We start from the raw sequence: 57,671 nt of genomic DNA, 5'->3' as shown, positions 1-57,671 counted from the left end.
TTTCACCGGTTCACCCATATCTAACACAAATATTTCACCACCGCGCGCCAAGGTTCCAGCTTGAATCACAAGCCTGGAAGCCTCTGGAATAGTCATAAAATACCTTGTCATATCTGGATGTGTGACTGTCACTGGACCGCCTTCTTCAATCTGCTTCTTAAATAAAGGAATAACACTTCCACGACTTCCTAACACATTTCCAAAACGAACCGCTACAAACTTTGTCTGACTTCGTTTGGCTAAATCTTGAATAACCATTTCCGCTATTCGCTTAGTAGCACCCATCACATTAGTAGGATTAACAGCCTTATCGGTAGAAACTAAAACAAAAGTATGAATGCCAAATGCATCAGCTGCTTCTGCTACATTACGAGTGCCTATAACATTGTTTTTTACTGCCTCATGGGGATTATATTCCATTAATGGTACATGTTTATGTGCTGCTGCATGATAAATAATTCTTGGCTGATGTTGATTCACAATATCAAAGATCCGCTCTCTATCCTGCACATCTGCAATAATAGGTAAAATTTCGACATCGTCTTGATATTTTTTACGCAACTCCATATCAATTGTGTAAATACTGAATTCGCCATGACCCACCAATAAAATCTTTGATGGATTAAATCGCATTAACTGCCTACAAATTTCTGAACCTATTGAACCACCTGCACCAGTTACCATCACCGTATTACCTGTAACATACTCAGATATTGAATCAATATCTAATTCAACTGGATCCCTGCCCAGAACATCCTCTACATCGACATTTTTTAATGAACTAACCGAAATCTTACCAGAAACAATATCCTCAATTTTGGGTACCATCTGCACCTTCACATTCGTACTGTTACAAATGGTAACAATCTCTGATAAGGTACTGCTAGATAACGAAGGGATCGCAATTACAATATGTTTGATCTCCATTTCCTTGACTAGTTCTGGTATATCCTTGGTACTTCCTGCTACAGGCAAATCATAGAGCTGCATCTTATGTTTAGCCATATCATCATCAGCAAAAGCTACCGCTAAAAGGTCAGTATGTGAATGCTCATTTCTTAATTGTCTGGCAATCATTGCCCCAGCTGCACCAGCACCAACTATCAATGTCCGTTTCTTCTTCGTGTTATCATGCATATATTGATCACGGAAGATTCGCCAAATAAAACGTGATCCGCCAATTAAAATAATATGTAACAGCCAAGTCACTAATAATGCTCTTCTTAATAGAGTAAAGTCATTGACAAAGAATTGCACCACAGCTGTCGCCACGATCGTTAGTGTGATAGCTTTAACAATCGCCATGAGCTCCCCAATACTTGCATATGCCCATACCTTATGGTAGAGCTTATAAATAAATGCAAATAGATGATGAAATAAGAGCAGGGCAATCGCAGTGATTACCATTACTCTCATATTAATACCATCAAAATTAGGATATACGATCCAGGATGATATAAAGATGGCTGTACTTACAATCAGCGAATCTAATAATACTAACAAACCTATTCGTTGTTTATATCCCATCTGGGCCATCCCTCTCATTATCCTTGTTTTGTTGTAATCTCTTCTGCTAAACTTGTAATTATATCTCTAATTTCCGCGCCAATTTCTTCATTTTCTAAAGCAAATTCAATTGTCGTGCGAATAAAGCCAACCTTTTCACCGACATCATATCGCTTGCCATCAAAATCATAAGCAAACACACTTTGGGTTTCATTTAATCGCTGAATCGCATCAGTTAGTTGAATTTCGCCTCCTGCACCTAATTCTTGGTTTTCTAAGTATTGAAAGATCGTTGGTGAGAGGACATATCGTCCCATAATCGCTAGGTTAGAAGGTGCTGTACCTGGTTCTGGCTTCTCTACAAAACGGTTAACTGAGTATGTCTTACCTTGCTGTTCCCTTGGATCGACAATACCGTAACGATGAGTATCACTATGCTCCACCTGTTGTACGCCGATCACAGAACCACCTGTCTTCTCATACTGATCAATTAGCTGTTTTAAACATGGCGTATCTGCCTGCACAATATCATCGCCTAATAAAACCGCAAAAGGTTCGTCACCTATAAACTTACGGGCACACCAAACCGCATGGCCTAATCCTAGTGGCTCCTTCTGACGAATATAATGAAGAGTTACATTAGCAGATTGTTTGGTTTTCTCCAATAATTCCAACTTGCCTTTCTTCAATAGATTATCCTCAAGCTCAAAGTTATGGTCAAAATGATCCTCAATCGCCCGTTTTCCTTTACCCGTTACAATAATAATATCTTCAATCCCTGATTCAATCGCTTCTTCAATAATATATTGAATTGTTGGTTTATCGACAATCGGCAGCATTTCCTTTGGCATTGCCTTTGTTGCTGGTAAAAATCTCGTTCCTAATCCTGCTGCAGGTATAATTGCCTTCCTTACCTTCTTCATATTTATAAACATCCTCCAATTATCATTTTCTAAACAGATACTTTACAACTATTCATTAACAAATTTTTATTTTTAGTTATTTCTAGCTAGAATAAGCCTAAAAATTTCTTGTTTTTAATTCGTTCCGGCTGGTCACCAATCACATGGTCACCATTGACAAGATATTGAGCATTTTCCATAAACCAATATACTGTTGAGGTGTCGAATTTCTCCTTAATAATCCCATAGGCTTCTTGCATAACAAAACCCCTCGAAGTCGTATTATGGGCATCCGAGGCGATAAAATGTGTTAAGTTGGCTTCAATTAATTGCAGGCTGAATTTCCTTATTTTTTTACCAAATTTACCTGCTACACTTGCAGCTGTCACTTGTGTTAGCGTACCGTTACTTACTAAATCATATAAAATATTGGGATTTTCAATTAATTCTTGATTTCGTTCAGGGTGTACAATAATAGGTTTGATATCTTTCAGTTGCAAATCAAACAATAATTGTTTGGTATAACGTGGAACATGATTAGAAGGCAGTTCCACAAATAAATATCCACTGGTCTTATTTAAAGGGAGCAACTCGCCATTATCTAAGTCGGTTAACATTTCTCCATTTATTCGTGTTTCTTGTCCTGGCAGTATCGTGAGAGGGATGCTTTCTTCATTTAATTTTTTGTTTAGTTGATCAACTGCTGCGATTATGTCATCTTTGGTATTATTATAACTTCCGTTTAGATGGTGTGGAGACGCAATAATGGTATTAATCCCTTGCGATACAGCACTTTGAGCCATTTGGATACTATCAGCATTATGTTTGGCTCCATCATCTACACCAGGCAGGATATGACAATGAATATCAATCATGATTTAACACCACATTTCTATGTAATTTCCATGTTATTTCTACTACAATCTACTTTTATTGCCTAATTATAGCAGTATTCTACTTGATCTACAATAGGATAATAGCTATGCTTCCTTGCCTATTATTACTGTCAATAGTGCCATCCTAATATAGAAAAAGTCTTTCAGTACCAAAATGTTCGACTAAAAGACTCTTTTATCTTAATTAAGTGCCGTAATAATAATAATGCCCCTTCTTCTGTTCACGGTCATTTAATACAACACCTAACAGCTTAGCATTTCCTACATCTAATAACTCCTTAGCCTTTTGTGCGGCTTCATACTCTGTTTGCTTACTACGCACCACCATCACAACACCATCACAAAGGTTAGCCAAGATCTGCGCATCCGTTACTGCTAATACAGGTGGTGTATCAAATAAGACCAAATCATATTCCAATTGTGCATTGGCAATTAATGTTTCCATTGCTTTCGATCCTAACAATTCAGATGGATTGGGTGGGATTGGACCACAAGTTAGTAAATCTAAGCCGGCTACATCACTGCTAACAATCGATTCCTTTAGTGTTGATTCAGCAACCAGCACACTGCTTAAACCACGCCGGTTATCGATCCGAAATGTATAATGAATAGTCGGTTTCCGCATATCGGCATCAATTAATAATACTTTTTTCCCTTGTTGAGCAAAAACAATCGCCAAATTCGCTGTTGTCGATGATTTTCCTTCCGATGGACCAGATGAAGTAACTAACATAGATTTCAAACTACTGTCCACCGAAGAAAATTGCAAATTAGTCCGAATTGTCTTATACTGCTCTGAGATTGGTGACCGTGGGTTCATTTTTGTAATCAAGTGTCGGACATTTTTTGTATTAGACTGTTTTTTTCGCTTGAACATACTCTTGTCCTCCTTTTTGATTATTGGAAGCCCTGCGGCTATTTCCCATTAAAAGGTCTTCCTCATTCATATGAGATACCGCACCTAGAATTGGTAACCCTAATTTATTTTCTACATCTTGTTCAGTTTTGATTGTATTATCTAAATATTCAAATAAGAAAGCCAGTCCCACACCAATCATTCCGCCAAGAACCAAAGCAATCGCTATATTAAGCAGTGGTTTCGGACTAACAGGAGTTGGGTTTTCTGAAACAACAGCTTCCGATAAGACATTTACATTATTCACATTCATTAGTTCCGGTAATTCTTCACGAAAAACTTCTAATGTCGTATTGGCAATATCTGCCGCTACCGTTTGACTTTCATCTGTAACCGTTAATGTTACTACCTGTGAGTTTTCGGCACTAGAAACTGATAATTTTTCAGCTAAAGCTCCTGGACTAATGGTTAGATTCATTTCCTCTACTACTTGACTAAGAATTCGATTACTAATAATAATTTCATTATACGTATTGATAATTTCTACATTAGATCGAATATCATTCAGTTCGATATTACTTGTTTCATTATTGTTATTATCTTGACTAACAATAAATTGTGTACTAGATTGATATGTAGGAGTTAACACAAAAAAACTAACAACGGCACTAATAATTCCTGCGCCAATTACGAGAAAAAGGATCAATAAAAAACGCTTTTTGATCACTTCAAATATTTCTTTCAACGAAATCGTTTCTTCCATTATTTAGCTACCCCCGAATATAATTATTCAACAAAAATAAATATGGTATACCAAGATTTGCATACCATCTTGAAAATTATATCATATTTTTTTTAGAAATGTTATAAAACTTTGTAGAATTTACAACTTTTTTACACAAAAATGTTTTCTTTTACTTGACATTTGGAGATTCATACTTTTTCTGTAAGAATAATAATTTCTTCATAATGGGCATAGAATATTTTCTCACAAATAAAAAACTGCCGAGAATCCCCCGACAGCCTTTTAAAGTTCTATTCCAGTTCTTCCTTATACCCACCTTCAAACACCGTTTCCTTAAGCGGACGGCGCGGTGATGGTTTTTCACGTTCTTGATAGCTCTCCGCTAATTTTTCCTTCTCATCTTGGTAGCCAACTGCGATTATCGCATGAAGAACAAATTGTGGCGGTATATTCAATACTTCGCGTGCCTTCTCCTTGTCAAAGCCGCCCATGGCATGTGTTACTAAACCTTTATGCATGGCTTGCAAGGCTAAATATCCCCATGAGGTGCCGGCATCAAATGCATGAGAGCCGCTTGCTTCGGAGTCTGATATGATTAATACCAAGACAGGTGCCTTCTTACACCAAGCAAGATTCCCTTCATTAATAAACGAATAATATTTCTCACGATCTTCTTCTGTACGAGCTAAGATAAAACGCCAAGGTTGTTTGTTACTGCCAGATGGAGCCCAGCGTGCAGCTTCTAAAACAGAGAATAATGTAGTTTCTTCTACATTTTGGTCTGAAAAAGACCGCGGGGACCATCGCTTTAGAAAGAAATCCTCAATTGGATGGTCTGCCTGACGATAATTATTTATATCCATATTCACCATGTAAATAGATCCTCCTTTTTGATTCCAATTCCCATTATAAAATAAAAAAAGCCTAAGCTCAAAAGACACGATTCTCAACTGCACATCATAAGATACATGTAGAATTAGCACCGCTAGGGAAACTATTAAACAAAAGGGGCGTATCCTGTGATGAAGACTTTCTTTCATTTTCTTCTGTTAATGATTCTTGGCTTTATCCTTTTTGTTGCCTTTTTGCTTGCTGTGATTCCACTAATCGGCCTCTCCACCTTCATTATCATTATCCTTTTATTACTTATTTATTGGTCTATAGATATACTAATATGTAAATGATTTGTAAAACCCGCCCTTTATATAGTATAATTTATTTAGTTCAAAATATCTATAAAAAGGAAGTGAATATTAAGTATGTATGAAGTAGGAAAGCTAATCAAATTTCACCGCAAGAAAAAGAACTGGTCGCAACAGCAATTAGCCAGAAAAGTTAATCGCAGCATCTCCACTATCTGTAAGATTGAGTTAGGGAAACAGCAGCCGTCTAAACAATTGCTCCTACATATCTTTCAGGTACTTAATGTGAACAGACATATAAAGCGAAAGCGACCCAAGCTTTCTCGTCAACTTTTTACCTGGCAAAAAAATATGACCAACCAGCAATTTGATGTTGCCGACCGCTATTATCATCATTTCAAACAAGTAGGCATAACAGATTCTGACGATCACATAGAATTATACAGATTGTGTCAATTTCAATATGCTTTGCTTCATTATAATACGGAACATGCTTCCAAATTACTTCCCCATCTAATCAAATATACAGAGGTATTTTCTCCTCAAATCAGCTATCCTTACTACAAAGCAATTAGTTATTATTTTATTTTAAAGCAGCATTTTGCTAATGCTTTAACTTATTTGAACAAAGCCGTCGCCGCTCACCCAAAGCAAGCCAAAAAAGATAGTGATATTCATTTGTATTATGCCATTTCTTACTACTATATGAATAAAAATCAGCAAGCAACTGACTATGTAAATAAAGCCTTGCAGCTGTCTCAAAATGCCCTGAGTCCATCTCATATGTTATCTTCACGTCTGTTTATGATTATTAATTCTTTTACAGGACAAGTACCTATGGAAACCAATACCGTTACTGTTGAATTATTAAATATGTTAGAGCATGCAAAGGGAATGAATGCCTTCTTTATTCACTATGCATTAGGCAAATCCTATGTTGAGTCACAAGATTATGAAAGCGCATTAAAGTACAGCAAAATAAATTTACGGCAGCAGACCTCTCCTTTTCTCAAACAAATTGCCTTACTTTTCTGTTCTTTTGTCTACTTACTCAAACAAGAAACAGAGCAGGCATTGCGGCTAATTGGCTCCGCAGAAGAAATGAAATTGTCCAAGGCTTTGGAATATGAGTTTTTTATTTTGAAAGCAATTGCACAGCAGTCCTATGGTTCAGAAGAATTTCATCACAAGGTCCGAAAAAAGATTATTCCTTTCTTCCAAAATACAAATAATATTCAAGCCATCTATTACTGCCATGCGATTTTAGGTACTGCCAACTACCAAAAGCATAACTATAAAGAGGCTGCCAATCATTATCTGATTTTTCCAGGGAATATGTATACCAAAGAATTATTAAATAAATACCCACAGAGATAAAGAGAGACTGCCATCAGAGGGCAGCACTCTCTTGATAGGTAGGGACGCTAGCGATCCCACTTATAATTCTTTGCCACCTCTCCAAGTATGGAGGTGGGATCTTACGGACGATTGTACCCGGATAAAATTATTTTGCATAGTTTCATCTCTTTTATTCAAACTAGGTACTAGGAGGTGTGTCAGATGGCAAAAGACGTAAAATGCGAAGTGAATAATTGTATGTTCTGGTCAGAAGGCAACAAATGTCATGCCGATATTATTTATGTCGTAAGTCATACAGGTAAACAAGCTGCTGATGAAAAGGAAACTGATTGCAGCACATTCCAGCCTACCATCTAAACCCTTCTTGAAAAACCTCAGCTCGTATTATGCAGCTGAGGTTCGTTCTCTTCTATAACAAGCAAATACCATTATTTCATCTTCTCTGGTAAAGCAACGATGGATTCAATTAATGTATTGAGTTTCGTTTCAATCCGATGCAGTAAATAGAAGGTAACGACAACCGGAAAACCAAAATCGGTAATAAATGATATCCATGTCTGATCCATACCGATGACTCCTTTCTTTATAATAGTCCCATTCTAAACGAAAGAGGAGAGCCATATAGCCCTCCTCTTCTCACTTAAACCTCGATTTCAATCTCGACTACATTACGTTCTACTACTCGTGCTGCCTTCTTGGCAATCAACTCACCGCCACTTGATTCAAAGGCATTTTCTGCAATAATCGTATCCATCGCCGCATTAACAGCTTCCGCATCCACTGGCTCTAGTGGCTGATCGAGTGAAATGGTTGTTGTTTTCCCTTCTTCATTCTCAAATTGCAGTTCTAACTTTTTCATTTTGTCACCTCGCTTCTTTATAATTTGGTCATGTTTGTGCTTATTCCTCTGTTAATAGTGTACTGTCATTTCGCTTAACCGTGGATAATGACAATTCCTGTAATGGAACAAGCGCCTGTGCAATAACAAACAACTGCTCATTCGTTGCTGTTGTCTTCACATTGTTAAATGTTTTGGACTTAAATAAGTCTTTGCCCGAATCAGGATCTACGCCATTATAGAAGGTTAACTGAAGTCTTGAATCTAACTGATTGGCTGCGACCATGCTGCTCACCTCCTTTCACTCCTATAATCAATTGGAATGAAGCAAAGGTGTCAAAGAAAATTATTTTCCACACAAAAAAAACTAGCACTCCCTAAAGAAGTGCTAGCTTATATTTTTTGTTTTCTTCCAAATAACTTTCGCACACTATTAATTAACGGTTTCTGACCATTTATTACAACGCCGGATAATTCAGCAATTAACTGAATAGCTACTACAATAATTCCTAAAATAAATAAAGAGGCCAGTAAAGTAGCACTATTAAAGATAATCGCCATTAAACCGAAGAAACCGCTAAAGGCATAAATAATCAGCACAGCCGTTTGATGACTATATCCCATGTCAATCAATTGATAATGGATATGCTTACGGTCGGCCATTCCAATATTTTGTTTATTGATAAGCCGACGAACGATTGCAAATATCGTGTCAAAAATAGGAACTGCAATAATAATAATCGGAATGATAAAACTGAATAAGGCCACATTTTTAAACAATCCAAGCATAGAAATAACAGAGATAGAGTAACCTAGAAATAAAGCACCTGTATCCCCCATAAAAATCTTCGCCGGGTAAAAATTATGATAAAGGAAACCTAAACAGCTCCCAACCAAGACCATCCCTAAATAAACAACAACCAATCGATAATCCATTATAGCAATGATCAGAATACTGGTTAATCCGATCGCTGATACTCCTGCCGCAAGCCCATCTAGTCCATCAATTAAATTAATTGCATTGGTTACACCGATCACCCATAGCACGGTTAATACTAATCCGATCGAGGAGATATCAATAGTCCCAAAGAACGGCATCGTTATCTTGTCAATAATCAAGCCAGATGATACCAGCACCAAGGCTGCAATCAACTGACCTAATAATTTCTGATAAGGCTTCAAACCAAAAATATCATCTAATATGCCTGTGATCACTACAATCACGCCGCCAATAATAATCTGAGTCATATAGGGATGCTCTGGTTGTAAAAAGAGTAAACCAGCAGCTACCCCTAATACAATAGACAAACCGCCAAGCCTGGCTTTGACACCTTTATGCTTCTTGCGCCCAGTTGGATAATCTACCGCTCCCACCTTAATGGCTAGTTTTTTTATAAGAGGAGTTGTCAAGAAGGCCACACCAGCTGAAATCAGGAAGGCCGTAATTAACTCCATAATATTATACATAGAAACACCTACTTCATGATCTGCCTACCAATTCTTAAAAGAAAAGAAAACCCCACATATATAGATCGTCTACTTCCTTGCTGACCTGAGGTTTATTAAACTTTACAAGTTAGTTAAATCAAATTAATCTCGTCTCATTATAGCATGACTTCCGCATAAATATACAGTAGAAGGAAGAATATAACCTGTTTTTTTACGTACTTGGAAGTGCAATGTATTTATCAACTTCTTGTATTCTCTGCCAAAATCCAGTAGTATAAAAGAAGTATAATCTAATCCAACCTGCTTATTTATTCAATATATTTATCCTTTCACTATCCCAATCTATACAGAAAATCAGACTTTTTTTGGCAAAACCTTTCTTTTTGTAACATGAATTTAATATATTTGATAAATAATCAATGGTGACTAATTCTATGATTCGTTGTACAATGGTGGTTGTTGTGTATTTATAATCAAGATATTTTTTACAGATAATGACTTTTATTCTATATTAAGGGAGACCTCGGAATGGCAAACACAAAAACTCGTATCGTGAGGAAAAAGGTCAAAAAGAGAAAGAAATGGCTCTTGTTCTTAATACCTTTATTAATCATAGCTCTGGGAATTGGCGTATATGCATGGAATATTATTAATAAGGCCGAAGAAATCGTATCGAACTCTTATGAGGAAGATGGACGTGAAAAATCTGACTTAAGAGATTCCAGAGTAGACCCAAATGTAGATGATGTTTCGATCTTATTTATTGGGGTTGACGAGAGCGAAAAGCGTGGCAATGAGTCCAATGGACTTTCCGATGCCCTTATTCTAGCAACCCTTAATAAAGATGAGAAAAACGTAAAACTTCTAAGTATTCCACGTGATTCTTACGTATATATTCCAGAAGTTGGTTATGAAACAAAAATTAATCATGCCCACTCTTTTGGCGGGCCGAAAGCAACCATTGAAACAGTCGAAAACTTATTAGATATACCTGTTGATTATTTTGTCAAAGTTAACTTTGAGGCCTTTATTGATGTTGTCGATACATTAAATGGCATTGAAGTAGAAGTACCTTATGAAATGACAGAACAAGATTCGCAAGATAAAGCTGGAGCTATCCATTTAATGCCTGGTGTACAGACATTAAACGGGGAAGAGGCTCTTGCCTTAGCAAGAACAAGAAAACAAGACAACGATATTGAGCGTGGTAAAAGACAGCAAGAAATTATCAAGGCGATCGTCAATAAGGCCGTTTCCTTCGACTCCATCCTAAGAGTGGACGATCTCATGGAATCAGTTGGAGACAATATGACGACTAGCATGTCATTTGATGAACTAACAAGCTTTATCTCTTATGGTACTACCGGGGAGTTAACCCTCGAAACACTAAATTTAGAAGGTACCGATAGTTGGGAAAGTGTTTACTATTTCATCCTTGATCCAACTGACTTGGAAGAGAAACGCAATATATTAAAAGAACAATTAAACTTGCCAACAACTGATACAGAAACAAACACAGAATCTGATTCGGAAACTTGGGAGTCCGAGCCGGAAACAGAACCAACAGAACCTGATACTTGGCAATCTGAGACAGAGGAGCCAACTGCGCCGGAATCTGACACTTGGCAGCCTGATCCAGAGGCACCTGCAGAACCAGAAACAGACACTTGGCAGCCTAATCAAGAGGATGAACAGTCTGAAGAAACATGGACTCCGAGTGATTCCTATTAATCAAAACGATTGGAAGCACCTATCAAACAGATATGGTGCTTCTTTTTTTATAAATATATCCAATCTATGAAAACGCTTTATTTTTACGTAATAATATTGTAAAATAGTGATATCATCATTACATACTCCATCAAAGAACTATCCGCAGTTTATTTAATACCACAATTTGCTACATTAAAAATTCCATATAATTAAAAAATTACATTATAGTGAGGGGGATTGAATGTTATTTAGTATTATCATACCATTCAAGGAGACCAATATAAAATATGTCAAAGACTGTATAGAAAGCTTAGAAGAACAAACTTTTAAGGATTTTGAAGTATTATTAGTACATAACAGAACTGATCAGTTGCCATCTTTATTGAAGGATTCTTCCCTAAATTATCGGCCAATACCTATGGATAACCCTTCTAATGTAAGTGGATTAAGAAATAAAGGACTGCTAGAAACAGAAGGAGACTATGTGTTATTTCTAGACAGCGATGATTATCTGCACCCGAATGCCTTCATGTATGCAAAGAAAATAATTGATACGGAATCTCCAGAAGCAATAAGGTTAAAAATCAATACTACACATTTTGATAAAAAAACAAGTTTTGATAAGAACAACCAAGCCTTTTATAAAACTAATACCTTAGAAACGCTAAATCAAGTATTTAATAAACTCAGTATAGATATAACAAGTAAACAAGGGGAAACCCTTATTAATGAATTATTTGAAGAAAACGTTCTAAACTTTAACTATAATGAAAGACAGCCAGAACAAATAATGAAAAGACTTAATCGGCCCTTAAAAGTACACGGTTTTGTTTTTCAACGGAATTTCCTCATAGAGAACAACATTTCGTTTGACGAAACGCTCGATTTATATGGAGAAATACCTTTCCTTATGAAAATCTATCATAGGATTCCATCCATTCTCGAAACAACAGTAGGGCTATACTATAAGCTGATACATAATGATCCAATAAATTACCCTTCCTTGTCCCAGGAGTTTTTCTCCGATCGTTCTTTCCAGTTTTTCCGTGCCTTAAAAATTGTGCTGCAAGATAGTGATAATCTAGATATTGCTAGGCAAGTGAAGCAAAGAGCGATTAAACATTACTTATATACCATTATTAAAAATGAAGAATTTTTGGAGTCATTTGAACGAAATATTCCTTTATATCACGAATTACAGGCTATCTTCCTTACAGAATCCGCCCCTGTCAAATTGGCAAACAGGCATCGAATGGAGATTTCTTCTATTAGCCGGGGCAATTTTAGAATAGCTTATTTCACCAGCAAGGCAAGAGTGATTGGTTATACAGTATATCAATTTAGCCAGCCAAAGAAGAAGCGCTTTAGACAAAAACTCCTCCAAGAATACATCTTCTCTAAACTGCCTATTCAAGAAAATATTATTATTTATGAGAGTTTTTTAGGTCGTAATTATTCAGATAGTCCAAAGGCTATCTTTAAGCATCTGTTGAAACAACAAACTCATAAAAAGAAACATATCTGGGTATTAAATGATAAAGATATGGTAAAAGATGAAGCAGAATTCCATCATAAAGACGTCAAAGTAATCAAGCGGTTCAGCTGGAAATACTTTTATTATGTGACAGTTGCTAAATATTTTGTACTAAATATGAGACAGCCAAAATGGCTGCACAAAAAGCCGGAACAAATTATTTTATCCACTTGGCATGGCACACCATTGAAGAAATTAGTTTTTGATATGGATAATGTAGCTTCAGCCAATCCCATTATAAAAAAGATTTCTATCAGCAATCGAGAAATTGGGATTATTTAATTGCAGCTAATAAATACTCTGAGCAAATATTCGAAAGTGCCTTCATGTATCCCAGGGAGAAGATGATAAAATATGGTTATCCTCGTAACGATATTCTAAAAAATTATACAGAGGAATATAGTGATCAGCTAAAAGAAAAGTTACACATACCTCCCTATAAAAAAGTAATTTTATATGCCCCGACATGGAGAGATGATGAATACCATAAGATTGGGCAGTATAAGTTTCAGCTGCAATTAGATTTGCATTTATTACAGCAGGAATTAGGTGAAGAGTATGTTATCATTTTACGAATGCATTATTTAATATCTGATCATATTGATTTAACTGATTTTAGCGGCTTTGCTTATGATTATTCCAGCTATAATGATATAAACGATTTATATATTGTCAGTGATTTGTTAATTACCGATTATTCATCTGTCTTTTTTGATTTTGCTAACTTAAGAAGGCCTATTCTATTCTTTACCTACGATATTGATAAGTATAAAGATATGTTAAGGGGATTTTATATCGATATGGAGAATGATTTGCCTGGCCCGCTGCTGTATACATCTGAAGAAGTATTAGATTCTATCAAACGCATCGCCCAAATAGAGAGAGAATTTTTAACAAAATATAATGAATTTTATGACACCTTTTGTGCATTTGATGATGGCCGGGCCAGTGAGAGAGCTGTACAGCAGCTGTTTGACAATGTGAATGACAGCAAGCCTATAGAACAAAGATATATAGCCAATGACGAATGACGATCTTATGCGAAATATTTACACTTATTCTTTTTTATAGGGATATAAAATGAAACATGCTCTCTTGGGTAACAGGAGAGAGCATGTTTTGTGTAGAAACCAAATGATCTTCTTGTCTAGTTTGACTCCAGTATATCTGCAATACGTTTACTGGCCTGTCCATCACCATACGGATTACTCGCCTGGCTCATTTGCGTATAAACAGATCTATCCTCTAATAACTGCTTAAAATGACGATAGATATTCTCTTCATCTGTGCCTACCAGCTTCAAAGTTCCAGCATTTACTCCTTCAGGACGTTCTGTAGTATGGCGCATCACCAACACTGGTTTACCTAGACTAGGAGCTTCTTCTTGTATGCCACCGCTGTCGGTCAAAATCAGGTCAGATTGGGCAAGGAAATTATGAAAGTCAATCACCTCTAGAGGCTCAATTAAACGAATTCGATCATTGTTACCGAGAATTTCATATGCTGCCTCACGAACAACAGGATTTTTATGAATCGGGTAAATGGCTTTGATATCGGGATGTTCTTCTAGGATACGTTTAATCGCTTGAAACATATGCCGCATAGGTTCCCCTAGATTCTCACGCCGATGAGCCGTAATCATAATCAACCTGCTGTCAGATGCCCATTCTAATTGTGGATGAGTGTAATCGTTTCGTACGGTTGTATGCAAAGCATCAATCGCGGTGTTCCCCGTAATAAAAATAGAGGCAGGGTCTTTGCCTTCCCTGATTAAATGCTTACTTGCTAATTCTGTTGGTGCAAAATGATATGTTGCAATGATACCAACCGCCTGACGATTAAATTCTTCAGGATATGGAGAATAAATATCATAAGTACGTAAGCCAGCTTCTACATGACCAACTGGTATTTGTAAGTAATAACAAGCCAAAGATGTAACAAAGGTGGTCGAGGTATCACCATGCACTAAAACAACGTCAGGCTGCACCTCTGTCATCACACTTTTCATTTTTTCGAGAATACTAATAGTAACATCAAATAAAGTTTGTTTGTCCTTCATAATCGATAAATTATAATCCGGCTGAATATGGAATACATCTAATACCTGATCCAGCATTTCTCGATGCTGTCCTGTCACACAGACTACTGTATTTAATTGGGAACGTGTCTCCAGTTCTTTTACCAAGGGACACATTTTAATTGCTTCCGGCCTTGTACCGAAGACTACCATCACTGTTTTCAATTATTACACCACCGACTATGTTAGTATGTATTGCATTAATCAAATTCTATCACAGCACTAAACGTCCGTAAAATTTCATCTTGTATGCAAGAACGAAAAGCGCAGAGTGCCCTTTTAAAAACGTAGAGATTAGGGCGTCACAACGGAGATAAAGGAAACACGACGACGGAAGGAGTCGATGTGGGCTTATCGTAGTGACGTGAAATTTCTAAAGTTTGGCGCTTGGAGCTGGACATGGCTATTCTTAAATAAGAATGAACGCATGAAAAATTATATACTTGCTGACCTCATAAAAAAATCCTCTATCTTGTTCGGTCATACAGCCAGACCAAATTAAAAATAAAGGATCTTAATTTCTGTTTCTATAGCCACTTGGGTATATATATTAGATTAATAGTTTTAGCTCAGTACCTTTTAAAAAGGATGCGGAAAATAAACTCAAATACTTTTAAGATTCTTTTCCAGCGAAATGGTTGTTTTAGGAGACGATAGAGCCACTCTAAATTCAACTTAATCCAGATCTCTGGCGCCCGCTTTACTTCCCCGGCAATAATATCGAAACTCCCGCCTACCCCGATAAATGTGCCTTTCTCAAACTCTGATAGATACTTTGTTATCCAAAGTTCTTGCCTTGGCACACCTAACGCTACAAAGATAAAGTCTGCCTTTGCTTGGATCACATCATCCACTACTTGGCGATCATCTAAATCAAAAAAACCATGATGATGTCCTGCAACATTTAGTTCTGGATGCAGTTCCTTTAGTTTGGCTACCATTCGTTGATTCACTTCTTTGCTGGCACCTAAAAAATAACAGCTCAAATTATTGCCATCTGCACGTCCAATTAACTCTGTCATTACTTCAAAACCGGCTACCCGCTCTTGTAATGGCTGTTTTTGCAATCTTGAGGCAATCACTACACCTGCACCATCCGGTATCGTATAATCTGCTTGCATAACAGCCTCTCGATATTCCGAGTTTTCTTTCGCTAACATGACTATCTCTGGATTGGCTGTGACGATGAAAGACTTCTTTCCAGCTCCAGCTCTTGCTGTTATATCATCTATAAATGTCTGTTTATCTGTATTGAGGAAATCAATCCCCATGATATTTACTGTATCTGTCACTTTAAACCTCTCCAATAGTATGGAAGTCTTCGTTTTCATTCTAAGACCTCAATCATTTAGCTTTTGTGGCCGGATCTCCTCGATGGTATTTAGAAGCGGTAATCTCTCTTATGCAGCTCAACTAAATAATCCATTAATTGATCTCTTAAATCTTCTCTGGATAAGGCAAATTCGATCGTAGTCTTAATAAAGTCAAATTTCTCGCCGACATCGTATCGTTTACCTTCAAAATCTAACGCGTATACTTTTTGTATCTTGTTTAACTTTTCAATAGCATCTGTTAATTGAATTTCGCCGCCAGCGCCAATTTCTTGCTCTGCCAAGAAATCAAAAATTTCTGGTGTTAATAAATATCTGCCGATAATCGCCAAATTAGAAGGTGCCGTACCTTGTGGCGGTTTTTCGACAAATCTCTCGACTTCATACAAATGATTCTGCTCTGATAATGGTGAAATTACACCATATCGATGCGTCTCTGACTCTGGTACTTGTTGCACACCAATAATCGAACTCTCTACTTGTTCAAAACGATTCATTAATTGACGTAGACATGGTGTTTCATTTTTGATGATATCATCACCTAATAACACGGCGAATGGTTCATTTCCGATGAACTTTCTTGCCGACCAAATAGCATGCCCTAAACCTTTTGCTTCCTTTTGTCTAATATAATGAATATCTACGTTAGAAGATTTATGAATTTCATCTAGTAAATCGTATTTGCCTTTGCGTTTCAAGTTCTCTTCTAGTTCAAAGGAATAATCAAAGTGATCCTCAATCGCTCGTTTGCCTTTGCCTGTAACAATAATAATATCTTCAATACCGGAGTCAATCGCTTCTTTGACGATATATTCAATGGTTGGACGGTCAACAATCGGCAGCATCTCTTTCGGCATCGCCTTAGTTGCTGGCAAGAACCTTGTTCCTAACCCTGCTGCAGGTATAATGGCCTTTTTTATCTGTATCATTTTGATACTCCTTCTTCTTGCTCAATGATGTTATTTTTTATTACCTTTTTTTTATATGCTTCACGTTTTTGTTTACTCATTTTTTTCCAATCTTTAAGATATTGTTCATAATGATCAAGTACCTCATTGACAGGTCCATATTCTCTCACTGTACCAAACTCTAGCCATAGAATTTTCTCACAGAATTTTCGCATTTGACCAAGGGAGTGACTGACAAACACCATTGTTTTTCCTTTTTTCTTAAATTCGAGCATTTTATTGAATGATTTTTCGGCAAAGGCTCGATCTCCAACAGATAGAGCCTCATCAATAATTAATATATCTGGATCAATATTAACGGAAATGGCAAAGCCCAGTCTTGATTTCATCCCGCTTGAATACGATTTTACTGGCTGATCAATAAATTTCTCTAATTCTGAGAATTCAATAATTTCCGGTTCTAATTCGGCAATCTGATGTTTATCAAAACCAAGCATAAGGAGCTTCAACTCAATATTATCACGTCCGGTTAAATCTCCTTTTAAGCCAGAAGCTACGGCAATTAAGGATACTTGCCCATATGTCTTTATCTCTCCTGACGTTTCTGGCACAATCCCTGCCAAAATATTAGATAAAGTCGATTTACCCGAACCATTGGTTCCAATTAGGCCTAGTATGTCTCCTTTTTCCACATCAAACGAAACATTCCTTAAGGCATAGAAGTCTTCACCATAACTTTTGGGTGATAATAAATCTAAGAATCGTTCTTTTGTGTTTTTATATAACTTATACTTCTTTGTAATCTTTTTTACTTCTATAGATTTTTGCATTTTATTCACATGCCTTTATAAGTAATCAATAAAGTGTCTTCTGAACCGGACATGAATGGTGGCTCCAATGAACAGCAGGACAATTACAATCGCCCAAAAAATAAGTGTATATTGCCATTGGGTAATGAAATACCATTCAGAACCAAATAAAGCTGCCCGATAACCTGAAACCACATAATACACTGGATTTAACTTCATAATTTCTAGTATTGTCGGAAAGTCTTCAAGCCTAGAAATTGGCCATAATACACCAGATATATATAAGAACATTCGCAAAGTAGAGCTCAGTAGCATATGGATATCTCTAATGATGGTTGACAGAGTTGATGTAATCAATGATATAGCAAAAACTAATATGATGGTTGCAAATAAGAAATAAGGGATTTGCAAATAGTAAATATTAACATAATACCCTGCTAGTTGAAATAGACCGACAGTGATTCCCAACACAACAAAATGAATATATAATTGTGAAAAAATCACATAACTTGGAATCACACTCATCGGGAAATTCATCTTAGATAACATGCGAAGCCTTGAATAAATAGACTTGGAACCTTGAATTGTCGACTGGTAGAAAAAAGTCCACAGAAAAAATGCTGGTATCAGCCAGAATATAAAGGGTACCTCTTCTTCACCGACTATAATTGGTTCACGTCTTAATAACGTTCCAAAAACAAACCAATAAATCATGACTTGAATAGATGGCGTGATAATTTCCCAGACCATTCCTAAGTAATTATTTTTATTCTTACTCTTTAATTCGTATAACGATAGTCGCCTGATTAAATAAAAATACTGAATTTGTTCTTTTATTACATTTATAACAGATTTCATCTACATATAACCTTCCCATTTCTTAGGCATTACATCTAAGAAATTATACTATACATCTCCAAGAAAGAACAATATATTACTTCAATAAACGCTCTGTTACCTTCTTTGCGGCTTGACCGTTTTCTAAATAACAAAATCGCTCATAAAATGCCTGATCATATTGAATTGGCTGGAATTCTGTTTCTTCCAACTTCTTGACTTCTTCTAAAAGTTCTTGATTTGTTTTCACTAATGGACCTGGTGCTTCTTTCTCAAAGTTAAAGTAAAACCCTCTTAAAGTATCACGATATTCTTCTAAATCATAGACAAAGAATAGAATTGGCCGTTGTAAATTCGCAAAATCAAAGAAAACAGAGGAATAATCTGTAATTAACATATCGGCTATTAGATATAATTCTCTAATATCTTCGTATTTAGACGCGTCTACCACAAAATTATCTAATTCTGTTAGATCAATTTGATCAGCAACTAAGTAATGCATTCTTAGAATAATCACATAATCATCGCCTAACTCCTGACGAAGCATATGTAAATCTAATTGAGCATTATATTTATATCTTCCCTTGCCAAAGTACTGGTTGTCTCTCCATGTCGGTGCATAAAGAATAACCTTCTTATCGGAATCAATTGCCAGTTTTTCTTTAATTCTTGTAATAGTTGCCTGATTATTTTTGTGATTTACAATAAAATCATTTCTAGGGTAACCTGTTTCCAGCATCTCCCCTTCAAACCCAAATGCCCTTATAAAAATATCAGTCGAATACTTATTGGGAGATATTAAATAATCCCACTTTAAAGCCTCTTGCTTAAAGTTATGTTTATATTGTTCGAGATTAGTACCTGGCATATGGATGTCTTCTAAGTCTAATCCTAATTTTTTTAACGGAGTTCCATGCCAAGTTTGCAAATACTTCGTTTTAGAAGATTTCGGAATCCAGTTCGGCAAACGGCTGTTGATTACCCAGTACTCCGCTCTCGGCATTATCCAAAGCCATTTTAATGTGAAACGAGGAAGGATATCCAATTGTTGTCCTTGAAACAGCGAGATAAATCGTTTATCCACACTCCAATATAGTTGATAGCTTGGATAGTGTTCTTTCATATACTCATATACGGCTCGAGGATTATCACTGTATTGTTTGCCATGAAAGCTTTCGAATATTACCGTTTTCTTTGCTCTTGGAAACTTCGAGATGATAAAAAAGATAATCTTATATATATAAAGTACCATATTGCTTCTTCTCATTCTAATAATCAATTGCTTTAGCTTATTCATTCTTAAATCCCCTTGTTACTAGTGCTATTATTCAAAACTGTACAATTATTTATATCATTAAAATCCACTCTACATTATATAACAAAATGACACAAAAAGATATACTGCCCTTATTGCTTTAATGCTTTAAATGATGTATCCTGTTCATTTCCAAAGTTATATTTTCTTCCAATTTAAAAAGCCAGAGGCAGGGGAATTGCTTCTGCTTTTACTTCTGGGGAGATCATTATTCAGCTGATAGAACTCTCTTTCAGATAAGCATTGATTAGTCTACTGTAAAAACAACTGTTTAACAAAAGCATATTCAACAAAAAAGGAGGAATTATACTAACCTCTTATATAAACCAATTATTCACTTCATTGTACATTATAAGTATGGAAACGGGTTATACGAATCACGGCATATTTAGAATGAAAATATCTGAGTATAACTTTTAATTGTAATATTAAGGTTATATTTAATGGATTGTTCCTTACTTGTCCTTTATATTATTTAAGATAATTGATAATATAACATAATTTGCAAATTGCTTTTAAGACTTATCAAGTATTGTCAATATAATATATGTCTGAACAATTTAACTATTTATTTCAAACATTATATATACTATAATTATACATTGTAAAACATAGAGTAATGGAACAACTATATAGGTTTTACTATTTATGTATATAATTCAATTAAATACATAATATTGCAAGTTTCGTATATAAGTATTATCACTTTGCGCCACGTATTTTTATAAAATGATACTGCCATAAGTTGGGATTCCTCCCCCACTTATGAATAGTGAATCTTACCAGATGGCAGCAGCCATTATCCTTCACTAAACTTCTTGGGTAACTCTCCAAGTTTGGAAGTAGGGATTACGGACGACTGCACTAGGATAAATATTTATAAAAATAACTACACTAAGGGAGAATAATCATGAGCAAGAAGCCAGCAAACAAACTAAAAGAAATGATAAATTACTCACAAAAAAATGATTCTTTATATATAAGCGGAAAATTTGCAAGAGAGAATTTTCAAGCAAAGGAAATGTGGCTTTTTTCTAAAGATCATCAAACCTGTACAATAAAAGTGGCAGAAATTGAGCCGAGTAATTCATTTAAATTCACCATCAATCTAAGTGACTTACTAGCTGCTGTAAAAGAGAAAGATATAACAGTATTAGATTGGTATTTTAAAATCCGAACACCACTTGACGTTGTTCCGGCTAATAGAAAGGATAGCGAAGAGCTAGAAATTGTTGAACAAGATGAAGTAACCTATGCTGAATATTTTATTCGTTGCGGAAGGTTTAATACGACTCATGAAGATGGCCTTTCTTACTTTCCTTCTAACGAAGATAAAATACTCAACTATATCACAACGAAAGGTAATTTTTCGCTTGTGTTTAATGCAGAGCCAGAAGCACCAACAAGAATTCAAATTGACAAAGTAAAAAAACGTAAGAGCACTATTAAGATTATGGGTAAGTTATTCACACGGAATTCCAAAGTGCTCCATTGTCAGTTTTATTTGCAAGGCAGAAACACTGGTGCACACTTACATGCTGATAGTATACAACTTCAACATCTAAGTGAGCAGGTGAAAGCTAATTATGGTTTAAACAGATATGCCTATACTGGTGAAATAGACTTTAGTAAAGTGAATAATGGAGCTCCTTTAGAAAATGATATTTATGATCTATTTTTAAAAGTGGAACTTCATGATATGGAAGAGCCAAAATACATTAGAATAGGAAGACCAACCTTTCGAGCACGCCTGTTTCTAAGAGATCTAAATGCTGTTTTCCAAGAAGAAGCAAATGTGATTCATCCTTACTTTACGTTTAAAATGAGCAACCTGTCATTTGAAGTATATAAATATGACGTAAAAAGTTACCATTATCTAAAGAAAATTATGCGTTGGTCTTGGCTGCTGAGAAAGCTCTTTAAAAAACAAGACACGTGGATAATTGGCGAAAGAACATATAAAGCCCAAGACACAGGTTATGCATTTTTTAAACACATGAGAGAAACATACCCTGATAAGAATATCTATTATGTGATTGAATCAGATTCACCAGAAAAGAAAAATGTAGAACCTTTAGGAAATGTTCTTGATTATCGATCAAGGGAGCATATGTGGAAAACCCTTATAGCTACGAAGGTGATCTCGTCACATCACCCAGATTATTTGTATCCAATTAGAACGGAAAAATTTAAAAATAAAGTAAAAGCTGATAAGGTCTTTTTACAACATGGAGTAATGGGGACCAAAAATATGGTGGCGAATTATGGGAAAAACTCTCCTGGATTCGATACTGATTTCTTCATTGTAAGTTCTCCGTTTGAGAAGCGAATGATTGTTACAGATTTCGGTTACTCACCTAACAATGTATTTGTAACTGGATTATCAAGGTTTGATACCTTATTTAAAAAAGATGTCGCACCAATTAGGCAACTGTTAATTATCCCCACTTGGAGGGACTGGATTATAACTGATGAAGCATTTTTAGAAAGTGAATACTATGAAAAATACAGACAATTAATTAATAGTGACCAGCTGAAAACCCTAGCTGATCACTATAACTTCAAAGTTTTATTTTGTTTACATCCTAATATGCAACAATTTAGTAATCATTTTGATGCTGATCATATCCAAATCGTACAACAAGGTGAAATTGACGTTCAATATTTAATTAAACAGAGTGCCATGATGCTTACCGATTATTCAAGTGTTGGTTTCGACTTTAGCTTCTTGCATAAGCCAGTTCTGTATTATCAATTTGACCGGAGTCGATTTATTGGAAAACGTCCATCTCACTTAGACCTTGATAATGAATTACCTGGTGAAATTGCGTTTGACTACGATGTTTTACTAGAAAAATTAGAGGGTTATGCCAAAAATGATTTTCAAATGAAAGAAGAGTATAAACAAAGAGCGAACAAGTTCATTCAATATCGTGATCAGAATTCATCTCAACGTATCTTTGAACATATTGAACATGCAACCGTCAAAAAATCAATTTTTGAGCATGAGAAAATAAATATCCTGTCTCAAGCATTGTATAAGAAATTCAGACGAAGTAAATATTATTTTCCAACCATGAAGGCATTTTATAATTTGGGTTCATATATCATTCCAGTTGACCCGAAGCTTATTCTGTTTGAAAGTGGAATTGGAAAACAATACGCGGATAGCCCAAGAGTTATTTATGAGGAAATGTTGGAACAAGGTTTAGAATTCAAGAAAATCTGGGTCTACAATAGAAATTATCGTTTTAATGATCCAGACACTAAGAAAATCGTTAGACTGAGTCCACAGTATTATTTCTATCTTTTGAGAGCAAGGTACTGGGTAAACAATCAAAACTTCCCTGCTTATCTCAAGAAGCGATCGAAAACAACCTACTTGCAAACTTGGCATGGCACACCATTGAAACGAATGTTATTTGATATTGAAAATATCCAAGGAAGAAATGATGATTACTTAGAGAGAATAGGTAATACTGTTAAAAATTGGGATTATTTGATCTCTCCAAGTCGATATGCTTCAGAAAAATTCCAAAGTGCTTTTCGTTATACTGGCGAGATACTAGAGCTTGGCTATCCTAGAAATGATATTTTCTTTATCGATAACAAAGAAGAATATATTTCTAAAATAAAAAATAAACTACAACTGCCTAAAGACAAGAAAATTATCTTATACGCACCAACTTTTCGAGATGATCAGACATCTAAACGTAACAAATTTCTTTTCGACCTAAACCTAGATCTTTACAAAATGCAAGAGCATTTGGGTAATGATTATATTCTCTTGTTAAGAATGCATGTTGTGATTAGTAATAAAATTAAGATCGATCCTGAATTACAAGATTTTGTGAAGAATGTCTCTAATTATCCAGATATCCAAGAACTTTCACTGATGACAGATATTCTTGTGACAGATTATTCATCCATCATGTTTGACTTTGCTAATACCAAGAAACCGATCATTTTCTATACGTACGATTTCGATAACTATCGGGATAATTTGCGAGGTTTTTATATGGATTTTGAAAATGAAGCGCCAGGTCCATTTGTCTACGATACAGAACAATTAATTAATAACATTGAAGATATAGAAAAGATAGAAGCAAAATATAAAGAAAAATATACAGCCTTCCATGAGAAATATTGTTACCTAGATGATGGATCTGCTGGAAAAAGAGTTGTAAATAAGGTATTTAAATAATCAAAAAGCAAATCCTACTATTAACAGAGGATTTGCTTTTTAAATCTGTTAACTTTTGTGTACTAAAAAAATGACGTTGGTTGATTATAGAACTAAAGTAACAATAACTCTGTCCTTAGAGATCTTACCCTATATAGAAACAAAAGAAACCTTAGATAATAACTAGTGTACAAATAACAGTATCGAAACATTATCTCTTAGCCTTGCTTTTTCTAGTATAAAATAGAATACAGCACAGATAGCCCTATGGGATCATTATCTATATAGCCTCCTCCCAAGAACTACTTGGCATAGTAACTATTCATTTATTTTAAAACTTATTCAAAAATTTCTTTGAATTTCTTGAGAAAGATCGGACCGAATGATTCCGAAAATGTCCTAGTCATATGCTTCTCATCCCTATACACTACAATATTACCAATGATAGGTCTAAATTCGCCATCTACTTTAAAATATTCCGTTAAATCTAATGTGTAGAATGAATCATTATTCTGTATAAAATGATTCCAAAACACTCTATCTTTCTGTGTATCAGCGGCATTCATTAATTGAATTGTCTCTTCCTCCCCCTCTATCTCTAATGCCTCTAACACATTAAATTCATAACGAGGGTTATCGCGTATTGCCAAAACATCAATACCAAAATCATGGACTTCTTTTAGCTTATCTATCATTTGTTGATGAATACGATCATTATCCGTATCAGAAGCAGTAGTGTGTGAGACAACCAAATCAATATCATCAGCATTATCTCGAAGGTATTCTGTCACCTCGTTAACCCACTGTCCTTTTAAATCATCATCAGGATATCCTGTAGAAAATCTAGTACCTGATCTAGTCATACCTAGCACTCGATAATCTGTATCCTTTATCGCCTCTAGAACAGCCGATAACCAATGCTGTGAGTGGGAACTACCTACAAGCGCAATTGTATGAGAATAATTTTCTGTTTCTCCATAAAAACCTATCTTTAAATCAGATTCTTTCAATCCTTGATTCGTTTCATCCAAGTGTGATACCGGTAAATCATCAAAAACATCTTTCAAGGCAGGAATAGGTTCTTGTTCGGTTAAATCAACACGCTCTTCTTTTACCATTGCACCAGGATAATCTGCATCAACTATATTCTTAGCATGTAGGTAATCCTCAATAGCATTTATACTAAAAAAACTAATTATCAAAACAATGGTAGTACTTGCCATCAGTGTTAATCTCTTAAATGATTTTCTTTGCTTGTCCGATTGACGAATTGGTTTCTCAATATATTCAGTCATAAAATAAGATAGTATCAATGAAAGAAATATTATTCCTATACCTACAATCAAACTTGGTTGTTGTGAAAAATGATAATTGTAGAATGATAAAATAACCCAATGCCATAAGTATACTCCAAATGATAAACCACCTAGTTTAATCATAATCGGAGCTCCTAATAATCTCTTTACACTATATTTATTATTTTGTGCACCTGAGACAACGATCATTACCGCACATAACATTGGCCATAAAGCAACAAAACCAGGAAAAGCAGTGGAGACATCAAATATAATTCCAGTTAGGATTAGTCCTATCAATCCTAGCCATCCTATAATAAAGGAGAAAAGGCTATTAAGTTTGAATTTCGATAAATTCAGACATAGTAATCCTCCTAGAGCAAATTCCCAAACTCTAGTAAATGTGATAAAATACGCAAAAGGTTGATTAACATTTGTGAGGTAAATAGAATACATTAATGAACAAATAAATAAACTAGCCAAAAAGAAATTAATTAAGTTTTTTACTTTCACTATATTAAATTTTTTGATCATAAATAAGAGAAAGGCAAAAATTAAAAACCATATAATATAAAACTGACCTTGAATGGACATTGCCCAAAAGTGTTCTACTGGAGTTTTCATTTGAGCAGCGTCCAGATAATCTGTATTAGACAAAGCTAGTTGCCAATTTTGATAATAAAATAGCGAAGCAATTACTTCCTTTAGTGTTTTTCCAATTATAGAAGCTGGCAACCAGAAAAAGGATAAAATAACAACTGTCGACAAAACAACCAGTACAGATGGCAATAATCGTTTTCCTAATTTCGCAATATATGGTAGGAATTTAAATTCACCTGTGCGATTAATGGTTGATAAGATAGATGTAGTAATTAAAAAACCTGAGATAACAAAGAAAACATCTACACCGCCTGACACACGGCCAAACCATATATGATAAACTGCAACTAGTAATGCAGCTACTACTCTCAGCCCTTCAATCTCTGGTCTATAGACCCTTTCTATTTCAACGATATTTTTATTCATATTTTATGAACCCCTTCAATATTCTTCATTTTATTTTTCTAAGTAACAACTTAATATATGTTCATAGCATTCCTGTAATTTTAGTTTATAGATAATCTATAAAATTAATATACTATAAAACCTTTAACAACAAAGAAGTATAACATATTTTGTGTGTAGTTGACATCAACATATTTCTAAACAATAAAGAAGTGCTGATAAAATATCGCGATAATATAGTAATATTCAGAAAACAATTTAACCAATTAATCATACTTTAAATGTAAGCGTCAAATAATGTACACCTTCTATCATCATTCAAAGCGTGAGATAATGTCATTATAATAAATCTTGTAGGAGGTTATGCCATGACATTATCAGCTAAACGAATCGAATGGGATGCTCGTATGAAGGAATGGAAAGAGAGTGGGCTTAGCGCAGCCCAATGGTGCAGAGAACACGATGTCAATCTTCATCAAATGTATTACTGGAAGCGAAGATTCCAACAAGAAAGCATAGGTACAAAAGAAGCGGATTGGCTTCCTGTACAGGTTACAGAAAGTCCATCGACTATAAAAAACAGTTCTATTTTTATTCATGTACATGATTACGCAGTCGAAGTTCCTATTGGTGCTGATCCCGTTCAAGTAGCTGAAATCCTTCGTGTAATTTCATAATTATGATACATAATAGAAGTTACGATCGGGTTTACTTAGCAAAAGGAAATACCGATCTGCGGAAATCGATAGATGGACTAGCTGCCATTGTGCAAGAGAGTTTCGAACTCGACCCTTTCTCTCCTTGTTTATTTGTGTTCTGTAATCGCAAACGTGATAAATTGAAAGTCTTAGAATGGGAACATAATGGTTTTTGGTTGCATTACCGACGATTAGAACGCGGAAAATTTCATTGGCCTTCCGGTGAAAAAGCCGAGGCCATGTCCATTAGCCATCGCCAACTTCGTTGGCTATTAGATGGTTTACCCATTCATCAACAACATGCACATCGCGAAGTAAAAGCACGAACTATTTTATAAAATAATCGTAAATAAATATAAGAATCCGACTAGGCAATTCGGGTTCTTTTTCGTATACTTATCCTATGAAGAATTCATCCACTAACCCAGAATCAATTGAATACTTTAAAGAACGTGCCGAAAAGCTTGAAATGGAAAAGGAAGAGTTAGAGGCTAAATTAAAATGGTATGAAGAACAATTTCGCTTAAGCCAGCAACGTAGATTTGGTGCTTCTAGTGAGAAGTCCAATTCGGACCAACTATCCCTTTTCAATGAAGCAGAAGATACAGCTAATCAAGTAGCAGAGGAACCTACGGTTGAAACCATTACGTATCAACGAAAAAAGCAAAAAGGTCAACGTGACGCAAAGCTAGAAGACTTGCCTACGGAAACGATAGAGTATCGTTTATCCGAAGAAGAGCAGGTTTGTTCGTGTTGCGGTGGAAATTTACACGAAATGAGTCAACAAGTAAGAAAAGAATTAAAAGTGATTCCAGCTCAAGTAAAAGTAGTGGAACATGTTAATCACATTTATAGTTGTCGATATTGTGAAAGGCACGAGATAGAGACGCCGATCGTATCAGCGCCGATGCCACAATCGGTATTCCCTGGAAGTTTAGCTTCGCCATCGGCGATGGCCTATGTTATGTCGCAAAAGTATGTGGAAGGATTGCCACTCTATCGTCAAGAGAAAAATCTTGAGCGATTCGGCGTTTCTATTCCACGTCAGACACTAAGTAATTGGATTTTACATGGTGCTCATACATGGCTAGAACTCATCTATAATGAAATGCATGATCAACTTTTGCAGCTTGATATCGCTCATGCAGATGAGACTACCTTGCAGATTTTATCTGAACCAGGAAGACCAGCAAAATCCAATTCGTATATGTGGTTATACCGATCTGGTCATACCGATAATCCTATTATTTTATACGATTATCAACAAACCAGAGCCGCCAAACATCCACGACGTTTTCTGGATGGATTTCAAGGATTACTGCATGTTGACGGGTATCCAGGTTATAATGGATTACCCAATGTCACATTGATTGGATGCTGGTCGCATGCACGTCGCAATTTTCGGGAAGCTTTGACAGCTTTACCAGAAACAGCGACTACCATATATACAAAAGCACAAGAAGGTTTAACCTTCTGTAATAAACTTTTTGATATAGAACGTGAATTAAAGGACGCAAGTCCAGAAGAACGTTATGAAAAACGTTTAGAACGCAGTCAGCCAGTGCTGGATGCTTTTTCCGCATGGCTTCGTGAACAAACACCACGTGTGTTACCTAAAAGTGCACTAGGAAAAGCGATCAAATATTGTCGTAACCAATGGGAACAGTTAGAAGCCTTTCTCGTAGACGGACGTTTGGAGATAGATAATAATCGTGCGGAGAGATCTATCAAACCATTCGTGATGGGCCGCAAGGCCTGGCTTTTCAGCAATACAATGAAAGGTGCAAAAGCTAGTGCCATTACATATAGCATTGTGGAGACAGCAAAAGAAAATGGATTAAATCCATTTCATTATCTATGTTATCTTTTTGAGGAGCTTCCCAATATGGATACGACAGATAAAGTAAAGTTAAATCAACTTCTGCCATGGTCACCAACAATTCCAGAAGAATGTCGTGTACCAAATAAATCTAAATAAAGCATAACATTAGTCCACATCTAGAAATAGGTGTGGACTATTTTACGCTTACCTTTAAATAAGACTTCCTTTTTTCGTATATAAATCATGAAATTACTCATAGTTCAATTTAATCTAAATAAATCCATATCTTATTGGCACAAAAGATCTATTTTACATACTTCGACATATAGTGCATATTAATTTTTAAAATTATAGTGTAAATAAAAAATTTTTGTTACAAATTAAAAAAACTCTTAACAATTCCTAGTACTTTCGCATATAATAGTAATGTGATTCTATACTAACAATAAGGGGTGTGGTTCAAAATAACTAGGTAAAAAGAAACTATATGGAGGTATTGTATTAAATGAGAATAGTAGCAATAACAAAACGTTTTCTCATTTCTACACTTATCTTATTTTTAATTTTCCCTCAACTAAATCTAGCTGCACTTGAGATCGATAGAACGAAGCCAGAAGATGATATACCCGAATTACTCTATGTTTATAACAGAGAGAATGATGAGGATTTTATCTATTTATACAATGAGCAGACCACGTTAGAAGAAAACATCTTAACAGAAATCCCTAACGGCTCAGAAATTATCATCCTAGAAGATGGTGTTGATGATCAGATACATACTGATACCATAACAGATTTCGTTCTTGTGGAATACACAGCAGATTTTATTGAAAATGAAGAAGAAGAAATAACATATCAAGGTTATATTCTTGCAGACTATATTTTCAATGAGGAAGAATTAGAAGAGATATTAAATTATGTAGAAAATGAAGCTGTCGAGGAAGAAAAACAAGCTGACTTAGAAACCGATGCGGGCTCTGAAGGCAATATGGAATCTGATCTAGAAGAAAATGAAGCTGACAGTGATAGCGATGTAGACTCTGATCTAGAAGAAAATGAAGCTGACAATGATAGCGATGTAGACTCTGATCTAGAAGAAAACGAAGCTGACAGTGATAGCGATGTAGACTCTGATCTAGAAGAAAACGAAGCTGACAGTGATAGCGATGTAGACTCTGATCTAGAAGAAAATGAAGCTGACAGTGATAGCGATGTAGACTCTGATCTAGAAGAAAATGAAGCTGACAGTGATAGCGATGTGGACTCTGATCTAGAAGAAAATGAAGCTGACAATGATAGCGATGTGGACTCTGATCTAGAAGAAAATGAAGCTGACAATGATAGCGATGTGGACTCTGATCTAGAAGAAAATAAAACTGATGTAGAAAGTAATGCTAGCTTTAAGCAAGCAAAAGCGTTTAGCAGTTTTTCTATGAATATTCAGTCTTTTTCTGCTACTAATCAACAACAATACACTGGCATTGCTCTACAAAATCGTACTAATGTCTATCAAAGCCAATCTTCAAACTCCAACATATTAAAAAGCTATGCCCAAGGCAGTATTCTAAAATACCGTGAAAACACAGGTAATTGGTATCGAGCCAGAGTATATGCAGGTGGTAAATGGCAGTGGGGATACATTCATAAAAGTCATGTAGAGAATGCTACTAATAACCAACAGCTGATTGAAGGGATTGCCAAGCAAAGCACTACGAGAGTCTATGAGAGTGCTTCAACAGGAGCTAATACCTTAAAATCTTATTCCGCTGGCCATATCTTAAAATATCGCACATTTTCCAATAACTGGTATCAAGCAAGAGTAAGAGTGAATGGAGAATGGAAACTAGGATACATCCATAAAAATCATGTAGAAAACGCTACTAACAACCAGCAAGTAATTGAAGGAATCGCCAAGCAAAGTACTACTCGAGTTTATCAAAGTGCTTCCACAAGCTCTAATACCTTAAAATCTTACTCCGCTGGTCATATCTTAAAATATCGCACATTTTCCAATAACTGGTATCAAGCTAAGGTAAGAGTGAATGGAGAATGGAAACTAGGATACATCCATAAGAATCATGTAGAAAACGCTACTAACAACCAGCAAGTAATTGAAGGAATCGCCAAGCAAAGTACTACTCGAGTTTATCAAAGTGCTTCCACAAGCTCTAATACCTTAAAATCTTATTCTGCTGGTCATATCTTAAAGTATCGTACGTATACTAGTGACTGGTATCAAGCAAGAGTGCGGGTTAATGGTGAATGGAAGTTAGGCTATATCCATAAAAATCATGTAGAAACTGCTACTAGCAATAAAGTAAGTACACAAGGGTATGGAAATAAGAAACCTACAAACGTATATGCTAGTGCTTCTAAAAGTTCCAAAGCATTAAAAAGCTATTCATATGGTTCACTACTTAAATTTAGAACCTTCACATCAGAATGGTATCAGACTAATGTTTATATCAACGGCAAGAAACACACAGGCTATATCCATAAAAGTGATATTAGTGCCAATCCATTACAAACTGTTAAACATACCAATGTGTCATATAACTATACTTTTAAACATATGGTTGATCGACAAATGGCAGGGACGCCAAAATCAGATGGGGCAGGACTTGTTGCGGCAACTCGTGGAGAAGTTGAGTTTTTTGCAAATCCTAACAACTTCGGTCGCAATAGCCAAGAATATTATCAATTCTTGTCACTATCCAGTCCTACAGGGTTAACGTCAGCACAACTAAACAACATGGTTCTAGATAGTTCTAAAGGGACGTTATCTGGAACAGGACAGGCCTTTATTCAGGCGGGCAGAAATAACAATATGAATGAAGCATATTTAATTGCTCATGCTTTACATGAAACAGGTAATGGTAAATCCACTCTAGCTAAAGGAGTTCCAGTTGATGGAAAAGGAAATATTACTAGAAATTCTAATGGACAAATAGCCGTTACATCTCAAACAAAGCATACAGTTTACAACATGTATGGTATCGCAGCAGTAGATAATAATCCTACTAATGTCGGTGCAAAATATGCCTTTGACCGAGGCTGGTTCACCCCAGAAGCTGCTATTATTGGCGGAGCGGATTTTATTAGTTCTTATATCAATAGAGGACAAGATACCTTATATAAAATGCGTTGGAATCCAGCTAACCCTGGATACCCACAATATGCTACTCATGTAAGATGGGCCACAAGTCAAACTAAAAATATCTACAATATTTATCAAACATTAAGCAGTTATAGTGCGACCTTTGAAGTACCTACTTTCAATAATACACCAACCACAGGAAGAGTTAATGCCTCTACCTTAAACGTCAGATCAGGGCCTTCTACAAGTAACAGTACTGTTGGCCAATTAGCAAACGGAGCTAATGTTACTATTATCGGTGCAAACACAAATGGCTGGTATCAAATTAGAAGTGGCAATACTTCTGGCTGGGTAAGTGCTTCTTATATTAATTTGAATCATTAAATGGATCAAATAGTTATTTGAATAAACCTGTTGACATCTATACGTTCAACAGGTTCTTTTTTAATTATCTATTTTCCCATCAAAAAGGATATCAACAAATTGAAAATCATTACCATTATTAATACCTAAACTGAGTTTTAGATCCATTTCTTTTAGTTCATTATACACCGATGAATTAACAGTAAAAACACCTTTCAGCCATTCCTTGTCACCGTTTGATCTTTCTTTCATCAATTCGATAAACCTGTTACCTATCTCATCTAAGTTGAAATAATTATCAAGATACAGAAAGTATTTTTCATTTGGTGTACCCGCGGTTAGCGCATTCTTTATATGAAAGTGTAGCTGATACTCCTCCACCTCTTTCTTAATTGATATCCTCTCCACTTCTGAAAGAAGTACTTTTTGCTTTGGACTTTGAATATGCCTGTCCTCATCAAGCTCGACGTCATGTATTACCTTTAACCATTTTTCTTTTATAACTTCAGGTTTAAATTCCATTATTTTTTGTTCTGCTTTTTTAGAGAATTCCTTTAGTACTTTCTTATTTTTTTGGAGATAGATTATCTTTTCCGCAAGTTGTCCTATATTTCCATCTTCTACGATATAGCCATTCTCGTTATTATCAATTAATTCTCGAGGCCCATAATAAAAATCATAGGCAATGACTGGTGTTTTATTACTCATACTCTCTAAGATGGTTATTCCAAAACCTTCAAATTTAGACGTTATAATAGAGATGCCGCCAGAATAAAAAACTTCATGAGGATTAGTCGTATAGCCTTTTATTGTAACTGCTTCACCTAAATTATTCTCATCAATAAAAGTTTGATACTTCGCCTCTTCTTCGCCTGCTCCCCATAATTCTAATTTTAGTTTAGGCAACTCGGCATAAGCAATCTTAAAAGCCTTTAATATATCAAAAATCCTTTTTAATTTAACAAACCGCGAAACAACAATAATTTTATTATCGTTTTTTCTCTTCAATCGACTGACTTTTTGTTCTATAGCATGATGCGGTATTCTATACAGGTTCGGAGAATAACCAAACTGATTAATTACATGCTGGTATTGATGCTTTGTTAATAGCACTATTGCCGAATAGTCAGACAGGTTACTCAACGCTAATCCATTATACTTCCTGATCTGTGACCCGAAGTGGTAAGGGCTGTTTAGGTGTCTGCTATGAATTTGCGCAACTGATTTGATCTTTCGGGTAGTATACCTATTGTCTATAAGCGTATGATCCAACCATCTATACTCACAGAAGAAGATACCATTCTCATGTAATTCATTCAGAGTTCCAATCCAAAATTTATTCATTTCATCTTCGTTAACAAACTTATTCTTAATCTTTTGATCTTGGTCAAAACTGATACATTGAATGGTATCACCTGTAGTACGGTCACTTTCAATTCTTAGATATAACCTGCCACCCTTCGTAAAAAAGTCTTGTCGTATAATATTTTGTGTTTGCATATTAAAGTAAGAAGTTTTGATGATATTTCCAAGAGAATCAAATATATCTCGTTTTATTTTTCTTTTCTTTTCATCGAACGTGTCTCGGTAGGTCACACTGCCTTTTTTATTTAATTGAACATAATGCACTTGTACCTCGCCCTTAAACACCTTATATGCATTCTTCCCTTCTACATATCTATAATCAAGGTTTTCTTCTTTTTTAAAAGGCACATTCTCAATTTTACTCGAAAGGTATATCTTCTCTCCGGCAAAAAACTCATAAACATTTAAAAATTCAATAGAGTCAGGTATCTCTCTTTGAATTATTACAGATTCTACAATTTCCCCATAATCTCTTTTGAAATTAAAAGTTAGTATATAAGATTTTTCAGCATAATCTGCTAATAATTTTGCTCTATTAAAAATGGACTGTGTTCTCCCGCCTGAATTTTTACTAAACGAATCTGTCAAATAGAAGAAATATCTGTTGGATCGCTCCATTCATAACCCTCCCAGAGTAATTGACAAATATACTTTATTTAAAGATGTTATTTTTGATATCTAATATCTTTCTTCTAACTCTAAAAGGAAGAAGATGGCTTAGCTTGAATCTTGGTAATTTTAATGGTTCTATTAACCAATCTTCATTATCTTCAATGGCTTGATAAATTCTTTCTGAATTCCGATGATCCATAAATGTAAAATATTCATTTCTTAACTCAGCGAATTGTTCTTTTTCTTTAAAGTTATTTTTGACATAATATTCTATAGTTTTTAACAATTCATCCGTATTATAAGTGACATCTCCAAATAAATCGTTATCTAAATCCATATATGTTCCTTCATACTCTAGGTATTTATCCTTATCAAAATGGAAAAAGACACACGGTTTTTTCAGATAGAACATTTCCCAAATCACACTGGAATAATCTGAGATCATTAGAGAGCTATGCATAATCATCTCATCCATAGGTACTTCTAAGAAGCCAAATTTCTCAATATTTGGAGAATTGGTATCAAACAAGTCGATATAATCACGGAATTTGGGATGCAGGAAAAACTTTAACTTCACATTATTTTCTTCCAATAATGCATGTAGCTTAGGAGAAGACAGAAATGCATTATATTTTTGGAAATATTCACTTTCTACAAATTTCTCTTTCTCCATGCCATCCATCCATGTTCTCCATGTTGGCATAAGGAATATTTGTTTATAATCAATTTCTTCTGTCTTGTCTCTCAATCCATCCCATCTTGCAAGTCCTGTAGCAACCACTTCGGATTCATCATAACCCCAGTCATTAATAATCATCTGCTTTTCAAATTCAGATGGTGCAATCACCAAATCAAATACATTACGATCTTTATGAAAATCTCTAACCCGCTTCAAGCCATTTACCCCATGCTGCAGATATACAAGCTTCTTATTGGTTAAAGTTTTTGCCAGTCTGCTTTTCTTTAATTTCAGGTTATAACTATTTCTTTTGGTATCAGATGAAATTAATAGCTGTGCCGCAAACATATAAACAAAATATTTAAAAGACATAAAATAAATAACCTTATCTTTTTTGTCTGCCAAATTATTCATTTCTGGTGAATCTTTTTGGATTATATAATAGAATTCATCATGCTTCTTATTCTTATAAACATAATCAAAGAAATAGTAACCACTGTCATGTGCAGACATGGCCAGTTTTTCAAATGCAAGCCAAATATTTTTTTTCTTGTAGTGATTAGCGAATAGTTTAACAAATAAGAAAGCCAAATTTTCTTTCAGTAAATAATAGCGATTCTCATAATATTCTTTCTCTCTATAGGTGAATGAAAGATCATTCCCTAACGTAATGTAAGGATAGATAATATCTGTCTCATTTACATTAAACTGATACTTAGAAATAGTTTCATTCACATCCCAAATAATTTTCTTTGCAACAGAGCTGATCTTGATAAAATACTCTTTATTATTATCAATTACTCCTATATACAGGTCCCAATAAAGCGGATAAAGATTGGCATCGCTTAGGTCTATAACAGATTGAATAACTGTCTTACCATTAAATTCACTTACTGTATCCACATTAAAGCTTCTCTTATCAATAGTATCTTTATTTCGCTGGATCAAATAGAGCGAACCAATGTCAAACTTATCCGTATACGGTGAGATTATATTCACATTCAAATTCACGTGGTTTCGCTTCATATCAAAGTTACTAATTGTTGCCTTCAGCTTATATTGCTCTTTGATAAGGTTTGATAAATTATTTTTTTGCATTGCCAATTCGTTATTCTCTGTAATATAGACTCTAACGCACTGTTTATAGGTGGAATTATTGGAAAATTCCTGTTTGAACGGCTGATAAAAACGTTCTGGTTTCTCCAAAAACGCCTCTTCAAAATAACCAATTCGATAGCTTAACGTGCTTTTATCATCATTGATCAAGAAGAAATCCCATCGTGCAGTATTAATCGATTCTATCTGTTCAAGCAAATAACTGAAATCAAAAGTAAAGGAATGCTGCTCTCGTTTACCTCTGATATAATTTATTTGATTTTTTTTCCTCAACTTAACTAGCAGGAATGGTTCTGTATTTGTAATCTTATCTTGATCTGCTGGATGTATGGAAAAAATCAACTTACTTCCGTCTACCTGTATATCCTTGATAGCCAAATCTTCTTTATGTTTCAAATTCCCCATGTGGAAATTGTATATCGTCTTATCGATATAACCTAATGCTAGTTCATTACCGCTTAAAACATCCTCTAACATATTAACCATATAGATAAATTCATCGGTATAGATGAAAAGAACAGCTTCTCGTACGTTATCAATTGATACCTGTTCCAATATGGCTTTATTTTCCTCTTGCAGCACTTCTGCCTCACTGTAAGTGGTGTCTGTTAATAATTCAATCTTGGTTACATCATTTAAATGATCTAGTTGGAGAATTAGATAATCTTGATCATAACTTTCCAGCTGAACTTGAAAATGGTTATATATATATTTCTCTCTTACTTGTTTTTTTAAGGGTATATATTCATCATTTGTTTCAGAGAAAGACAAGCGAAATGAGTGCTCCCCCATTTGCAGCAATAACTCCAATTGAAATGGGCCTTGTACATATTTGTTGGGTACAATTAGCTGATCTTGCTGGTATAACAATGAAACAATATATCTAATCCCTGTTTCTTGTTGAGTTGCGATAAGCAAATAATTTCTCCAATTCATCATCTGATCACTATCTAACGCAATCGCAGATTGGTTAGTGATCAGACCTCCCCCAGAGCAGATTATTGGCATTTTATCCATAGCAACAAATAGATCATCTACATGTAAAAACTTCACAAATATACTCTGTTGATCACATAATACGACCCCTGATAACCGTGCGAAGAATGGAGTCATTCCACTCTTTTGTACTTCATAGGGCATTATTTCATATTTCTTATTTAGAAATTCCAGTTCATAGAATATATTTCTAGGGAATTTTCCTTGCACTTGCAATATAATCCCTGTTCTTTGATTATCTATTTCAGTCTTTTCAAAGTGTACTGCTTTGCCACCAATCTGTATATATTCAACTTCTGCTGCCATTTCCTGAGGAAGTATAAATGTATGCTGCTTGCTTTGGAAATCCACTTCTATATGATTCATCTTTTCACCCTACTTTAGTCTTTTAATCACATTAAATATTCTTTCTGAATTATGATGGTCTACATATTTAAAATATTCGTGATGCAGTCTCTGATAGTCTGGCTTCATTTGGAAGTTATTATTGGCATATTCACTAATTAATGTTACCAATTCATCTTTATTTACAGCACGGTCACCAAATAACTCCTGTTCCATATCAATATAACTGCCTTCATATTCGTTGTACTTTTCATAATCAAATTGGAAGAATGCTACTGGCTTCTTCAAGTAGAACATATCCCATGTAACAGAGGAATAATCACTAATCATCATTGAGGCTTCCATTATTTCTTCATTAACTTTGATATTTTGGAATTCCTTCAGTTGAACGTGTTCATTTCCTAACTGAAACTCCGATACATATTGTTTAAACTTAGGATGAAGAAAGAACACTAATTCCAACTGATGACGTACTAAGATCTCCTCTAACTCCTTCGAATTCAGAAAATTAACGTAATTATCATAGTAATCTGTTTTCTTAAAGTCTTCCGCCGGCATATCTTCCATCCATGTCCTCCATGTCGGCATAACAAAAATCTTTCTTCGCTCCTGATTTGATGATTTATCGATTAATTTATCCCATCTAGAAAAACCTGTAACAGCAATTTCGTTTAGTTCATATTTCCAGTGCTGATGTATTATTTCTTTTTCCATATCAGAAGTTGCAATAACTAAACTGAAATTCCCTCTTCCCTTTGCCTTTTTAAATACATTGGATTGCTTTAAGGCTGTTACCCCATGCTGCAAAAATACACTTTGTTTACCAGCTATCTTCCTTGGTACAAGACCAGATCGTACCCTTAAATTATATACATGACGTTTGTTTTCAGAAGATACTAGTAAGTCACTTGCAAAAAGCATCACAAAATATTTAAACGACATAAATGGAATTATTTTCTTACTTTCCTTGCTCACTTCATCATAATCAGATGAATTCTTATCTAAAATATAGTAAAAATTATCGTGCAGCTTATTTTTATCTACATATTGGAAGAATGCATAACCATTGTCTTGTGCCGTAGAAGAAAATTTCTCAAATCCTATCCATATTTCCTTCTTTCTAAAGTAAAATGGCTTTAAGGCAATGTGAGTGAAATAAGCTAATTTCTCTTTGAACTTGGTTTTTTTATTCTCATAAAATTCCTTGTCCCGCATCATAAATGCAATTTCTCTCTTTAACGTCACATAAGGATACATAATTTTATCATCTGTAAACACGGCATGGTTAAGATAATCCTTGTTGATCTTCTGTTTTAATTTATTTTTCGCACTTGTCACTTTAATTAAATCCGTTACATTGTCATTGTCTTCAGCCGTAATAAAAACATCCCAATACAATGGAAAGAAATCTTTATCCCAATTCACCTGATACGAGGCCTTAACTATACTTGTTTGTTCATCCTTTGGATGTATTTCTAATGGCTCTAAAACAAGCAATCTTGATGTATCCTGTGAGCGAAGCTTAATTACGATACCCTTAATATCCAGATCCGCCTCTGTCTTCACCTCTACAGCTAGTGTAAAACCAGTATTACCATCCTTCACTAGATCGACCATTTTGGTTTTAACTCGGTGTTTTTCTTTAAATACGGTATAACTGGCCGCTTTATATAAAGAAAGGAAATTATTTGAAGTCGTATAAATAATCATTGCATCCTGTTCTGTATGAGTATACATATAGATGAGTTTCTCAGACTCTTCTCGATTCACTTTTAATCGACGGCGAATGGAATTATCCATTGTTAAAAACTCTGCATAGAAGTCCCATCTCTCTTTTGCCAAGTCCAATAGCCATTCTTCATCAATTTCTATTACTATACTTGAATCTTCTACTTGAAAAGGAACTGTTATCCTTTGTTTACTCTTTCTTGCCATGATTACTATTTCTGTTAGTATCTGGGTATCTAACTCATCATCCAGTAAACGAAAGGATAAGCGTTTCTTATCTCGATGATCCGAGATCACATCTTGAATCAAGATATCACTTTTCTCATTAAAAGGAATGTTCTCTGTATACAATTCTTTTGGTAAATTTAATAAACAGAGATGATTATTCTTGAAATGAGCACCCGTATAATTCTCATATTCATCTTTTACTTGCCCGACAATATAATTTGCGTTTAATTTAGTCGGAATCCCCTGGACAATATCATCTATTAATAGATAGTCATGAAATGGATAGACAATCTTAAGTTGCCACTCCCCCACTGTAACAGTGTCCTGAAGTGGTATCACCATTGTACTATCCGTGTAATGAAAATTAAGGAGTATACTTTCCTCATTCTCTTCATTTACTGCATATACCCGTGCTTTTGACGAGAAGTTTACTTGATCCTCTTCCATATCTAAACGTAATTGCTTTTCTTCTATTTGGGCATTCTTTACAGCTGCCTCTCCAGATAAACTTTCACTATATGCTGCTAAATCTAGGTCTTCTTTCAATTTTAGAGTAAAGGATGTATTATCCCCTTCTACGACTAACTTATTTCGATGGATTAAGCAATATCTCGACATACACGTTACTTGATCATTCATATATAATTGGTAAGTTTGCTTACCTTCCAATTGTTGCAAGGGCATGGTTACGATTAGTTCTTCTGATTTTTCGATAAAATTCAAACTTACCTTACCATTCAATTCATCGACTAATTGGATACTGGTGATTTTCCTATCAGCTGGTTTTTCCAATATAATTTGCTGCTCACCTACTGATAAAACATTTATCTCTTGTTTCAATTTCTAGTACCTCCAGAATGGTTATACTTCGTATCTCCAATATAACACAACAAAATTGAATGATATATATATAAATCAAAGTATATGTTTTCATTTCTTTTACAATTTCTTTACAATTATCACATCATTTTTCATCAAATAACACCATAAAGCTACTTTCCTTTTAATAAGTTTGTAAAACGTAGAAGGTTATAATATGATATAATAGACATGTTTTACATTAACTTAACATTTCCAGGAGGCTTACCATGAAGAAAGTAATTACTTATGGAACGTTTGACTTAATTCACAGAGGTCATATCAATATATTAAAACGAGCAAAGGAGTTAGGCGATCATTTGACGGTGGCTATCTCTTCTGATGAGTTTAATGCCGGTAAAGGAAAAAAGGCTTATCATGATTTTGAACATAGAAAACTAATCCTTGAAGCGATCCGTTATGTTGATGAAGTAATTCCCGAGCATAACTGGGAACAGAAGATCAAAGACGTACAAGAACATGATATTGATGTATTTGTTATGGGCGATGATTGGGAAGGTAAATTTGACTTTCTAAAAGATTACTGTGACGTAGTGTATCTGCCAAGAACTGTTGGTATTTCTACCACTAAAATTAAAGAAGATTTAGGTACGGTGAAAGATGGCTAGAGAGTTCTTGATCTCATGCTATCTCTTCTTTACCAAGTGCCTGTTTACACTATGTAAATTGTTCCCGATGCAGGCCAAAAAGATTACCTTTGTCCTATCTTTTCACGATACAGGTGAAAGTATCTGGAATCACTTGGATTCTGGTTATCAGAAAATCATTATTAAAGAAGGTAAGAAAAAGAACTATCCCAAGGAAGACGGGAGCTTTCAGGTATTACCACTGCATTCCAAAAATCCGTTTCTATTTATTCGTTCCCTATATCACTTAGCCACATCCAAACTAATTATAATCGATAATTATTTTGGATTTTTATCTGTTACCAACTTTAAGCCGGAGGTGCAAGTGATTCAATTATGGCATGCTGCCGGAGCGATTAAACAGTTCGGGTTGCAAGATCGATCTATCACTCATCGAAGTAAAGCGGCTCATCAGCGTTTTCAACAGGTGTATGACCACTTTGACAAGATTGTAGTGGGTTCGGATAAAATGGTGGAAATTTTCCAAGAAAGCTTTGGCTTGGACGAGTCTCACTTTTTGAAGACAGGTATTCCTCGGACAGACTTCTTTTTTCAAGAACAAGAGATGGAAAAATGCCGACACAAGTTAGAGCAGAAATACCCGGTGATTAAAGAACGCAGAGTGATCTTGTATGCTCCGACGTTTCGCGATAAACAGCTTGATCATCCTGAAATCCATCTGGACTTTCAAAAGCTATTCGATGCCTTTCGCAAAGAGTACGTTATTTTATTAAAATTGCATCCAGCCGTAGCTGCTCATGCGTATGTTCATTTACCAAGCTTTGTCGTCGATGTCTCTGCTTATCCTTATGTCAATCATTTGCTGACGATTTCAGATATTCTGATTACCGATTATTCTTCGATTCCGTTTGAGTTCTCGTTATTGGACAAACCGATGATCTTCTTCCCTTATGACTTGGAGGAATATCAACAAGAACGAGGATTTTGGGAACCATATGAAGAGAATATGCCTGGTCCCATTGCTTTCGATACAGAGCAGCTTATCGAGATTATTAGGAACCATGAGTTCGATATGGAACGGGTTCGGCAATTTGCCCGCAAATGGAATCAATATTCAGACGGTTCCTCCAGTAAAAAATTAATCCAGGCCTTACACTTAAAAACACAAGACTGCTCTGATAAAGAGGATGGCACAACCGACGAAATATAGATGAAAAAACGAGCAATGCTACAAAAAGCACTGCTCGTTTTGTTATTTCTTCATTTTTGCATTATTGGCCTCTATTAAATTTAAAATCGGACGGTATCGTTTGCTGATAATTCCGGTAATCTCGATTAATATCTCTATCAAGAGGATCATGGCGATTAAAGTGATCACACTTCCCCACATCGTCGACTTGGTAAAGATAATAGCTGCTAAGCTAAATAAGCTACTAAGCAGATAAATCATTATCACAGCTTGTCTGTGCGAGAATCCGAAATTAATTAAACAATGATGTAAATGGTGTTTATCTGGTTTATGGAGAGGCTGCTTATGTAAGAACCTCCTCACAATCGCTAATGTTGTGTCTAATAACGGCACGCCCAGGATGACAATCGGGATAATCAAGGTGAATAAGGTAGCATTCTTAAATCCAAGTACCGACACTACCCCAATCATATATCCTAAGAATAGCGCCCCCGTGTCACCCATAAAAATCTTAGCCGGATAGAAGTTATAAAACAAAAAGCCAATCGTACTCCCTAATAACATAAATCCGATAAACGCGGCAAAAGTATCTCCAAGCGTAATTGCCAAACCGGAAATAGTGATCAAAGCAATCGATGATACACCAGCTGCTAAGCCATCCAGTCCGTCAATTAAATTAATCGCATTGGTCACGCCGACGATCCAAATAATGGTCACAGGAATACTCCAGAAATCGAATTCGATCGTTTGGTCAAATGGTAAATTTACAACGCCAATCTGTACCCCGCCTATGACGGCAATACTGGCTGCAATAATTTGACTCAGTAATTTAATTTTGGCAGAAAGTTCATAGATATCATCTAAAATCCCGGTAATGGTGATAACTAAAGCCCCTGCAAAGATTGGCCAAAAATAGGGACTGTCCGGGTTAAATAAAATAAAACCAACAAAAAAACTAATGACAATGGCTAGGCCGCCTAACCTAGGCATGATTTTCTGGTGGACTTTTCTGTTATTTGGTTTATCTACTGCATTCAATTTAAAAGCAAGCTTCTTGACGTATGGTGTTATGGCTAGTGCCACCACCAAGCATATAAAAAAAGCAATCAACATCATGGTTAGGTTCCTCCTGGAATGAAATCGTGCACATCATTTGTGTGTACCCATTTCCAGTATGACACACATCTATGCATTCTTTCCCTTATGCAACTATACCACGTTTCCATAGAAAATAGTATATCAAAAGTGTGTAATTTTGATTACTGATCTGTGTCACCCATTACCAGCCACCATTTCTGATTAGGAATTTGGCGAATATGATCTTCTAATGGCTGAACGGATAAGGATAGAGGCTGTAGCCATTTCCTCATGCCAATTTTGCGCAAGTAATGGTCAATGGTTGCGTCTGGGCACATCCAAAATTGAATGATGTGCATGCGTTTCAAGATTCGTTTAACTGCTGTCAGCAGTAACTTCCATGTGTATGCTTCATCAATGGCTGCCAGGTCGACAATACATGCTTTTGTAAGTCTTCCCTTAAATGACAGTCGAAAAACGACATATCCTTTTATTTCTTGATGGTAGGTAAGTGTCAGGATAAGATATTGCTTGGTATCATCCTGATTATCCTTCCATCGCAGAATCTGGTCTGCTTTATTTGTCTGCATGGCCTTCCATTTTGATTTCATGGCGATAAATTGAAACAGGGCTGGATCATCCTCCTGCCATTCGCCAATATGCCATCCTGTAGGCAGGCCTTGGTTGTATTCTCGCATTGTTTCTTGTAATTTTGTCAGATAGGCTGCTTTCGATATCTTGGATTGAAAACAGATATGCCTCAGCAGGGAAAACGGTCGATTAATTTTTAAATAACGCTGAATCGGCTTCGTCTCCAATCCTGTTTCAGGCATTTGCCTCTTTTTACAGGCGGGTATGTCCACAATACAGACAACTCCCAGTGATTTTGCCTTTATAACCAGCTGATCATGTAGCTGCTTCTCAATATGGACTTGGCTTGCATACGGATCAATTAATCTGTCCTGCCGAAAGCCAATCAGCTGTTCCTTCCCATGAATATAGGTTTTTCTTAGTGTTAATGCCACGTGTCCAATGATCTGTCCTGCTTGTTCATAAACGAGAATCACTGGTTCCCTGTCTGATTCCTTCCGATACTTCTCGCGCCATTCTGTGACCGATGGCTTTGTCGAACATACCTGATAGAATAGCTGATTAATACAGGGATCGTCACCTGACTGATATGATCTTACCCCCATTTTAATCATCTCCTATGCTTCATTAATAAATTCATTCAGCAGGCCAAACATTCGATCTCGACCAGAATGAAACATAGTCGGTTCAAATTGATACGCCTGTGCAATGATATTCTCTAAGCGATCCCCCTCCCGAAAAGCTAAGATATGCCCGGCTGCTTCAAAGACATCTACTAGTTGTAACTGGTGATCATCATTGTGCTCACCAAATTTATGTAATCTTGGTGCCGCAATGACGACCTTGTTCTTGCGTAAACCGGAAATGACCGAGCCTGTTCCCGCATGCGTAATTAACAAATCTGCTTTCTCATACAATGCTTCCATCTCATCAAAATGAAAGAAACGATGGATCTGCATATAATTACTGCTATAGGCGGTATGACCTGCCTGTACGATGATATCCTCGGATTGTAAAACAGTTTGTTTACATCTTTCTACTTCTTGCAATAACCTTGTGAAAGGTAGTTCATGGGTTCCTAAGGTGACTAGAATCAATAGATAGACCCCCCATATACAGCTTTAGGATAGATTTCCTTCATGCTTTCCCATTGGACAATAAATAAATCAGATATCGGGTATACTAATCTCCCGGTCAAGGTCGGACTTGTTGATTTAGAAAAGCTTTCAATAAATACGACTTTGCGCCGGAATAATTTTGCCAGATAACACATCGGTACAGCGGTATGGGCACCGGTCGAAATAATCACATCCGGACGGTAGCGCAGAAAGATAAACAGTGATTTCACTACGTTAAACGAAAATTTAAAGATATATCTTATCGGATAGTTTCTGCCGCCATACATAAGAAAAGATACTGGATATTTTTCCTTCAGTTCCTCGGTAAGCTCTGACTTTTCAGTCACGAGGTGATACTGGTAATTTTTAAATAGCGATTCTAACTGGAGCAATTGTGTCAAATGACCACCAATAGACGAAATAAGAAGTAGTTTCTTTTGTTTCATAGCTATTTTCTCCTATCGATTTTAAAGTGGGACTTTCATTAGTGGGGTTTTTCCACTAATTATTAGCGAAACTTATCAAGTGTCGGCCTCTCGGAAAGTTCTAATGCTTCTGCTGGATACTTATTATGATCGGCTGGCACCGTGATATATGGTAAACAATTGTTGAATCAGTTTTTCTTGATCATTACTTTCTGCCTTTGCCTCGCCATTTGCAATCATCTGCTGCCGCAGTGCCTGATTAGTTAAAACTTCGGTAATTGCCAGTTCCAGGGCATCTGCATTCTGCGGCTCTACCATAATTCCTGCTTGATCTCCAAGTAAATATTGGAGACCGCCAACATTGGAACCAATCACAGGTGTCTTACAGGACATCGCCTCTAATGCCACTAGTCCGAATCCTTCTATATAAGAAGGGACGACCAGTACATCCGCCATGTTCATCCATTTGGCAACAGTAGCTTGATCACTCGCAGGCAGGAAATACACCCGTTCTATGTTATGGTTAGCGATATAATTCTGCAGTGTTTGATAAAACGGCGGTTCTTTTACTGCCCCGATAATATATAGGGCAGCTTGCTTGATATCTAATTGCTCAAAGGCTGTGATTAATTCCTTGACCCCTTTATTTCTAATAATATTGCCTACAAACAGGATAATCGGCTGATCATCAGGCAGCTGATGGGTCTCTCTCAGCTTGTTTTTTGACATCGGATAAAAAATCGAGCGATTGACTCCCATATTCAGTAAGGAAATTTTGGCTGGATTCACTTGATATTCACTAGCCACTTGCTTCTCCAGCCGCTTGCCTACCGTAATAATATGATCGGCTTCTTGCAGGATAAGCTGGGTATATTGATGAATCCGCTGATTCTTTTTGGCCATCTTTTCAAGATCTCCGCCATGGGCTGTCACAATTAATGGGATCTTGAACAGCCGCTTGGTCCATAATCCTAATAAACCGCTGGGAAAGACATAATGAGCATGGACGACATCATATTTACGGCCGCTTTTCACCATCAGCCAAAGCCACTTCAGCAGCCAGGTCGTATACTTCCATGTAAGGTTAGCCTTTCCCGTTTTCGGGTTTTTTATGACCAATAATTCAACCTCATACCCATTCTCTTCAATTCGTTTCACTTGGTTTTTTATAAATATCCCAAATGAGGGATGTTTATTGGATGGATACATAGTACTAATCAATAAAATTCGTTGTTTCATGGCTTCACTCCTTTCACGGTTTATAGTGAGACTTTCAGTAGTGGCGGTTTTCCACTAATGATTAGCGAAACTTATCAGAGTGCTAGCGACCGTTGACACTTGCATAAGTGACTTACGGACGATTGGCTCTGTGGTATAGTGAGACTTTCAGTAGTGGCGGTTTTCCACTAATGATGAACGGATCTTATCTCCGATCAAAGCTTTGAAATAACAGACTTATGGGCAGCTGGACCAGAATAAGCAATCGCCAATGCTATAGCTAAATAGATACTAGCCGCTGGTGAGGATAGCACATGTCCTGCTAACGCGGCACTTCCTAAGCCAAGGCAAATGGCAATCATCACCATAAAATAATTAATATCTTGCAGCAGCTCGCGCCGAAATGGAATAAGTGTATGGTAGAGAGTGTATACCAATGGCAGGAGCAAGATCACAAACCCGATCATGCCAAAGGCAAAGAACAAATCAATAAAATCCATCTCGATTAGCTTTGGTTCGTTCTGATAATTGCCGGCATATCCCAGACCAAACAGCTTCTGAACAATTGGTGCTTGCTGGTATTGATCGATGGTCGCCTGCATAAACTCTTCTCGCCCATTTAACGCCTTCACAGGAACTGGGCTAGGCTCCTCTTCCACTTCCTCTTCCGGCACTGTTTGTTGTTGATTACTGTTCGAAAATAAGGGATAGCTGATATTCAGATTATGGCCAATTGCCGACAGCGGCATATATAAGGCGGCAGCTAGCAGCAACACAACTAGGGCGGTGATCTTCTTCTGGTAATGTCCTTTTTTCCATGAATCGACACCTAACCAAACTACTCCGGCTCCCACCACGATAATCCATGCACCGAAACTTACCTTGGTGCCAATTGTCATCATCGCCCAGCCGCTTCCCGCTAGGAGCAGAAAACAGCTGATTTGGGCTGCCTGTGTTCCCTTTTTCAAAAAAGAAAGGAGGACGAAGCCAACGCCCATGGCCATAATGGCACTGAGCTCATTGCCCGAGAAAAACCAGCCTGTATGCCCTTCTTTGATCAGCATGCCGTAGCTGCGCTGTCCTGTACCGGTTAGCTCTGCCAATACCATGACGATAGTGATGACAGTGATATTGATCGTAACCAAATTTCTGATGGTTGGCAGCAATGCATGACGTTTACCGATCTCCAGAAACACGAATAAGATTACAATAAAATAGACCGTCTTAATGATATAGTTGACTTCTGTCATAAGCGCAAATGAATCTTTTAAGAAAAAGTTGGTCGCCAGATTGACGATTAGATAACCTGCCAGCACCAACAAGTAGATACGGTGTTTGCTGAATAGCAGGATATAGAGTCCGCCAGCCATGAGGGCAAAACCTCGAACTATTTCGGAAACGGCTAATCCTGCAAAAGCCATTAAATCCAGGATCGGCTGTAATATGATAAAGTAGATACATATTTTTTCTATTTGTGTTCGATACGTACTCATCGAAAACCCTCCATCTCCTAATGTTGATTATCACCTCCTCCAATGATTCCGCAAGTAAAGGAACGATGGCACCCGCAAGAGTTGACAACTAATAAAATAACTCAAGGCACCGACTAGGACAGAAATGATAATATGTGCGATGGCAGGTTGTTGCAGCAACTGTATGACTAACAATGACACTACCATGATGATTGTTGCGATAATTACTTTGAAACCTTCTTGTTTTGGCCGTTCTTTTGGATGCTGCTTACTAGCTTTTCGGAATACAAGATAGGTGGCTAGGGAATAATAACCGCCCACAATCGAAGAAGCTAATGGAATACCGTAATAACTCAGGAATTGAATCAAAATATAATTTAACACGATATTCAGCAGAACCGAAAAGGCCCCGATTTTGAAAATAGCAGCTCCTTTTCCCATCGTATATAATGCCTTATTCCAGACGATATTGAGACTGAAAAAGAAGGCCGAACCGAGATAGAAATAGGCTACCTTCGTTGTTTCTAATGTGGCACTTGCCTGAAAAGCTCCTCTTTCAAACAAGACCTTGATTACTTCTGGCAGAATCATGCCTAAACCTACAATCGCCGGCAAGGTAAGAAATATCGTAATCTGATGTGCCCGAGACAGTGATTGTTGAAAGGCAGACAGATTCTGCTTGGCATAGGTGTCAGAGATATGAGAAAACAAAACAACTCCAATCACTGCCGCAATTACCGTTTGTGGTAAGTGCACCAAGTTCTTGGCGTAGTTGATATACGTAATGGCTCCACCACCAAAGTAACTGGCATAAATATTGTCTACCATTAAATTGAGCTGACCGATCAGAATGGTCAATCCAATTGGTACTAGAGGCTGATAGTAATTTTTTATCATGGTGCGATCCAGTTTATACTTTTTGACTTGGCGCTTCCTGACAAAAACACATTTGAACAGGAAGGAAATTGCTGCACCTAATAGATAACCATAAGCTAGTGAGTAGACTCCCCACTTAGAGACGAATACGATCGTGAATACAATCATCGTCACCCAGACAATCATTTGCGAGAAAGTAGACAGATGATAACGATACGTAGCGTCTAGATAACTTTCGTATACGGCATTCATACATACGAGGATGATGGCTGCCATTAGAATACGCATAATTTTTGCTGCCACATCGGCAACTTGTTGATCGAAGGCCGGGTACAGCAAATCAATCAACTGCGATGCGAGAATAATACCGATAATCGATATGACGATACCGAGTACTGCGCTTGTTCGAAAGATATTATAGAAAAATGCTTCAGAAGCATGCATTTTCTTGTATTGAAAGTATTGGGGGACGAAGATTTCCTTCATCCCATTTTGCATAAACAAGATGATCATATTTGGAATAATAAAAGCTGCCAGATAAGCTTCTGCTAGATAACTATCTCCAAAGTAGTTTGCAATCAGCATATCGCGCATGAGTCCAGATATTTTCAATAAAATAGTGGTGACAAACAGTAATGCTGCTGAAACGCCTATGTTCTTCCTCACGTGATAACCTCTTTACTTCCCTCTATATTTTTGTTTGGGATGAGGGGTAGTTGATTTTGTTTTCTCTTGATTTGCGTTTAGTGTACCAGACTGTTTTAGCCGATTCTATATTAATTGGAAGTTTTTACGTATACTTAACCATTGCTTTACATTCGGTTTATGAATTTTACAATTGGGTTTTTCGTCTAGTTTTTCCCAATTAGGTAGGGGCTATACTTGGAGATGGGTTATTGATGGTTGCTGTGTTCTTTTGGACTGCTGGGGGTTGGATTTTTGCTTTTTTGTCCATAAGAACCGTTCTCATGGACTCTGGGATGACTTTTTCTCTTTTTCTGTCCATGAGAGCCATTCTCACGGACTCTGAGATGACTTTTTCTCTTTTTCTGTCCATGAGAGCCGTTCTCATGGACTCTGAGATGACTTTTTCTCTTTTTCTGTCCATGAGAGCCATTCTCATGGACTCTGGGATGACTTTTTCTCTTTTTCTGTCCATGAGAGCCATTCTCATGGACTCTGGGATGACTTTTTCTCTTTTTCTGTCCATGAGAGCCGTTCTCACGGGCTCTGGAACAACTTTTCTCCTTCTTCTGTCCGTTACGTGATTTCGCTGCTGAATGTGCTTGCTTCCAAATCAAACAAGCCTGCAGAGCATAATGTCTCTACAGGCTTCCTTTTCTAAGCTTCTTCTTTTTCTTTAAAATGTTTACCAAAACGGCCTTTGATGCGATTGGCCAGATTATCTAGATAGGTATAAACAACTGGTATCAGTACTAGTGTAAAGATACTGGAGGTTGTTAAACCAAAGATAACGGTGATCGCCATTGGCTGCTGCATTTCGGCGCCTTCCCCATAGCCTAATGCTAAAGGTATCATTGCTAAAATGGTCGTAAGGGTAGTCATTAAGATTGGACGAAGTCTGGTTTTACCAGCTTCCACAATTGCCTCATGCCGTTCCATTCCACGTCGTCTTAAGATATTGATATAGTCTACCAAGATAATCCCATTGTTCACCACTATACCGGCGAGCATAATTACTCCGATAAAGGCGGTGATCGAGAGCGGATGTCCTGTAATAAACAGGCCTCCTAAGACCCCGACAACCGATGACGGCATCGAGAACATAATAATAAATGGGTGGAGGAAACTTTCAAACTGTACTGCCATCACGGCATATACTAAGAAAATTGATAACAGTAGCGCCATACTTAAATCAACAAATGCCTCCATCATATCTTCTGCCTGACCACCAATTGAAAAATTGTAGTCATCTGGCCAATTCATGGATTCCAAGGCTGACTCGATATTCCTTGATACCGTTCCTAAGTCACTGCCTGTAATATTACTCGATATATTTACTTGCCGTTGTTGATTTTGTCGGGTAATGGTTGCTGCACTTTGTACCTGCTCAAAATCAGCAATCGTTGTTAATGGGACAGATGTTCCTTGCTGATTTTGGATCATCACATTTTCTAAATCGTTGATTGTCGAACGTTCATCCTCAGGATAAGTAATGCGCACATTCATTTCATCTCCGTCTTCACGATACTGCATAACCGTTTGACCAGTAAAATTCATCTGTATCTGACTCATTACTTCTGGGTAACTTAAACCGTATTGAGCAGCCAATTCACGATCAACCTGTACCGTCATTTCCGGCTGGGTATCTGATAACGAGGATTCCGGATTATAAACCCCTTCTACATCTGCTAACACAGCCATGACTTGATCAGATAATTCTTGTAAAATTTCGGTTTCAGGTCCTGAGATTTGAATTTGAATTGGGTCTCCCATACTTGCCCCAGAAGCCATATCCTGGACTGTAATCTCCGCTCCAGCAATGGAAGCTAACTCTTCATTCAATTCTTGACTGAAATCAGCCGTCGATTGATCTCGTTCACTAGACGGAACAAGCTGTATCTGATAGCTGGCGGCTGAGCCTCCGCCTGTCATAACCGCTTCTTCGACATTATTGCTGCCAACTGTAACATAACTTACCTCAATTATATCCTCATGTTCCGCCAGTCTTTCGTTCACTTCATTGGCAATCGCCAGCCGCTTTTCTTCATTTGTCCCCGTTGGTGTCTCTACATTAATTGCTAATTGGCCTTGATCACCATCAGGAATGAAGGCAGTGCCAATATAAGGGACTAGCGCAATACTTGCAATAATCGCTGCTAATGTAATCGCTATAGTTGTCTTTCTTAGCTTCAGAGCCTTTTCAATCACTCGTTCATAGAAATCGATAACTTTCTGTAATAAACGATTAAACCAATAGCGCCGGCCATCACCTTCTAATACCTTGGTCAATAACCTCGATGATAACATCGGTACTAAAGTAACTGCTACAGCTAATGAGGCCAAAAGGGAGAAGGCAACCGTAATCGCTAAAGGTGTAAATAACTCAGAAGCAATGCCATCCACAAAGACAATTGGCAAAAATACTACTAATGTCGTTGTTGTAGAGGCGATAACTGCTGGTGTTAGCTCGGAAGCCCCCTTGACTGCCGCTTCTTTTAAGCTGTACCCCTTCTGCCTGTAACTGACAATGTTCTCTAAAATAACAATGGAACTGTCGATCATCAGACCGACACCTAATGCCAATCCACCCATTGTCAATACATTCAGGGTCTCGCCAGTAAAATATAATAAAACAAAGGTAGAAATAATCGCAATCGGTATTGATACCCCGATAACGAAAGTGGCTCGAATACTTTTGAAAAATAACAGCAGTACCAGCAGGGCAAACAAGCCGCCAAAAATCATGTTCTGTACAACAGAATCAATCGATTGCTTGATAAACTCTGACGTATCAACAACCACATCCAAATGAATGCCGTCTGGCAGTTCATTATTCAGCGATTCGATCGCACCTAGAATATTATCGGAAACATCGACCGTATTCCCATCAGACTGCTTTAATATATTCATTACCACAGCTGTTTCATTGTTGACCAGCGTGGTTCCATTTTTCTGTAATGTGTCCTTTACCTCTGCGATATCTGATATTTTCACTTGAGCACCTTCTGGTGACTGAATAATCGAATTGGCAATATCATCAACCGAACCAAATGTTCCATCGATTCGCAGCTGTAAATCTTGATCTCCTTTTTGGATTGTCCCTGCTGATCCAGATTGGTTCACACCTTGCAGTGATTGTTGTACCAGCTGTGGAGATATACCATATTGTTCCAAGGCTGATCGATCTAATTCCAGTTCAATAACTCGTTCTTCTCCACCTTCGATCCCTACAGAAGCTACGCCGCCTTGCCGCTCAAAATAGGGCTGCACAGTATCTTCTGCTACCGATTGCAAGGTGGTACTGTCACTTCCCGTTAAACCAACCCACATAATTGGCATTTGGTTCGGATTAAACCGCAGCACACTTGGATCATTTGCTCCATCCGGGAGCATTGCTTTCACTTGATCTACACTTTCCCTTACTTCTAGTAAAGCATTGTCAAGATTGGTTCCATTTTCAAACATAATAATAATCATGGAAGAACCTGTCTGTGACTGTGATTGAAGTGTGTTAACCCCTTCTATTGAACTAAGACTGCCTTCCAATGGTTCAGAGACTAATTGCTCTACCTCTTGCGGAGCAGCGTCTGGATAATTGGTTGCCACCACGGCAATTGGCAAATCAATCTCTGGAAAAAGATCAATTGCTAAGTTACGAACAGATATGATACCCATAGCAATAATAGCAAGGACAATCATGATCACCCCAACCGGGCGTTTAACAGATGATTTAATTAGTTTCATGATTATTCCTCCCCTACTACATTAATTTCATTGCCGTCTGTAAGGGTTAATTGGCCGCTTACAATCACTTGATCTCCTTCGCTCAGATCAGCTTCTACTGCTGTTTGCTCTGACTGCGTTTCTTTGACTGTTACATCTACACGTTTTGCTGTGTCATCATCCACGATATAAACAAATGTTTCTTCATTTTCTTCTGTTAATGCAGCAGTTGGAATGAGCAAGGTATCTTGCTGCACGTTTTCTTTTATCGTTACTTTTGTAACAACACCGGCACGATGATCGGTTTCCGTGTTATCAAACGTCAACTCCACCATAAATAGGCCTGTCTCTCCTGCCATATTATCAATGGAGATAATCTCTGCTTTTCCTGCTTCGTCATCTTGATTAGTTAAGGATACATTCACTTCTTCTCCAACCTTAAATAAATCTAATTGTGTATCAGGCGATTGCAGTTGAATGGTTAATTGATCAAGATCAATAATCATTGCGATCGGCTCTTGATCAGAAACCATTGAACCTTCGCTTGCGGCTAACTGAGATACAGTACCATCACCCGGCGCCTCGATAGTTATTTCTCCCTGTGGTGTCGTCAAGGTAATGAGATCGTCTCCCTCTTCCACTTGATCACCATTCTGTACATGCAGCTCTTCTACTTCAGCTGCACCAGGAGGCATAATTGGTGTGGTTTGATCTGGCATCGTTCGACCAAAAAAAACACGGTCGACTACTAAATCACCTTTTGTAACCTCATCTGTCTCTACGGGTATAACGACTTCTGCCTCTGATTCGTTCTCTGATTCATTGGAACAAGCGACCAACGCTATAGCTATCATAGCGAATAACACAAATAATCTTTTCATTAGTTGTCTCCTCTCTTATCTTTAAAAAGTTGAACAGCAGTATAAATAGCAGGGTAACTCTCTAAATGTGCCAGCATACTTTGAATAATAATTTGTTTCGGTGCTGGCTTGTTCAATTCCTCTTCTAATACTTGGAAAGCCTCTTCCATCTGTTGTCTGTCTGTACCGCTGGAACTATTAATAGCTTGTTTAAGACCTGCTAAGGCGTCTTGTTCTTTATCTGTGCGAAATTTATCCAAGTCCTCTAACGTAAAGATGGGAGCTGACATTTCACGACAGACATGTTCTGCAAGTACATCGACCTGCTGCATAAGATAGCTGGCCAGTTTCGATGGCTCAAATTCAATATCGTGAAAAATACTCCATTCCATATACTTACTCATCATACCTTCCAATTGAATAATGAGATCCACTATATATGGACTAATGCGCTCTCCATATAGTCGAAGCAATTGCTCTTGCATCCATTCAAAATTTTGCTTATGTAAATCAAAAATCAATTGATTCATTTTTTCACCTAAATGGACTTGATCCTGAAACTGCACCATAATATATTCACGGTGGTTCTTAAACAACTGTAATACGGCCTCCATTTGTTCGGTAAATTGGGTCCTTGGATCTGGGGTTGTTTGTTTAATTTCTTCTATTTTGTCTATTAATGTGTGGGTATAATATCTGTAGATTTCAATCAGCAAGTCATCTTTTGAAGTAAAATGCAGATAGAATCCTCCTTTTGAGATTTCACTTTGCGCTGATATTTCTTGTATCGATGTCGCATGGAAACCCTTCTCAGAGAATAATTTCAAGCTTTCCTGCATGATGCGTTTCTTCTTACTATCCATTTAGCTGTTACTCCACCTTCCTCTTTACGTTCCACAAAAGTATTTGTTTCATTTTTCGTTCCATTATCGATATCTTTTTAATAGGACCTTTTGTGGATGACCAGTCAGTCATTATACTAATTTAGCATGACAGGACTCATTTTTCAAAAGAAAAGAGGTATGTTAAAAAATTAGAAAAAGGGCAGAATTGATTCTGTCCCTTTCTATTCCGGTGTAACCATCCTAAGCCTTTCACTTCAAGGTATTGAAATTTCAATAGGGATAAAAGCTGCTAACGCTCGATAAGAACAGTCCCTACTAAATAGAGCCTTGCTTTTTTAATTGGATTGGCTAGCTTTTCTTTCTAACTCTTGAAAACGAGCATCTAGGGTATGCAGACGATATTCGGAATGAACACGTTGTTCGATTCGCTCGATATAGCTTTCTAGTTCGGCAAATTTAGAAGCGCTCTTCGACACAAGTTCTGTCTCTAATACCTTATTCATGCCTTGCTGCGTGCGGGCAACATTCTCACGGCTGCGCAGTTCTAGGCGTTTGACATACAGGTCTTTTAGCTTTTGTTTCATTTGGATATACTTAGTTTCCAGCGTTTCCAAGTCTTTGATTGCTTTATCAGACATCTCATTTAGATGAGCTACTCGTGCTTCAAATTGTTCTAATTCCGTTCTGGCTTCTTCTACTAATTCGCTTTCCTGCATGTCTTCTGCCAATTGAACCTGACGCTTGCGTTTTTCCACCATCATTTTAGCTTGGTTGCGCTCGCGGTCAATATCATGCTTGATTTCATACTGCTTATCCATCAGCTGCTTGATCTTCTTGACCTCTTGCTCACATTCGCGGATATATTGATTGACATGAGCAATCGGGTTCTTTTCTTCCTTTCGATCCATGGCTTCGTGTAAGTCGGCCATAATAGTATCTTTAATACGGGTAAACAGGTTTGACATAGTAATTCCTCCTTGTTTTTGATTAGATTTGATCCCAATCCAGGGTTTCCGTTGTTTCTTTTTCTTGTTGATATTTTTTATAGGCGTAGTACAGTACGACTAACGCAACTACACCAATTAGCGCGGGGATATTAGACAGGGACATCGATATACCGATTAAAATTACTATCGCCCAGCCTACTTTTCCGCCTGTTGTTTCCGCTAGGATGAAATGTTTTACTCCGAAATAGGCAATGACTAAGCTGATAGCTAACATAATCATCGGGCCTAAATTGGCCAATAGAACGATACCAGCGATGATCGCTAAACTGACGATCAAGAATGTTTTCATATGCTTCATCCTCCTTCCATACTTATATGATAGAGGGTTTTGCGTTTTAGCAGAACAGGCTGGGGATATATTTCGGAGTAGGTCTTGAGGCGTAGGAGGAGTAAGCCTTAGGAGGATAGAGAGCGTTTGCATAGGTAATAGTGTCTGTCAGAACAGGTATTTCAAGCAAAGAAAAACCAATTCTTTCGTTTGGAAGAATTGGCTCTGTTTACGATTATTCGTTTGTGTTATCTCTCATATCTTCTTCTGTCTCGTTTAGATGATCTTCTACATTTTCACCCATGTCTTCTTGGTCTGGATTATTGTCATCCATATTGTCATCTGCCGGAACTTCATCTGCTGGCGCTTCTTCCGTCGGCACTTCCTCTTCCTGCGGCGGTGGCTGTTCCTCATTATTATTAGTAGCACAACCAGTTAACAACGCCATCGATACCATTAGCGCAACAAGATATTTGATATAGCTAGATTTCATTAAGTATAACCTCCTTATAGTTAGCTTTCACAGGTAGCATTACCATCCAAAGGAAAAAATATACCTAATATTTAGTTCAGACATTGTGGGTATTGGAAAATAACAAGATAAGTGTTTGTTTTTCATGGTAATGTTTGGTCTGGGGCTGCAAGTTTCCGTTATGACGGACAACTCTTTGGGATTTCAGCCTTTTTTGTCCGTCATTTCCGTTATGACAGACAACTCTTCGGGATTTCAGCCTTTTCTGTCCGTCATTTCCGTTGTGACGGACAACTCTTTGGGATTTCAGCCTTTTTTGTCCGTCATTTCCGTTATGACGGAAAGCTCTTCGGGATTTCAGCCTTTTCTGTCCGTCATTTCCGTTGTGACGGACAACTCTTTGGGATTTCAGCCTTTTTTGTCCGTCATTTCCGTTATGACGGACAACTCTTCGGGATTTCAGCCTTTTTTGTCCGTCATTTCCGTTGTGACGGACAACTCTTTGGGATTTCAGCCTTTTTTGTCCGTCATTTCCGTGTGCGTGCATCTGTCAAGTAGACAATCCTATTTGTCCGTCAATTTTTCTTTCTTGCCATGAGGATACCTATGCCGTTTATCCGCCATCCTTGTC

47 protein-coding genes (1 of these 47 running past the window's edge) are annotated in these 57,671 nt (G+C 36.7%); 13 read left to right on the top strand and 34 right to left on the bottom strand.

What is annotated here, in order from left to right:
- From JOD18_RS17235 to JOD18_RS17210, 6 genes are all read right to left on the bottom strand, one after another.
- A protein-coding gene (locus JOD18_RS17235; protein WP_204670356.1) for a polysaccharide biosynthesis protein crosses the window boundary here: on the bottom strand, positions 1 to 1,527 show its 5' portion. Its footprint begins 300 nt before the window's first position; only the first 1,527 of its 1,827 coding nucleotides appear in the window; it begins with the start codon at positions 1,525 to 1,527; its stop codon lies beyond the left edge, outside the window.
- 17 nt (positions 1,528 to 1,544) lie between these two features.
- Positions 1,545 to 2,429: a UTP--glucose-1-phosphate uridylyltransferase GalU gene (galU, locus tag JOD18_RS17230; protein ID WP_204670355.1), complete on the bottom strand. Its 885-nt coding sequence runs from the start codon at positions 2,427 to 2,429 to the stop codon at positions 1,545 to 1,547.
- A gap of 86 nt (positions 2,430 to 2,515) precedes the next feature.
- Positions 2,516 to 3,283 (bottom strand): tyrosine-protein phosphatase, encoded by a 768-nt coding sequence (locus JOD18_RS17225; protein ID WP_204670354.1) that lies wholly within the window; start codon positions 3,281 to 3,283, stop codon positions 2,516 to 2,518.
- A gap of 205 nt (positions 3,284 to 3,488) precedes the next feature.
- Positions 3,489 to 4,181, bottom strand: a complete 693-nt coding sequence (locus JOD18_RS17220) for a CpsD/CapB family tyrosine-protein kinase (RefSeq protein WP_204670353.1) — start codon at positions 4,179 to 4,181, stop codon at positions 3,489 to 3,491.
- Positions 4,156 to 4,923: a YveK family protein gene (locus JOD18_RS17215; RefSeq protein ID WP_204670352.1), complete on the bottom strand. Its 768-nt coding sequence runs from the start codon at positions 4,921 to 4,923 to the stop codon at positions 4,156 to 4,158. The genes JOD18_RS17220 and JOD18_RS17215 overlap by 26 nt, the downstream gene beginning before the upstream one ends.
- Positions 4,924 to 5,195: 272 nt before the next feature.
- Complete coding sequence (locus JOD18_RS17210; protein ID WP_204670351.1) at positions 5,196 to 5,777, bottom strand: nitroreductase family protein; 582 nt, start codon at positions 5,775 to 5,777, stop codon at positions 5,196 to 5,198.
- A 387-nt stretch (positions 5,778 to 6,164) separates the two neighbouring features.
- Between JOD18_RS17210 and JOD18_RS17205 the strand changes: the two genes are divergently transcribed.
- Both JOD18_RS17205 and JOD18_RS17200 read left to right on the top strand, forming a co-directional pair.
- The gene (locus JOD18_RS17205) at positions 6,165 to 7,424 is read left to right on the top strand and encodes a helix-turn-helix domain-containing protein (protein ID WP_204670350.1); all 1,260 of its coding nucleotides are present in this window, start codon (positions 6,165 to 6,167) and stop codon (positions 7,422 to 7,424) included.
- 183 nt (positions 7,425 to 7,607) lie between these two features.
- Positions 7,608 to 7,763 (top strand): DUF1540 domain-containing protein, encoded by a 156-nt coding sequence (locus JOD18_RS17200; RefSeq protein WP_204670349.1) that lies wholly within the window; start codon positions 7,608 to 7,610, stop codon positions 7,761 to 7,763.
- A 71-nt stretch (positions 7,764 to 7,834) separates the two neighbouring features.
- On the opposite strand, the gene JOD18_RS17195 is transcribed toward JOD18_RS17200, so the two are convergent.
- The 4 genes from JOD18_RS17195 to JOD18_RS17180 all read right to left on the bottom strand — a co-directional run bounded on the left by JOD18_RS17195 (position 7,835) and on the right by JOD18_RS17180 (position 9,711).
- Entirely contained in the window at positions 7,835 to 7,972 is a 138-nt protein-coding gene (locus tag JOD18_RS17195; protein ID WP_204670348.1) for a YvrJ family protein, read from the bottom strand.
- 74 nt (positions 7,973 to 8,046) lie between these two features.
- Entirely contained in the window at positions 8,047 to 8,265 is a 219-nt protein-coding gene (locus tag JOD18_RS17190) for a DUF2922 domain-containing protein (protein ID WP_204670347.1), read from the bottom strand.
- A gap of 40 nt (positions 8,266 to 8,305) precedes the next feature.
- Positions 8,306 to 8,530, bottom strand: coding sequence for a DUF1659 domain-containing protein (locus tag JOD18_RS17185; protein WP_204670346.1), 225 nt, complete (start codon positions 8,528 to 8,530; stop codon positions 8,306 to 8,308).
- Between the two features lie 107 nt (positions 8,531 to 8,637).
- Positions 8,638 to 9,711, bottom strand: coding sequence for a glycosyltransferase family 4 protein (locus JOD18_RS17180; RefSeq protein ID WP_204670345.1), 1,074 nt, complete (start codon positions 9,709 to 9,711; stop codon positions 8,638 to 8,640).
- 510 nt (positions 9,712 to 10,221) lie between these two features.
- Between JOD18_RS17180 and JOD18_RS17175 the strand changes: the two genes are divergently transcribed.
- The 3 genes from JOD18_RS17175 (at position 10,222) to JOD18_RS24665 (ending at position 13,971) form a co-directional block, all read left to right on the top strand.
- Entirely contained in the window at positions 10,222 to 11,424 is a 1,203-nt protein-coding gene (locus JOD18_RS17175; protein WP_204670344.1) for an LCP family glycopolymer transferase, read from the top strand.
- Positions 11,425 to 11,647: 223 nt separating this feature from the next.
- Positions 11,648 to 13,222: a CDP-glycerol glycerophosphotransferase family protein gene (locus JOD18_RS17170; RefSeq protein WP_275583039.1), complete on the top strand. Its 1,575-nt coding sequence runs from the start codon at positions 11,648 to 11,650 to the stop codon at positions 13,220 to 13,222.
- Positions 13,222 to 13,971, top strand: coding sequence for a CDP-glycerol glycerophosphotransferase family protein (locus tag JOD18_RS24665; RefSeq protein WP_338029561.1), 750 nt, complete (start codon positions 13,222 to 13,224; stop codon positions 13,969 to 13,971). The genes JOD18_RS17170 and JOD18_RS24665 overlap by 1 nt, the downstream gene beginning before the upstream one ends.
- Before the next feature lie 116 nt (positions 13,972 to 14,087).
- Here the strand turns inward: JOD18_RS24665 and wecB are convergent, their stop codons facing one another.
- The 6 genes from wecB to JOD18_RS17140 all read right to left on the bottom strand — a co-directional run bounded on the left by wecB (position 14,088) and on the right by JOD18_RS17140 (position 20,199).
- Complete coding sequence (gene wecB / locus JOD18_RS17165) at positions 14,088 to 15,170, bottom strand: non-hydrolyzing UDP-N-acetylglucosamine 2-epimerase (RefSeq protein ID WP_338029560.1); 1,083 nt, start codon at positions 15,168 to 15,170, stop codon at positions 14,088 to 14,090.
- Positions 15,171 to 15,586: 416 nt separating this feature from the next.
- Positions 15,587 to 16,348, bottom strand: a complete 762-nt coding sequence (locus tag JOD18_RS17160) for a WecB/TagA/CpsF family glycosyltransferase (RefSeq protein WP_204670342.1) — start codon at positions 16,346 to 16,348, stop codon at positions 15,587 to 15,589.
- A gap of 50 nt (positions 16,349 to 16,398) precedes the next feature.
- Complete coding sequence (gene galU / locus JOD18_RS17155) at positions 16,399 to 17,277, bottom strand: UTP--glucose-1-phosphate uridylyltransferase GalU (RefSeq protein ID WP_204670341.1); 879 nt, start codon at positions 17,275 to 17,277, stop codon at positions 16,399 to 16,401.
- The gene (gene tagH, locus JOD18_RS17150) at positions 17,274 to 18,086 is read right to left on the bottom strand and encodes a teichoic acids export ABC transporter ATP-binding subunit TagH (protein WP_204670340.1); all 813 of its coding nucleotides are present in this window, start codon (positions 18,084 to 18,086) and stop codon (positions 17,274 to 17,276) included. Before tagH ends, galU (JOD18_RS17155) begins: the two co-directional genes overlap by 4 nt.
- 15 nt (positions 18,087 to 18,101) lie before the next feature.
- Positions 18,102 to 18,923 (bottom strand): ABC transporter permease, encoded by an 822-nt coding sequence (locus JOD18_RS17145; protein WP_204670339.1) that lies wholly within the window; start codon positions 18,921 to 18,923, stop codon positions 18,102 to 18,104.
- 76 nt (positions 18,924 to 18,999) lie between these two features.
- A complete protein-coding gene (locus JOD18_RS17140) occupies positions 19,000 to 20,199 on the bottom strand; it encodes a CDP-glycerol glycerophosphotransferase family protein (RefSeq protein WP_204670338.1) in 1,200 nt (399 codons plus the stop codon).
- A gap of 928 nt (positions 20,200 to 21,127) precedes the next feature.
- On the opposite strand from JOD18_RS17140, the gene JOD18_RS17135 reads away from it, so the two are divergent.
- Entirely contained in the window at positions 21,128 to 24,421 is a 3,294-nt protein-coding gene (locus JOD18_RS17135) for a CDP-glycerol glycerophosphotransferase family protein (RefSeq protein ID WP_204670337.1), read from the top strand.
- Positions 24,422 to 24,738: 317 nt separating this feature from the next.
- On the opposite strand, the gene JOD18_RS17130 is transcribed toward JOD18_RS17135, so the two are convergent.
- Positions 24,739 to 26,721: an acyltransferase family protein gene (locus tag JOD18_RS17130; RefSeq protein ID WP_204670336.1), complete on the bottom strand. Its 1,983-nt coding sequence runs from the start codon at positions 26,719 to 26,721 to the stop codon at positions 24,739 to 24,741.
- 347 nt (positions 26,722 to 27,068) lie between these two features.
- Between JOD18_RS17130 and tnpA the strand changes: the two genes are divergently transcribed.
- From tnpA to JOD18_RS17110, 4 genes are all read left to right on the top strand, one after another.
- Positions 27,069 to 27,377 carry an IS66 family insertion sequence element accessory protein TnpA gene (gene tnpA / locus JOD18_RS17125; RefSeq protein ID WP_130860868.1) on the top strand — a complete coding sequence of 103 codons (309 nt, stop codon included), beginning with the start codon at positions 27,069 to 27,071 and terminating at the stop codon, positions 27,375 to 27,377.
- A 2-nt stretch (positions 27,378 to 27,379) separates the two neighbouring features.
- On the top strand, positions 27,380 to 27,736 hold the full coding sequence (gene tnpB / locus JOD18_RS17120; RefSeq protein ID WP_130860866.1) for an IS66 family insertion sequence element accessory protein TnpB: 357 nt from the start codon (positions 27,380 to 27,382) through the stop codon (positions 27,734 to 27,736).
- A gap of 65 nt (positions 27,737 to 27,801) precedes the next feature.
- Positions 27,802 to 29,376, top strand: coding sequence for an IS66 family transposase (gene tnpC, locus JOD18_RS17115; RefSeq protein WP_130860864.1), 1,575 nt, complete (start codon positions 27,802 to 27,804; stop codon positions 29,374 to 29,376).
- A 349-nt stretch (positions 29,377 to 29,725) separates the two neighbouring features.
- Complete coding sequence (locus JOD18_RS17110; RefSeq protein WP_204670335.1) at positions 29,726 to 32,701, top strand: SH3 domain-containing protein; 2,976 nt, start codon at positions 29,726 to 29,728, stop codon at positions 32,699 to 32,701.
- Positions 32,702 to 32,761: 60 nt separating this feature from the next.
- On the opposite strand, the gene JOD18_RS17105 is transcribed toward JOD18_RS17110, so the two are convergent.
- The 3 genes from JOD18_RS17105 to JOD18_RS17095 form a co-directional block, all read right to left on the bottom strand.
- Positions 32,762 to 34,633, bottom strand: coding sequence for a glycosyltransferase (locus JOD18_RS17105; protein WP_204670334.1), 1,872 nt, complete (start codon positions 34,631 to 34,633; stop codon positions 32,762 to 32,764).
- Positions 34,634 to 34,697: 64 nt separating this feature from the next.
- On the bottom strand, positions 34,698 to 37,814 hold the full coding sequence (locus JOD18_RS17100) for a CDP-glycerol glycerophosphotransferase family protein (protein ID WP_204670333.1): 3,117 nt from the start codon (positions 37,812 to 37,814) through the stop codon (positions 34,698 to 34,700).
- Between the two features lie 9 nt (positions 37,815 to 37,823).
- Positions 37,824 to 40,589, bottom strand: a complete 2,766-nt coding sequence (locus tag JOD18_RS17095) for a CDP-glycerol glycerophosphotransferase family protein (protein WP_204670332.1) — start codon at positions 40,587 to 40,589, stop codon at positions 37,824 to 37,826.
- Positions 40,590 to 40,837: 248 nt separating this feature from the next.
- Here JOD18_RS17095 and tagD point away from each other — a divergent pair, with 248 nt between their 5' ends.
- Together tagD and JOD18_RS17085 are read left to right on the top strand one after the other, a co-directional pair.
- Complete coding sequence (gene tagD / locus JOD18_RS17090; RefSeq protein WP_204670331.1) at positions 40,838 to 41,236, top strand: glycerol-3-phosphate cytidylyltransferase; 399 nt, start codon at positions 40,838 to 40,840, stop codon at positions 41,234 to 41,236.
- A gap of 67 nt (positions 41,237 to 41,303) precedes the next feature.
- Complete coding sequence (locus JOD18_RS17085) at positions 41,304 to 42,425, top strand: CDP-glycerol glycerophosphotransferase family protein (protein WP_239588194.1); 1,122 nt, start codon at positions 41,304 to 41,306, stop codon at positions 42,423 to 42,425.
- A 42-nt stretch (positions 42,426 to 42,467) separates the two neighbouring features.
- On the opposite strand, the gene JOD18_RS17080 is transcribed toward JOD18_RS17085, so the two are convergent.
- From JOD18_RS17080 to JOD18_RS17015, 14 genes are all read right to left on the bottom strand, one after another.
- The gene (locus tag JOD18_RS17080; protein WP_204670329.1) at positions 42,468 to 43,520 is read right to left on the bottom strand and encodes a glycosyltransferase family 4 protein; all 1,053 of its coding nucleotides are present in this window, start codon (positions 43,518 to 43,520) and stop codon (positions 42,468 to 42,470) included.
- A 143-nt stretch (positions 43,521 to 43,663) separates the two neighbouring features.
- Positions 43,664 to 44,677, bottom strand: coding sequence for a hypothetical protein (locus tag JOD18_RS17075; RefSeq protein WP_204670328.1), 1,014 nt, complete (start codon positions 44,675 to 44,677; stop codon positions 43,664 to 43,666).
- A 12-nt stretch (positions 44,678 to 44,689) separates the two neighbouring features.
- Positions 44,690 to 45,169, bottom strand: coding sequence for a PssE/Cps14G family polysaccharide biosynthesis glycosyltransferase (gene pssE, locus JOD18_RS17070; protein WP_204670327.1), 480 nt, complete (start codon positions 45,167 to 45,169; stop codon positions 44,690 to 44,692).
- Positions 45,166 to 45,636, bottom strand: a complete 471-nt coding sequence (gene pssD, locus JOD18_RS17065) for a PssD/Cps14F family polysaccharide biosynthesis glycosyltransferase (RefSeq protein ID WP_204670326.1) — start codon at positions 45,634 to 45,636, stop codon at positions 45,166 to 45,168. Before pssD ends, pssE begins: the two co-directional genes overlap by 4 nt.
- 123 nt (positions 45,637 to 45,759) lie before the next feature.
- Positions 45,760 to 46,854, bottom strand: a complete 1,095-nt coding sequence (locus JOD18_RS17060; RefSeq protein WP_239588193.1) for a glycosyltransferase — start codon at positions 46,852 to 46,854, stop codon at positions 45,760 to 45,762.
- 194 nt (positions 46,855 to 47,048) lie between these two features.
- On the bottom strand, positions 47,049 to 48,326 hold the full coding sequence (locus JOD18_RS17055) for an O-antigen ligase family protein (RefSeq protein WP_204670325.1): 1,278 nt from the start codon (positions 48,324 to 48,326) through the stop codon (positions 47,049 to 47,051).
- Positions 48,327 to 48,356: 30 nt separating this feature from the next.
- Complete coding sequence (gene murJ / locus JOD18_RS17050; protein WP_204670324.1) at positions 48,357 to 49,847, bottom strand: murein biosynthesis integral membrane protein MurJ; 1,491 nt, start codon at positions 49,845 to 49,847, stop codon at positions 48,357 to 48,359.
- 199 nt (positions 49,848 to 50,046) lie between these two features.
- Positions 50,047 to 50,391, bottom strand: a complete 345-nt coding sequence (locus JOD18_RS17045) for a hypothetical protein (RefSeq protein WP_204670323.1) — start codon at positions 50,389 to 50,391, stop codon at positions 50,047 to 50,049.
- Positions 50,392 to 50,522: 131 nt separating this feature from the next.
- Positions 50,523 to 53,609, bottom strand: a complete 3,087-nt coding sequence (locus JOD18_RS17040) for an efflux RND transporter permease subunit (RefSeq protein ID WP_204670322.1) — start codon at positions 53,607 to 53,609, stop codon at positions 50,523 to 50,525.
- A gap of 2 nt (positions 53,610 to 53,611) precedes the next feature.
- On the bottom strand, positions 53,612 to 54,469 hold the full coding sequence (locus tag JOD18_RS17035; RefSeq protein WP_204670321.1) for an efflux RND transporter periplasmic adaptor subunit: 858 nt from the start codon (positions 54,467 to 54,469) through the stop codon (positions 53,612 to 53,614).
- Positions 54,469 to 55,311: a TetR/AcrR family transcriptional regulator gene (locus tag JOD18_RS17030; RefSeq protein WP_204670320.1), complete on the bottom strand. Its 843-nt coding sequence runs from the start codon at positions 55,309 to 55,311 to the stop codon at positions 54,469 to 54,471. The genes JOD18_RS17035 and JOD18_RS17030 overlap by 1 nt, the downstream gene beginning before the upstream one ends.
- Positions 55,312 to 55,628: 317 nt before the next feature.
- Positions 55,629 to 56,258 (bottom strand): PspA/IM30 family protein, encoded by a 630-nt coding sequence (locus JOD18_RS17025; RefSeq protein WP_204670319.1) that lies wholly within the window; start codon positions 56,256 to 56,258, stop codon positions 55,629 to 55,631.
- Between the two features lie 22 nt (positions 56,259 to 56,280).
- Complete coding sequence (locus JOD18_RS17020; RefSeq protein ID WP_204669178.1) at positions 56,281 to 56,589, bottom strand: lmo0954 family membrane protein; 309 nt, start codon at positions 56,587 to 56,589, stop codon at positions 56,281 to 56,283.
- 214 nt (positions 56,590 to 56,803) lie between these two features.
- Complete coding sequence (locus tag JOD18_RS17015; RefSeq protein ID WP_204670318.1) at positions 56,804 to 57,061, bottom strand: hypothetical protein; 258 nt, start codon at positions 57,059 to 57,061, stop codon at positions 56,804 to 56,806.
- Between the two features lie 111 nt (positions 57,062 to 57,172).
- Between JOD18_RS17015 and JOD18_RS17010 the strand changes: the two genes are divergently transcribed.
- Complete coding sequence (locus JOD18_RS17010) at positions 57,173 to 57,598, top strand: hypothetical protein (protein ID WP_204670317.1); 426 nt, start codon at positions 57,173 to 57,175, stop codon at positions 57,596 to 57,598.
- Positions 57,599 to 57,671 lie beyond the last annotated feature (73 nt).

It is taken from the genome of Gracilibacillus alcaliphilus (assembly GCF_016909015.1).
In the GTDB taxonomy this organism is placed as follows: Bacteria; Bacillota; Bacilli; order Bacillales; family Amphibacillaceae; genus Gracilibacillus; species Gracilibacillus alcaliphilus.
This window is presented reverse-complemented; position numbering and strand designations above follow the sequence as displayed.

What these genes read in the sequence shown, in the direction of transcription:
- galU (WP_204670355.1), bottom strand. Translation starts at nt 2,429, where the DNA reads ATGAAGAAGGTAAGGAAGGCAATTATACCTGCAGCAGGATTAGGAACG.
- JOD18_RS17225 (WP_204670354.1), bottom strand. Translation starts at nt 3,283, where the DNA reads ATGATTGATATTCATTGTCATATCCTGCCTGGTGTAGATGATGGAGCC.
- JOD18_RS17220 (WP_204670353.1), bottom strand. Translation starts at nt 4,181, where the DNA reads ATGTTCAAGCGAAAAAAACAGTCTAATACAAAAAATGTCCGACACTTG.
- JOD18_RS17215 (WP_204670352.1), bottom strand. Translation starts at nt 4,923, where the DNA reads ATGGAAGAAACGATTTCGTTGAAAGAAATATTTGAAGTGATCAAAAAG.
- JOD18_RS17210 (WP_204670351.1), bottom strand. Translation starts at nt 5,777, where the DNA reads ATGGTGAATATGGATATAAATAATTATCGTCAGGCAGACCATCCAATT.
- JOD18_RS17205 (WP_204670350.1), top strand. Translation starts at nt 6,165, where the DNA reads ATGTATGAAGTAGGAAAGCTAATCAAATTTCACCGCAAGAAAAAGAAC.
- JOD18_RS17200 (WP_204670349.1), top strand. Translation starts at nt 7,608, where the DNA reads ATGGCAAAAGACGTAAAATGCGAAGTGAATAATTGTATGTTCTGGTCA.
- JOD18_RS17195 (WP_204670348.1), bottom strand. Translation starts at nt 7,972, where the DNA reads ATGGATCAGACATGGATATCATTTATTACCGATTTTGGTTTTCCGGTT.
- JOD18_RS17190 (WP_204670347.1), bottom strand. Translation starts at nt 8,265, where the DNA reads ATGAAAAAGTTAGAACTGCAATTTGAGAATGAAGAAGGGAAAACAACA.
- JOD18_RS17185 (WP_204670346.1), bottom strand. Translation starts at nt 8,530, where the DNA reads ATGGTCGCAGCCAATCAGTTAGATTCAAGACTTCAGTTAACCTTCTAT.
- JOD18_RS17180 (WP_204670345.1), bottom strand. Translation starts at nt 9,711, where the DNA reads ATGTATAATATTATGGAGTTAATTACGGCCTTCCTGATTTCAGCTGGT.
- JOD18_RS17175 (WP_204670344.1), top strand. Translation starts at nt 10,222, where the DNA reads ATGGCAAACACAAAAACTCGTATCGTGAGGAAAAAGGTCAAAAAGAGA.
- JOD18_RS17170 (WP_275583039.1), top strand. Translation starts at nt 11,648, where the DNA reads ATGTTATTTAGTATTATCATACCATTCAAGGAGACCAATATAAAATAT.
- wecB (WP_338029560.1), bottom strand. Translation starts at nt 15,170, where the DNA reads ATGGTAGTCTTCGGTACAAGGCCGGAAGCAATTAAAATGTGTCCCTTG.
- JOD18_RS17160 (WP_204670342.1), bottom strand. Translation starts at nt 16,348, where the DNA reads ATGAAAACGAAGACTTCCATACTATTGGAGAGGTTTAAAGTGACAGAT.
- galU (WP_204670341.1), bottom strand. Translation starts at nt 17,277, where the DNA reads ATGATACAGATAAAAAAGGCCATTATACCTGCAGCAGGGTTAGGAACA.
- tagH (WP_204670340.1), bottom strand. Translation starts at nt 18,086, where the DNA reads ATGCAAAAATCTATAGAAGTAAAAAAGATTACAAAGAAGTATAAGTTA.
- JOD18_RS17145 (WP_204670339.1), bottom strand. Translation starts at nt 18,923, where the DNA reads ATGAAATCTGTTATAAATGTAATAAAAGAACAAATTCAGTATTTTTAT.
- JOD18_RS17140 (WP_204670338.1), bottom strand. Translation starts at nt 20,199, where the DNA reads ATGAATAAGCTAAAGCAATTGATTATTAGAATGAGAAGAAGCAATATG.
- JOD18_RS17135 (WP_204670337.1), top strand. Translation starts at nt 21,128, where the DNA reads ATGAGCAAGAAGCCAGCAAACAAACTAAAAGAAATGATAAATTACTCA.
- JOD18_RS17130 (WP_204670336.1), bottom strand. Translation starts at nt 26,721, where the DNA reads ATGAATAAAAATATCGTTGAAATAGAAAGGGTCTATAGACCAGAGATT.
- tnpA (WP_130860868.1), top strand. Translation starts at nt 27,069, where the DNA reads ATGACATTATCAGCTAAACGAATCGAATGGGATGCTCGTATGAAGGAA.
- tnpB (WP_130860866.1), top strand. Translation starts at nt 27,380, where the DNA reads ATGATACATAATAGAAGTTACGATCGGGTTTACTTAGCAAAAGGAAAT.
- tnpC (WP_130860864.1), top strand. Translation starts at nt 27,802, where the DNA reads ATGAAGAATTCATCCACTAACCCAGAATCAATTGAATACTTTAAAGAA.
- JOD18_RS17110 (WP_204670335.1), top strand. Translation starts at nt 29,726, where the DNA reads ATGAGAATAGTAGCAATAACAAAACGTTTTCTCATTTCTACACTTATC.
- JOD18_RS17100 (WP_204670333.1), bottom strand. Translation starts at nt 37,814, where the DNA reads ATGAATCATATAGAAGTGGATTTCCAAAGCAAGCAGCATACATTTATA.
- tagD (WP_204670331.1), top strand. Translation starts at nt 40,838, where the DNA reads ATGAAGAAAGTAATTACTTATGGAACGTTTGACTTAATTCACAGAGGT.
- JOD18_RS17085 (WP_239588194.1), top strand. Translation starts at nt 41,304, where the DNA reads ATGCAGGCCAAAAAGATTACCTTTGTCCTATCTTTTCACGATACAGGT.
- JOD18_RS17080 (WP_204670329.1), bottom strand. Translation starts at nt 43,520, where the DNA reads ATGATGTTGATTGCTTTTTTTATATGCTTGGTGGTGGCACTAGCCATA.
- JOD18_RS17075 (WP_204670328.1), bottom strand. Translation starts at nt 44,677, where the DNA reads ATGGGGGTAAGATCATATCAGTCAGGTGACGATCCCTGTATTAATCAG.
- pssD (WP_204670326.1), bottom strand. Translation starts at nt 45,636, where the DNA reads ATGAAACAAAAGAAACTACTTCTTATTTCGTCTATTGGTGGTCATTTG.
- JOD18_RS17060 (WP_239588193.1), bottom strand. Translation starts at nt 46,854, where the DNA reads ATGAAACAACGAATTTTATTGATTAGTACTATGTATCCATCCAATAAA.
- JOD18_RS17055 (WP_204670325.1), bottom strand. Translation starts at nt 48,326, where the DNA reads ATGAGTACGTATCGAACACAAATAGAAAAAATATGTATCTACTTTATC.
- JOD18_RS17045 (WP_204670323.1), bottom strand. Translation starts at nt 50,391, where the DNA reads ATGGACAGAAAAAGAGAAAAAGTCATCCCAGAGTCCATGAGAATGGCT.
- JOD18_RS17040 (WP_204670322.1), bottom strand. Translation starts at nt 53,609, where the DNA reads ATGAAACTAATTAAATCATCTGTTAAACGCCCGGTTGGGGTGATCATG.
- JOD18_RS17035 (WP_204670321.1), bottom strand. Translation starts at nt 54,469, where the DNA reads ATGAAAAGATTATTTGTGTTATTCGCTATGATAGCTATAGCGTTGGTC.
- JOD18_RS17030 (WP_204670320.1), bottom strand. Translation starts at nt 55,311, where the DNA reads ATGGATAGTAAGAAGAAACGCATCATGCAGGAAAGCTTGAAATTATTC.
- JOD18_RS17025 (WP_204670319.1), bottom strand. Translation starts at nt 56,258, where the DNA reads ATGTCAAACCTGTTTACCCGTATTAAAGATACTATTATGGCCGACTTA.
- JOD18_RS17020 (WP_204669178.1), bottom strand. Translation starts at nt 56,589, where the DNA reads ATGAAAACATTCTTGATCGTCAGTTTAGCGATCATCGCTGGTATCGTT.
- JOD18_RS17015 (WP_204670318.1), bottom strand. Translation starts at nt 57,061, where the DNA reads ATGAAATCTAGCTATATCAAATATCTTGTTGCGCTAATGGTATCGATG.